Raw genomic sequence first — 55,506 nt, 5'->3', positions numbered from 1 at the left:
ATCGAGGTGATCAGCATCCAGATCATCGGCACCGCGGTGTAAATCAGCATGAACAAGAGGAAGATGCGCCCGGCCCAGCGCCATCCGTCGACGCGCATGCGGCGATGGGGCCGGCCTCGGGAGGCTGTCTCTGCAAGCGTGCTCATGTGCTCCCCTCTTTCCGCTCGTTGCCGCTCAGCGCCCGGACGTAGAAATAGCCCAGCGTCATCAGGATGAGGAACAGGAGCACCGAATAAGCCGATGCCACGCCCCAGCGCTGGCGGCCGAAGGCGAGCTCATAGATGTGGGTTATCCAGATATGCGATGCGTTCGACGGCCCGCCTGCGGTCATGATCCAGGGGATGATGAAGGAATTGAAGTTGGCCACCGCGAGCAGCAGGATCGTCACCACCGAGACGTTGCGCAAGTGCGGGAAAGTGACGTGCCAGAAGCGCTGCCATGCATTGGCCCCGTCGACCTTGGCGGCCCGCAACAATTGCTCGGGGACTGTCTGCAGGCCGGCCATCATCATGATCATGGCAAACGGAAACTCGCGCCAGATATTGACGACGATCAGGGAGGGCAGCACCGTGCTGACGTTGTCGATGAAATTGGGTGGCCGGTCAGTCAATCCGAGGCCGACCAGCACCGCGCCGATGATGCCGAAATCCGAATGGTAGATCCACTTCCAGATATAGGAGGCGGCAACGGCGCTGATCACCCAGGGAATGATCAGGATGGCGCGCAGGACGCCGCGGCCGACAAAGTCTCGGTGCAGCGCCAGCGCCGTGGCAAACCCCAGGACAAAGGAGATGAAAGTGGATCCGAATGTCCAGATCAGGGTGTTCCAGGTTACTTTCCAGAACACATCACTGGTGAGGATGGTGGTGTAATTGTCGAAGCCGATGAAGGTCTTGTCGCGGAGCTGCAGACCGGGCGGCGTCTTATAGAACGACAGCTCGATCGTGTAGTAGATCGGATAGGCGATGACGACGAGCATCACGGCGATCGCCGGGAGCACGTATGCGTAGTCGGCGCGATGGGCCCAGATGTTCCGCAATGCGCCTGACCCGCCGGGTTGCGATTTTCGGCGAGCCTCGGCCTTGCCGGTCACGATCGTCACTGTGGCGTGCCCTTGTTTTTCGGAAAGAACCGGCTGCGCTCTTGGCGCAGCCGGTTCGCAGGTCAGGTTGGGACTAGAGCCCGCCCATTAGGTCTTTCACCTTCTTGGCCGCATCGTCCGCTGCCTGGTCGACGGTCATCGCGCCGGTCAGCGCATTCTGCAGCATGTCCGGGACGATGATGTTCATGATCTCGGGGGATTCCGGCAGCGCCGGGAAGGGGATGCCATAGGGCAGCATCGAAGTCGTGACATCGAGGAACTTGATATGGTCCAGACGTTCCTTCATCCATTTGGTCTTGAAGCCGTTAAGATTGCCCGGGTTCGAGCCGGCATAGGCCATCTTCAGCGACCATTCGGGGCTCGCCCACATGCAGATCATCGCTTTCGCGGCCGGCTCGTCCACCTTGCCACCCTCTACATACTCGGGCTTCAGGATGTGAATGTTCGAGCCGCCGAACACGACGGCGCGCTTGCCGTCAGGACCGGTCGGGATCAGGCCGTAGCGCATATTGTCGATGACGGTCTGCGCCTTGTCCTTGTCGGTCCCGGTCGCCTTGGCCTGCAGGTCGAGCATGACGTTGTAGTCGGACGGGTGGGAAACCATCATGCCCAACTGGCCGGCGACGAACAGAGGCTGGTTGTCGGCCTGCTGGTTGGTAAGTGCCGAAACCGGAACCGACTTGTCGCGGACATACATGTCGTATGAGGCTTGCAGCGCCGCCTTGCTCTGCGGGCTGTCGAGTTCCACCTCCTTGTAAGTCGGGTTCGCGGTGGCTTCGTCGAAGACGCCGCCGCCATAGGCCCACAGCTGTGGCATGAAGCGATAGGGCGTATTGCCGGCATTCTTGCGAGCCACGAGGCCGTAACCGGCAATGCCGAGCTTGTCGTGGATCTGCTTGGAATATTTGACGACGTCGTCCCAGGTTGCGGGAGCCTTGTCCGGATCGAGACCCGCACGCTTGAAGATGTCGGCATTCCAGATGAACGCCATCGTCTCGTTGTTCGTTGGAACGCCGTATGTGACCCCATCCCAGGTCACGGCCTTCATGGCGCCGGGCCAGAAATCCTCGGTCGAATAGCCCACATCCTCCGGTTTGAGCGGCTGTAGATAGCCTTTCGAGGCGAATTCGGTACCGCCCAGGATTTGCAGGCGCACCGCCATCGGCGCGGCATTGCCCAGGAGCGCGGTGCGGAACTTGTCGAGAAGGTCGTTATAGGTGAGGGCCTGTTCCTCGAGCTTGATGTTCGGATAGGTCTTGCGGAAAGTCTCGAAGAAATCCTTGTAGTACTGGCGCAGCAGGTCGGGATCGCCCTCGAACACGCCCTGATACCAGAAAGTCAGTCGCCCCTTGTAATCCAGCGGCGTGACCTTGGCGCAATCGCCGGCCGTGTCGAAATCCTGTGTTCCCGCGATGGAGCGCACATATTCGGGCGACCATTTGCTGAGGTCGACCGGTGGCGCACCCAACGCCGATGTGGACATAAGTGATGCCGTCAAAATACCGACGACAGTGCCGCGCAGGACCGCACTGCCGAGCATGATCCTCGTCATAGGTATCCTCCCTGGTTCTCCGCCCTGCGATCGCGAGGATGGTTATTGCAGTACGGTGTATCCTCTCGACCACTTGGTACGTTTTCAGAACATGGATTGCCTGTCAACGCACGAGATCGTACATTGTTTATGGGAACCGTGCGTGATATCGGACAGACTGTGTATTAATTTGGGGAGCCGGCCCTTGGCCGAAACAGACGATTTCAAAGCCAAGCCACCCCCGGGGATCGACGCCACCGGAGCCTCCAGCGAGGGTGCCTCGCTTTACGAACTGATCAGGGAAGACATCATCGAGGGACGGCTCGCCGCCAACGAACGGCTTGTTGTGACCGATCTCGCCCGCCGCCACGGCACGTCGACCAATCCCGTGCGCGAGGCCCTGCAACTGTTGCGGGGCGAGGGGTTCGTCATCTTTTCTCCCAACCGCGGGGCGCGTGTAAGGCCCATCGATCAGGATTTCGTCCGCGATATCTACGAGATCGGAGTTCTGATCGAGCCAGCCCTGACGCGATGGTTTGTAGGTATGGCCACCGGCGAGGACATCGCCGAACTCGAACGCATCCAAGGCCTGATCGAAGAGAACAATTTCGCCGACACGTTCAGGCACAGTGAACTGGATACCGCATTTCACACGGTGATGTACCAGCGGCACTATAACCGCCATGCCGCCGAGCTCTGGTGGAAGCATCGCGAAGTGCTGCGAGCGGTGAGCCGGCGTTTCAATTTCACGCTCGCGCGGCGTGCCGCGATCATTCGTGAGCATCGCGAACTCATTGCGCTCATCAAGGCCGGGGAGGCCGACAAGGCGGCCGAACTCATCTCCCGCCACGTCGAGGGTTCCGGCCGGCATGTTCTCGAACAGATGCGTGCACGCAACGCCGCTCGGGCCGGATAGGACGAGGGGTCAGGTCTGGAACAGCGTGGTTGACCACTAGTGAAAAGGCAGTTGAAATGAAAATCACGAGCGTTCGGCCGTGGCTGATCAAGTCTGGTGCTTCCTATTGGGGGGAATTCCTGTTCGTCGAGGTAACGACAGACGAGGGAGTGAGCGGCTGGGGAGAGATCACCACCACCACGAAGCTCGCCAACCGCGCCCTCTGCACGATCCTTCGACAGATCGGAGCCGCCGTGACAGGCGAAGATCCGGCGCGTATCGAATGCCTCTGGCACAAGATCTTCCGCGGCTTCACCTATATGGGTAGCCGTGGCGCCGCGGTCGAATGCGTGAGCGCGATCGACATAGCCCTCTGGGACATCAGGGGCAAAGTCCTCGGCAAGCCGATCTACGAGCTGTTGGGCGGGCCGGTCCGCGATGAGATCGCGCTCTACACCCATCCCAACCAGGCCAAATTCACCAGCAAGGACGCTGTGGTGCGCGAAATCCTGGACATCGTCGAGTCCGGACATACTGCTCTAAAGTTCGACCCCTTCCCCCACCAGGGTCGCGATGCCGACGGTGTGTCGCGCGAACAGCGGGACGGCTATCTCGACGGCGGCATGACCCGCAAGGACGAGCGCGAGGCTGCCGAACTCACGGCTCTGATCCGAGAAACGGCAGGCCCCGACATCGACATCCTCATCGATGCGCACGGCCGCTTCGATGTTCCGACCGCCATTCGCCTCTGTCGCAGCCTCGAGGAAGCCGGCCAGATCGACTGGTTCGAGGAGCCATGCCCGCCCGAGAGCCTTAACGCCCTCAAGCAGGTTCGCGAGAAGGTCAGTGCCGCTATCTCTTGGGGCGAGCGTGGCCACACAAAGTGGGATTTCGTGCCGGTTCTTGAGAACAAGCTCGCCGACTACATCATGCCTGACGTCACCTGGACCGGCGGAATTACCGAACTCAAGAAGATTTCCGCCCTGTGCGAAGCCTACTACATCCCAGTCTCGCCGCATGACGCCGCGGGACCGATCAACGTGGTTGCGGGAGCGCAGGTGATGATGACCGTTCCGAACTTCTACAAGCTCGAAACGTCGGAGTGGAATTTGGGCAAGTACGATCATCTTATCGACAAGCCGCTCGATGTTTCGAACGGTAGCCTCAAGCTCTCGTTGAGGCCGGGTCTCGGCATCGAGATGAACCGCGATTACCTGCAAGCCCATGAGATCGAACTGGGCTAGCAACGCAATCGGCAGCATGCGGGCGACAACCCGCAAATCAGAACGAGGATAAGTCATGCCAAGGACCGATGGAGCCGACGAGGCCCTCAACCGGGTCAACACCGACTCGAAGCCGTCCGAGCTTCGCATCACCGACATGCGGGTGGCCGAGATCGTCGGTGCGCCGTTCACCTCGGCGCTGCTCAAGATCTATACCAACCAAGGCATCGTCGGGCTTGGCGAGGTGCGCGACGGCGCCAGCGCCACCTACGCGCTGATGCTGAAGAGCCGGCTGCTTGGCGAGAACCCCTGCGACATCGATCGCCTGTTTCGCCGCATCAAGCAATTCGGCGGGCACGGTCGGCAGGGCGGCGGCGTCTCGGCGGTCGAGATCGCGCTCTGGGATCTCGCCGGCAAGGCCTATGGCGTTCCCATCTACCAGATGCTCGGCGGCAAGTTCCGCGATCAGGTGCGCGTCTATTGCGATACCGATGCCGAGAAACCGAGCGGCACCGAAACCGGAAAGCGCCTCAAGCAGCGCATGGACCGTGGTTTCACCTTCCTCAAGATGGACCTGGGCTTGATGCAGATCGCCCATGTCCCGGGCGCCGTATCCGCGCCCGCCGGCGCGCTCGAAGGGTTTCATGCCAATCCGCGCGGCCGTGGCGGCACGCTTGAGGAGCGCAAGGCCCGCAATCTCGCCTACGACGCGCAGAACGTGCAGCACCCGTTCACCGGCCTGCATTTCACCGAGAAGGGGATCGACCTGCTCGAGCAGTACATCCACGAGGTTCGCGAGGTGATCGGATACGAGATCCCGCTCGCCATCGACCATGTCGGCCACATCTCGCTGCAGGACGGCATTCGCCTGTCGCGTCGCATCGAGAAATACGCCCCGGCCTGGCTGGAGGATGTGATCCCCTGGCAACACACCGAGCAGTACCGGCAATTGCAGGGGGCCACCACGGTGCCGATGTGCACCGGCGAAGACATCTACCTCAAGGAAGGCTTCGAGCCGCTGCTCAAGAGCGGCGGCCTCTCCGTCATCCACCCGGACCTGCTCACCAGTGGGGGTATTCTCGAGACCAAGAAGATCGGCGACATGGCGCAGGATCACGGTGTCGCCATGGCCATCCATATGGCCGAAAGCCCGATCGCCGCGATGGCCGCCGCGCATGTCGCGACCGCTACCGAAAATTTCATGGCGCTCGAATACCACTCCGCCGATGTCGACTGGTGGGACGATATCGTCACAGGCCTTCCCAAGCCGCTCGTCAAGGACGGCTTCATCACCGTGCCCGACAAGCCGGGGCTGGGCATAGACGATGTGGTCGACGAGGTGATAAGCCAGCACCTGCAGCCCGGTGTCGCCGGGATATGGCAATCCACCGAGCATTGGGACAATGAATATAGCTGGGACCGGACCTGGAGTTAGCCCAGACTCCTGCCCTCACTCTCCTTGGCTCACAGGGCCGACGACTGACCATTCGTGTCGACCTCTCCCAAGGGAGAGGCGAAGAAAGAAACGGACGAAACCATGATCTATGAACTGCGCATCTATGACTGCCTGCCGGGCAGGCTGCCGGCGTTGCTCAAGCGCTTTTCCGAGCAGACGCTGGCCATCTGGGAGAGGCATGGCATCCGCCAGGCCGGGTTTTTCACCACGGTGATCGGCGAAAACAGCAATCGCCTCACCTATTTCCTAGCCTGGGAATCACTGGCCGAGCGTGAGGCGAAATGGACGGCTTTCGTCACCGATCCGGCATGGCACAGGGCCCGGGACGAGTCCGAGCGCGACGGGCAGATCGTTGCCAATATCAGCAGCCAGCTGCTCACGCCGACAGCTTTCTCGTCCGTGAGATAGGACTGCGCGATGAAGATCACCGACCTTCGCTGTGCCGTTATCGGCAAGCACCCCATCGTTCGCGTCGTGACCGACGAGGGCCTCTATGGACTGGGAGAAGTCGAGTTCACCAAGACCTACCTCAAGCCCTTTGTGCTGCATTTCCGCGAGGCGCTGATCGGCGAGGATCCGACCGATGTCGAGCGGGTCATGTTGAAGATCCGCCAACGCGGTTCTTTCAAGCCCTACGGCGCGGCGGTCAGCGCTATCGAACATGCGCTTTGGGACATTGCCGGCAAGGCCGCGGGCGTGCCGGCCTATAAGCTGCTCGGCGGCAAGGTGCGCGACAAGGTACGCGTCTATAACGGCTCGATCCGCCAGAAGCGCACAGGCGACCGGCCGGAGGACTATGCCGCAGACGTCAAATGGATGATGGAGCAGCCGCAGAACTTCTTCATGGTTAAGCAAGGCATCTCGTTCCATTCCAACATGAAGGACAGCATCGAGGACTTCCATTACGGCGTGACGCAGACGAAGGCCGGCTATCACGGTGCCATGGATCAGGGCGTGATCAGCGAACGCGGTTTCAACCACATGCTCGACTGCGTGATCGCGATGAAGGAAGTGCTGGGCGATAAGGTCAGCCTGGCACTCGATTGCGGCCCGGGCTGGATGCTGCCCGATGCGATCAAGTTCGCCCGCGCGGTCGAGAGGTACAATTTGATGTGGCTGGAGGACATGCTGACCGGCGACTATGTGCCGTGGGTCAATCCGCAGGCCTACCGGGAACTGACCACCTCCACCTCGACGCCGATCCATACCGGCGAGCAGATCTACCTCAGGCACAATTTCAAGGAGCTGATCGAGACGCAGGCGGTGCGCGTCATCGGCCCCGATCCTGCCGACATCGGCGGCATTGCCGAGCTCAAATGGGTCGCCGAGCACGCCTATATGCACTCGATCCTGATGGCGCCGCATGGCACGGCGAATGGCCTGCTGGGCCTGGGCGCGCTGATCAACGTCTGCGCCACCTTGCCCGCCAATTACGTGGCGTTCGAATACCCCAGTGCCTCGGACCCCTGGTGGAACGACATCGTCATTGGCCTGCCCAAGCAGATCGTGAAGGACAGCATGGTGGATCTGCTGGAAGCACCAGGGCTAGGCCTCGATATCGACGCCGAAGGCGCCAGGAAGTATTTGCTGGCGGAGGATGCCGGATTCTTCGATTGACCGGCGACGGTGGCCCTCGATCTCATCGACCGAGGGCCTACTTCAAAGACACGTGGATGCACATCCCATCACAAACAGAAGCCGGCGCATTGTTGACGCGCGCCGACCTTGTTCAATTGTGGCGGATCTCGGTCCCGAGCACCTTCAGGCATTCGCGGATGAAGGCAGCGAGGGCTGTCCATCCCTTGGCCGACACCATGGTTCCGTCGACATACGCCTCCGTCGGCGAGAGGTCGATGTAGGTGCCGCCGGCCAGCGTCACTTCCGGTTCGCAAGCGGCGAGCGCGCCGACCTTCTTGCCGCGCACGACACCGTCCACGGCAATCAGAATCTGGACCCCATGGCAGATCGTGAAGATCGGCTTCTGGGTATCGTGGAAGTGGCGCACCATGGCTTGCACCCGTTTGTCGGTGCGGATGTATTCCGGGCCGCGGCCGCCGGCGCAATATACGGCATGGTATTGATCGAGCTGCTTTTCCGCTTCGGCAAACGTTTTGTTGATCACCTGAAAATGGCCGAGCTTTTCGGTGTAGGTCTGGTCGCCCTCGAAGTCGTGCAGGGAGGTCTTGATGAGGTCTCCTGCCTTCTTGTCCGGGCAGACCACGTGGACCGTGTGACCGACGGCTTCCATTGCTTGCTGGTAGACGAAGATCTCGTATTCCTCGGTGAACTCGCCGGTGAGCATCAATATTTTCTTGCCTGACATGATCATGTCCTCTGTCGTGTGAAAGGGGCGGGGCGAGTCATGCTGCGCCCCGCATTGATTGCGTTCTTCAGAACGGAGAGTCGGGGAAGAAGTATTCCTTGGCGTTGCCCTTGGTGATCAGCGGCGCGTCCAGCTTGACGGCGCCGCGAACCGGGGCCTGGCCAACCAAATTGGCCATGGTCATGTAGATGGCCGTCTTGATCATGGACGGCGGGTAGGGAGTCTCTACGGGGGTCATGCTGTCGCCGTCGATGACCTTCTTGACGATGTCCTTCATGCCGTTGCCGCCAAGCGCCAGCTTGATGTCGGTGCGGCCCGACTGCTTGACCGCCTCGAGCACCCCCAGCAGCATGTCGTCGTCGTTCGCCCACACCGCGTCGATATGCGGATATTTGGCGAGGTAATCCTGCATCAGCTTGAAGGCTTCGTCGCTGTTCCAATGAGCGTACTGAATGTCGAGAACCTTGAGGCCGGTCCCGGCGATGGCGTCCTGGAAGCCCTTGATGCGCTCATCGTCGATCACCGTTGGGATGCCGCGCAGGACAACCAGGTCGCCCCTGCCGCCAAGCTTGTCGATCATGTATTTCGCGGTGTTGCGCCCGACGGCGATGTTGTCGCCGGCGACGTAGAGGCCCTGGATGGTCGGGTCGGTCAGGCCGCGGTCGACGACGGTGATGAAGGTGCCCTTCTCCTTGATGGCCTTGACCGGTTCGGTCAATTCTTCCGAGGAGTAAGGCAGGATCACCAGCGCACTGATCTTGCGTGAGGCGGAGAGGTCCTCGATCGCCGACACCTGATCGGCCGCTGACGGCGACGTCTTTACGATGACCTCGACACCGGGGAAAGCCGCGTTGATTTCCTTGGCCGCCGTCTGCGCGTGATAGACGACGCCGGCGGTCCAGCCGTGGTCGGCGGCCGGTATCGAAACGGCGATGACTTTCTTGTCCTCGGCCATGGCATGGCCCGTCAGCAGCAGCGAGCCGAGCGCGGCCGCAGCCATCCATTTTTTACTGAACATTTTCTTCTCCCAGATTGGACCTGCAAAGACGCACCCGTGTGGTCCGGACACGGGGCTATTTCGAATTCGAGAACCTCTGAATGAGCATCGCGATGATGATGATGACGCCCTGAACCGCGGCGACCAGGTACTCGGAGACGAAGTCCGACAGCACCATGAGATTGGCGATCAGCTCCAGAATGACGGCGCCGGCGACGGTCCCCCAGACATGACCTTTGCCGCCACGCAGCGCCGTGCCGCCGATCACCACCGCGGTGATCACCTGCAGTTCCCAGAGCTGCCCGGTGGTCGGCGTTGCGGCACCCAGTCGCGGTACGTAGCAGATCGCGGCGATGGCCACGCAGACGCCTTGGACGATGTAAGCGATGGTGCGCGTCTTGATGACGGAGATGCCGGAATAGCGCGCGACGTCCTCGTTTGCGCCGACCGCCGCACATTTGCGCCCATACTTCATCTTGTAGAGGACGAACGATGCGACCGCGGCGACGGCGACGGATATCAGGATCGGGATCGGGACACCGCCGACGGTGCCGAAATAGACCGGCCGATACGCTTCGCGCAGCGACCGGTCTATCGGTATCGTGCCGCCGTCGGTCAGATAGGTGATCAACGCGCGGAAAATGCCCATTGTGCCGAGCGTCGCAATGAACGGTTCGATCCGGCCTATGGTGACGATCAGGCCGTTGGCGAGGCCACACATAAGACCGACCAGGGTCGCCACGAGCATTCCAGCCGGTATCGCCCACAGGCCGGCGTGCGGCGCCACCGCGTTCATGAACATGATGGTGATGCCGGTGACGAAGGCGGCCATCGAGCCGACGGAAAGATCGAGCCCTCCCGACGAGATAACGAACGTCGCGCCGACAGCGATGATGGCGATGAAGGCGCTGCGGGTGATGACGTTGGCAAGGTTGGTCGCGGAGAGGAAGTCTGGATTGATGAGGAAGCCGACCACCAGCAGGGAGGCCAATGCCAGGAAGGGACCCACGTCGGTCCAGGTGATGTTCAAATCACCGACGCGATGTGTGGATGGGGATCCGGTCATGACAGCCATTCTGTTCCTCCCTTGGCCTTCGGCCTCGGTTTCGGGCCGCTTGTCGCCAGCAGCGCCACATTGCTTTCGGTCATCTCGGCGCCTTGGACCTCGCCCGTCAGGCGGCCTTCCCGCATGACGAGGATGCGGTCGCAGATGCCGATCAGCTCCTGCATTTCCGACGAGATGACGATGCAGGCTTTGCCGCTGCCGACGATGGCGTGGATGAAGGCGTAGATCTGAGCCTTGTTGGCGATGTCGATGCCACGGGTCGGTTCATCGATGACGACCACAGAGGGGTTGGTGAGCAGCACCTTGGCGAGCAGCAGCTTCTGCTGATTGCCGCCGGAAAGCTGTCCCGCCTTCACGCTAGGGCTCTTGAGCCGGATATCGTAGCTCCGGACGGCCTCTGTCAGCGCGGCCGACTCGCGGCGTCTGCTGAGAGCCAGTGCGGGATGGAACCGTTCAAGTGCGGAAAGCGTGAGGTTGGGCGCCAGCCGTTCCTCGAGGAGCAGGCCCTTGCTCTTTCGGTCCTCGGTCAGGTAACCGATGCCTGCGTCGATCGCTTCGCGTTGCGAGCGGATCCGGACGGGCCGTCCCTCGAGTTCGATCACGGCGTGGGCCGGACGCAGGCCCACCAGCCCTTCGAACAATTCCGTGCGGCCCGCGCCGATCATGCCGGCAAAGCCAAGAATTTCGCCCCTGTGAACGGTGAAAGAGACGTCTTCGGCGTAGCCCGGGACGGTGGCGCTTTTCACGCTCAGCATCGGCTCATCGGACGGTGCACTCTTCTGCGGGTAGAGCGTTGCAAGCTCGCGGCCGACCATCAGGCGTGCCATGTCCATCTGCGTCAGGGCCGTGCCCGGATAGGTGCCGATCATCCTGCCGTCGCGCAGCACGGTCACCTTGTCGGCAAGCTGCTGCACCTCATCCAGCCGATGGCTGATATAGAGGACGGCCGTGCCGTGGGCCTTTAGCTGCCGGACGATTTCGAGGAGCCGATCCGTTTCCTCGCCGGTCAGCACGGCGGTCGGTTCGTCGAAGATCACGACCTTGTAGTCGTCGAGCAGCGCGCGGGCGATCTGGACCAACTGGCGGTCGGCCAGCGAGATGTCGCGCACCAGCGCGGTCGGCGAGACCGCGCAGCCGATCCGTGCCAGCTTTTCGGCTGCCAGGCGCCGCATGGTGCGGTCGTCCATCACATGGCGGCGCGAAAGCTCGCGGCCGAGAAATAGATTGTCCGTCACCGTAAGCGCTTCGGCGAGCAGGATCTCCTGGTGGACGAGGGCGATACCGGCTTTCTGGGCCTGGTCGGGCTTGGCGAACGTCACCGGCCGACCGGCCATGGACAAGGTGCCGCGGGTTGGCTCGGCATAGCCGGACAGCAGCCGCATCAAAGTGGATTTTCCGGCACCGTTCTCGCCGATGATGGCGTGGATTTCGCCCGGCAGTATGTCGAGCGTGACGTCGGAGAGCACGGTCACCGGCCCATATTGCTTCGAGAGACCCTGAGCGCGCAGCACCGGCTCCACGGCCCCAGGCGCATTGCCGCCGGGCAGCGCACTTCCTCCCTCTCCGGCAATATTGGCGGTAACGGACATTCGTTCAGGCCTCAATCGAAGGCCGGCAGCAGGCGATCGCGCGAGTGCTCGATGTGGGCGCGCATTGCTTTCGCGGCGGCATCCGGATCGGCAGAGCCGAACGCGGCGAGGATCGCCTCATGCTCGTCCAGCGCCTCCTCGGTCACGCGGGAATGGTACATCAGGCGGAAAATGTGGAAGTGGGTGTGTTGATAACCCAGCGTCTCGCGGATGAGCTCGTTTTCAGCGTATTCCATGATCTTGTCGTGGAAGATCGCGTCCTGCCTGGCGAAGTTCGAATAGCGCAGGCGCTCGTCCTTGCCCTCGCGGCGCGACATCACGCCTGCGGCCTCCAGCAGCGTGCCGAGTTTGGCCTCGTCCATCGTGGCAGCGGCTTTCGCCGCGCCGTGCGGTTCGAGCAGGAGACGCATTTCGTACAATTCGTCGAAACGGCGCCGCGTGATCTGCGGCGCGGCGCGATATCCGATCAGGTGCGTCTTCAGAACCAGTCCTTCGCCTTCGAGACGCCCCAGCGCCTCGCGGATCGGCGTATGGGAAACGTCGAATTCCTTGACCAGATTGTCGACGGTGATGCGCGAACCGGGCGCGATCTTCAGCGACATCAGCTGGGCGAAGATGGCCTCGTAGACGTCCTCGGCCAGGCTGCCGGCCCGCTGAATGCGGCCCGCTCCCGTGGGCGTTTCACCATTATTGCTCAAACTGACAGGTTGCATTTTTCGCCTCTCGACTGGGCAGACTGCTAACACGAGGGTTTGACCGATGCAATACTATATCCTATACGATTTTGTCGGCGCCGCTCAGTTGAGGATTTTTCGGTGCGGATTTCTGCAATGCGTTTCTCCGAAACTCCCCAAGGATGCAGCCTGTCATGAGCCTTCTCACAGCCCTCCGGCTCCCACGCGAAATTCTGTTTGGGAAGGGACAGCGTCATGCGTTGCCGACCGTGGCCGGCCGCCATGGCCGCCGCGCCCTGGTCTGCACCGACGAACGTTTCGCCGGCACCGGCGTGTTCGCCGAAATGATGGAATCCCTGCGGTCGGCGTCGATCGACGTGCTGGTTCACGACGGTGTCCTTCCGGACGTGCCGCGCGATTCGGTGGCGGTCTGCGTCGAGGAAGCGAGGGGCTTCCGGCCAGATATGGTGATCGGCATCGGCGGCGGCAGCTGTCTCGATTTCGCCAAATGTGCCGCCTTGCTGATCAGCCATGGCGGCGAGCTGCGGGACTACTACGGCGAGTTCAAGGTCCCGGGGCCGATGCTGCCGCTGATCGCCGTGCCGACCACGGCTGGCACAGGATCGGAGGTGACGCCCGTTGCAGTGATATCGGATCCGGACCGGACGCTCAAAGTCGGCATATCGAGCCCCTATCTCATTGCTGCCGTTGCCGTCTGCGACCCCGAACTGACAATGACTTGTCCGCCGGGCCTGACCGCGGTTGCCGGTGCCGACGCGCTCACGCATGCGATCGAGGCCTTTACGGCCATGCGCCGGGACGGGGACTTCAGCCTGCCGCAGCGCCACGTGTTCATCGGCAAGACGCCACTGACCGACCATTTCGCGCTGCTGGCCGTCAAACTTCTCGGCCGCAGCCTGGAGAAGGCGTGCATTGACGGCGGCGACGCCGAGGCGCGCTCCGACGTGATGATGGGAGCGCTGGCTGCGGGTTGCGCGTTCGGCACCGCCGGCACGGCGGCAGCGCACGCGGTGCAATACCCGGCCGGCGCGCTCACACATACGCCGCATGGGCTGGGAGTGGCGACAATGATGCCTTACGTCATGAGCTACAACAGCCGCGTGGCCGCGGCTGAGATCGCCGAGATAGGGATTGCTCTTGGCCTCGAGCCGAACGGTCGTGGTATCGACGAAATGGCGGACGCGACCATCGAGGAGATCAGGCGCTTGTTTGCGGCGATCGGCATCACCCCGACGCTGGCCGGTTTGGGGCTCCCGGCCGACAAGCTCGACTGGACCGCCGAGCAGGCGCTCGGCATCGATCGCCTGATCAAGAACAACCCGCGCCCATTCGACCTTGCCGCCATGCGCCGCCTTGTCCAGGCGGCCTATGACGGCGATCTCACCGCCTGCGCCATGTGAACGTCAGGAACAAGACGATGAACCTTCCCTACAATGCCTTCCCCCTCGATCAGGATCCATACGACGTTCGGGGCTTTCCGCACCGGCTCTATATTGGCGGACAATGGCTGCCGTCGTCCGACGGCGGGCTCATCGAGGTCACCGATCCATCCTCCGGCGCGGTGATCGCGGCAGTCCCCGATGCGACCCTGGAGGATGCCGCCGCCGCGGTCGAGGCAGCGGCCAAGGCCGCCAAGGGGTGGCGCGAGACAGCGCCGCGCAAGCGCTCGGAGATTCTCAGGCGCTGTTTCGAGCTGATGGTCGAGCGGTCGGAGACGCTTGCCATGCTGATCTCGCTGGAGAACGGCAAGGCCCTGCGCGACGCGCGCGGCGAGGTCGCCTATGCAGCTGAATTCTTCCGCTGGAACGCCGAGGAGGCTGTTCGTATCACCGGCGAGTTCGGCACCGCCCCGTCCGGCGCCAACCGCATCGTCGTCGATTACCAGCCGATCGGCATCTGCGTCCTCATTACGCCGTGGAATTTCCCCGCTGCGATGGCGACGCGCAAGATTGCACCGGCACTCGCGGCAGGCTGCACGGTCATTCTGAAACCGGCCAGCGAGACGCCGCTGACCGCCTATGCGCTGGCCGCGCTCTACAGCGAAGCCGGCGTACCGGACGGTGTCGTGAACGTGCTGACGTCGTCGACACCCGGCCCCCTGACGTCGGCCATGCTGGCCGATCCGCGCGTCAGGAAGCTCTCCTTCACCGGTTCGACCGGGATCGGCCGGGCGTTGCTCGCCGAGGCCGCCAAACATGTGATTTCCTGTTCCATGGAGCTTGGCGGCAATGCACCCTTCATCGTCTTCGACGATGCCGATCTCGATGCGGCCCTCGACGGCGCCATGATCGCCAAAATGCGCAATGCCGGCGAAGCCTGTACGGCTGCCAACCGCATCTACGTCCAGTCGGGTATCCACGATGCGTTCGCCGACGGTCTTGCGCGGCGCATGGCTGCGCTCAAGATCGGCGCCGGCACCAAGGCGGACACCGAATGTGGACCCATGATCACCAAGAAGGCGGTCGACAAGATTGACCGGCTGGTCAAGGACGCGGTCAACCGTGGTGCCAAGGTGCTGTGCGGCGGCTCGGTGCCTGAAGGGGATGGCTTTTTCTATCCGCCGACGGTCCTGTCCGAAGTCTCGCCGGACGCCGATATGGCGCATGAGGAGATCTTCGGCCCGGTAGCGCCCATCACCCGCTTCGAGAGCGAGGCGCAGGCCATTCTCCACGCCAACAACACCGAATACGGCCTCGCCGCCTATCTCTACACCCGCGATGTGGCGCGCGGCATGCGGGTGGCCGCCGAGATCGAGGCCGGCATGATCGGCCTCAACCGCGGCCTGATGTCGGATCCCGCCGCGCCCTTCGGCGGAGTCAAGCAGAGCGGCCTCGGGCGGGAAGGGGGCCAGCATCACGGCATCGCCGAGTTCATGGAGGCCAAGTACATCGCTGTAACCTTCTGAGCGGACACCATGCCGAAAGACCCTTTTCGCACCCGCGACCACGTTGCCGATTTCGATGACATCGTGGCCGACATCGTCGCCCGCAGCGCCGCGACGCGGGCTTCGCTGCCAATGCTGGCGGACATCGCCTATGGTCCGCACGAGGCCGAACGCCTCGACCTGTTCTTTCCGGACGGACCGCGCAGGGACCTCCCGGTGCATATCTTCATCCATGGCGGCTATTGGCGCATGTTCGCCAAGAGCGACTATTCCTACATCGCCGAAACGGTGACGAGCGCCGGGGCAATCGCGGTCGTGATCGACTATGCGCTGATGCCCGCCGTCAGGATGGCGGCAATCGTCGACCAGGTCCGGCGCGCGAGGCAATGGGTGCTGGATAATATCGCCAGCCATGGCGGCGATGCCGGTCGCCTAAGCGTCAGCGGCCATTCCGCCGGGGCGCATCTGGCGACCTTTTTGTTCGACGAGGGATCGGCACATCCGCCCTCGGCGGCACTCCTGCTCGGCGGGCTCTACGATTTGAAGCCGCTCCAGCAATCCTTCCTTGAGCCCTTGATAGGCCTGACCGACACGGAAGTCGGGGCGTATTCGCCGATGGGCAAATCCCACTCGTCGCGGACAAAGGTCACGCTGCTGGTCGGCGAGCGGGAAACCGAACCGTTTCACCTGCAGGCCAGATTGTTTGCCGATCGCCTGACGGAGCAGCGCCTGACGGCTTCGATCGGCATCGTCGAGGGGCGCAATCACATGGACAGCGTCCGGGATTTGGGTGTCAGGCATACAAAAGCGGGCACTTGGCTGTACGACATGATCCGAGCCGCTTGATCGATCCTGTCTCAGCCGAAACCTTCCCCCGTTAAGCCTTGCGCAACTCATGGCGCGTAATCTGCCTGCCAGATTGCGAGGCACCATGAAGCGCCAACCACTATTGCTTTTCGCCTTTCCTGCCTGTGTCCTGCTGATCCTCGCGGCGGAGCGAATGGCCACGCTCCTGCTCGGAACTTACCCCGCAAGCCCCGATATGTGGAAGATCTGGCTCGCCTTGCATCCCTCGTCGGGCATGGTCTGGCAGCAGGTAGATGTCTATCTGGGAGGGTCGATGGTCCTGGATTTCGCTCTGCTGGGCGCGGCCCTGGTGGTCTGCTGGATGGCAAGCCGGGCCAGAAGGTCGGCCGCATTCTTTCTTGCCAACCACGGCATCTTGGTCCTCGCGGCGTCGATGATTTTCATCGGTGGCCGTTCGCAGACCGCCAGCACCATTGCCGCGTTCACGGCGCCGAGTGGCTTTCGGTTCTCGCTGATGATGGACTTCACCTGGCTGAACTGCCTGCTGGCGGTCATCGGGGTCACCGCCTGCGCCTATTGCCACCTTGCCTATATCCGTGAACTCGGCATGCGCGTTGAATCGCGGCGCGTCCGGATCATGGCACTGCAGCGGGATTTTTAGACCAGCGCAGCGCTACGGGCCGCGCGCAGGTCCCGACCTAGTTTATCTTGTGATAGGTGACCTTGCCTTCCGGCGATACGCTCCGCTGGTAGTTGGAGCTCGGCGCGGGAGGCGCTGCCGGAGCCGACCGCCTTCGCGTTACCCGCGGCATATCCCCGATGGCAGGCTCCGCGTCGGCGGCGCTGGCGACCGCCGCCATGTCTTCGGCGGGCGAGGGGAGTTCGACCACGCGCGGCTCCTCGCCACCGTGATTTCCCGACATCTCCGGTGGCTGCCGGGCGATGTTGGCGTTGACCTCGCCGAAGCTCGCCCGCAGCCGGTCGTCCAGCGCCTCGAACCGGCTTTGAAATCCATTGTTGACGGTGTCGAGCCGAGCGCTCATGCGCTGCTCGAACTGGCCGAGGTCCTCCAGTCGCGCCTCGATCGCGCGCAGATCGTTGATGCCGCGGTAGAGATAGACGGCCGCGGTGGCGTTCAGCAGGGCAAACAGCGCCAGGCCGACAGAGACGGCAATAGCGAGCCTGGACCGGCTCTTCTCCCTGTCGAGCAACAGCGGTTCGACCGCTATCACAAGGTCGTCGGGATCGCTGATCGTCGTCATTGGACCACCACCTTGGTGCCGACAGGCACGCGCCTGAAAAGATCGATGACATCGGTATTGGTCAGGCGAAAACAGCCCGACGTGCCGTCGAAACCCACGCCCGAAGGGTCATTGGTGCCATGGATGCGATAGAGCGTGTCGCGGCCATCGCGAAGCAGATAGAGCGCCCTTGCGCCGAGTGGATTGTACGGCCCCGAGGGCACCATGTCAGGCAATTCCGGCTGGCGGGCGCGCATTTCCCTGGGCGGCCGCCACGCCGGCCACTCGGTCTTGGCTCCCACCTGGACCGTACCCGTCCAGCCAAATCCATCGCGTCCGACACTGATCCGGTAGCGCAGGGCCTCGCCCTTGCCGGTCACCAGATAGAGTGCTTTTTCCTGCTTGCGGATGATGATGGTCCCAGTCTTCTCGGCGGTGGAAAACGCCACCGTCTTGCGCAGGCTGGGACCCATGGCTGGCAGAGGCGGGCGGCTGTCCGCCAACGCGGTCTGTCCGGCCGCGGGCGCCAGCGCCAGGCCAAGCAGGCAGGCGGCTGTCAGCCGCAAGCGATGGCCGCTAGCGGGCCGCATCGTCGAGCCGCTCGCGGAACATCTTCTTCAGGTCCTTGTTGAAGCGCGCCCGGCCATCCACTTCGGACGGCAGCATGGCGCGGTTCAGCGCGTCGGCCAGCAGGGCGTTGTCGAGGCCGACCGACTTGATGTGCGGCGCCTTGAAGATCTTCTCCAGCTCGCTGCGCGAGAAGTGGTTGCCGAACCATTTGCGCTTGTGCTTGTTGGCCACCAGCGTGATTGAGACGGCATTGCCGCGCAGCTCGCGGATCTTCTTGTAGAGCCGTTTGCCTTGCCGCAGCGAAGCGACATTGAGCTCGAAGACGATGAAGATCTCGTCGCTCGTCGACAGCACGGAATTGTGCCAGGGCGTTTCGATGTTCGGCAGGTCGATGACAATGTCGTCGAAACGGTAGGCGACGAGATCGAGCAGCCGGAAGACGAAATCGGCGCCCTGCGGCTCGAACGGCAGCTGCGGCCGCTCGAAGGCATAGAGGGTCAGGCCGGAAGGCCGCGACAGCTTGATGACATCCATCAATTCGACATCGAGCCGTTCCGGCTGGCCGATGATGCCGGCAAGGTCGAACTGGTTGAACAGGTTGAGATAGGCGCCGCAATTGGCGCTCTGGAAGTCGAGGTCGACCAGGCAGGTGGAGGCCGCGCGCTCGGTCGATTTCGAAGCCAGGAACTCGGCCGCCGACAGCGCCAGCGTCGTGGCGCCGGCGCCGCCGCTGGCGCTGATGAAGGTGATGATGCGGCTTTTGGCGCCCTGGTTGCCGCTGTCGTGGAAGGTCACGGCGTTGAGCAGTTCCTTGCCGTCGAGCGGCTTGTGCAGCCAGTCCGAGGCATTCATGCGCACCAGGACGCGTGTCTGCTCCGACGTCAGCTCGTCGGAAACCGCGATCAGCGGCACACCAGCCCACAGCGCGCGCGCCTCGACGATGCCTGGATTGCCAAGCAATTCGCCATTGCCGAGATCGAGGATGACGATGCCCGGGCGCGTGTCCGCCGGCGGCCCCTTGAGGAAGTCGCCCGTCTCGGCAACCCGCACATCATAGATCGCCAGCGCATCGAGCCGCGTCGCCACATCGCGCTTGAAATTCGGATCCGAGGAAAACAGCGCAACCTGCTTTCGCTTGGTGGGGGTAACCTTAGTGCTGATGGCATTCATGGCCAGGTGCTCTTGATGTCTTCGCCCGTAACCGTGCTCAGCATGGAGGGCATGTTGATGTTGGCGAAACCCATCAGTCCTTGGAGGAAGAAGAACTGGAAAGTCCTGTTTTGCAGGCTGACGGCGATTGTCGGCACCGGCCCTCCAAGCCGGGTCTGATATCCAAGGCCGCTGGCCGTGTAGGTGATGACGACGTTGCTGCGCAGCAGGCCCGGGAAGAAGTGGCACATTCCAGCCCGCTGGTTTGCAGCCAGATCGGGGCAGGCGTCGTCATTGGTGTTTGCGGTGTCGCCACGAAAGATGCGGCTGAAATTGGCGGCGCTGAAGCCGCCGCTATTGCTGCAGGCGCCCGTGCCGGCGGTGTAGGTGCAGACGAAAGGTCCATAGGCGTCGGCGATAATCGGGGCGCCGGGAGACGAGATCGGGCCCGCGGTCGCGAGGTTGGTTGCCACCGCATCCGATATCGAAGCCAGCCGGGCGCCGACCTGAACGGCCTTGGTTGCTGCGTTCCATTGGTAGAACGCGTAGCCGAAATCGACGAAGCCCAGGACAAGTGAGAACAGCAGCGTCGATACAATGGTCATTTCCACCATCGCCGCGCCGTCTTCTGACTTTGTGAAACTCTGGATCATGGTCAAAACCGGATCAACCGCTCGTCATGGGAGCCTTGCAGCGTTATCGGACCGACACCGATGAATGCCAGCATCCCGACACCGGTGTATGGGTAGGTGCCGGACGCGCGCACGGTGCAGACTTGTGCCGTGGTGGAGCGATATTGGGTAACGCCGGCCACCACGGTGTCCTGGCACCCATAGTTCGTGGTCACGGTGACATTCGAAGTCTGCCAGCCGGCGACACGTGCGGGCGCCGTCCCTGTCGGGTTGCCGAACACCGCTATATTCGCGGCAATCGTCGCACAGTTGATGGCTGCCAGCCCGGAGTCGGTATACAATTGACTGTTGCAACGCGCGGCATAGCGGGCGGCGTCGGTAAGGCCGGCCTCCATTAGCAACTTGTCATGGATCAGATTGCCGAACTCGAACACCCCGGCCGACAAGATCAGCATCAGTGGCGTGATCAGTGTCATCTCAACAAGCACCGCGCCACGTTGGTCTTGCCTAAATCGATCGAGATATCGAGACAGCATCGCGAACATGGTGGTCACCGGTAGAGCTGCGCTTCATCGCGCAGGTAGTTGTCGAGCGTGCCATTGCCGCCTTTTCCGGTGATGTCGACCAACTCAACGTAAATATTCTTACCGTCCTTGATCGGCTCGGTGATGAAGAAGCTGCCGAATCTCCTCACCGGAATACCCGTCTGGCGGCCGCTGAAATTCGTGCCCGAAGCCTGCAACGCATTGCAGTCCAGGATTGCGCCGTAAAGCAGCCGGCGGTCGGGCGTAGAGATAGGGGTGCGGGCTTCTGCGGGCGGTGTGCCTCTTTCACCTCCAACCGCGGCATCGCCGGCAATACTGTCATCGGTGAGAGGGTTGCCGTCGGGATCGTTCTCATAACGATAGACCTCATACCGCGTCGGCAGGTTGGCACCGGTTCCCGACAGAGCAGCAGGCACAGCACGTGTGGGATGATTGGCGGCCCAGTAACGCGCGAAATTCCAATCTCCGGCGCCCATGCGACCGCCCATCAAGGTGCAGTTGCCGGCGATCTGGCACGAGTCACGTTCAAGGCCGACCCCCTTTGTCGGGTCCGTTTCATAGGTGACCTTGTTGCTCTTGACGTACTGGTCCCAGTTTGTGGCACCCTTGCGCACATTGGTCGCAGGACCATCCGAGTAGCTTGACGAATCGATGCCGAAACGCGAGTTGATACCGTTCTCGACAGGGCCAGCGTTCTGTCCCGGCTCCGTATCGACGCCGTCGCGCGAATAACAATTCTGCGGCTTGGAATCGGCGAGCATCTTTTCGAGCTGATTGGCGCCGTTGCCAAATGGCGAAGCCAGGAAAGCGAAGTTGCCGGGAAAATAGGATCCGTCTCCGCGCAGCATGATTTGGCGGCGACGATATTGCCTGGTTTGTGCCGCCTGCTCAAGCGTGACGCCGCCGGTGATGGTTGTGTCCTCATACGGGTTGCACATGAAAACGGGCGTGTAATCGCAGACGCCCGACGTGAACCCTGCCGTCGCACGGGCAGCAACGTTGAAGCTGTTGCTGGCCGAATTGCTCGTCAGAAACGACGCCGGGAATATTGCCGCGAAGCCGGTCGGAGCCACCCTCACTTCGATGAATGCGGTTTCATCTTCGCCGATGGATTGCGTTGCATTGGCATAGTTCGCGCTGGTGACCGGCGCTCCGTCAGACGCGGGCAAGGTTTTGAGGAAACACCACGAAATGTTGGCGGCGCTGTTGCATTGTGCGGTGCCGCCCGGCTCCCCGGACTTCAAGGTGAACCGGCCGGTAGCGCCAACGGTAGAGAAAGTAGCATCGTTGGCGACCAGTTTCGCCATGGCGCGTTCGGCTCTGGCCCATGAACCGGGCAAGCCATCAAGCTCGGCGGCGCCAGCCAACGCAAATGCGTCCGCTGCCTTCTGCAGATCGTTGTGCAGATTGTTGACCCGGCTCATATCGATTGCCAGCAGCGAAAATCCGATGATCGCCGGCAGCGTAACGCTGACGAGGATCAGCGCTATTCCCCTCTGATCGTGCCAGAAGGCGCGAATGGTCCGCAACATGGCCTTACTCTTTGCTCCCCTGACGCCAGGTTTCCTCGTACAGCCTGGCGCACTGAAACCGCATCCTTCCATTCAGTTCACTGCGTCGTAGTCGTCACACCCGACCCGCCGACATTGACTGTGATGGCCGGCGGCGGCGGCGGCGGCGGCGGATATTTGTAGTTGTTGGCGAGAGCTGCAGCGCGCGTGCCGTCGCCTTCGATATGCGTATTCCGCGAGGCTGGATTGAGCGGATCGACCGTCTGCAGCATCGAGTTGTATTTCTGCGTGTCGCCGGCGGCCAGCGTCACCGAATCATAGTGATTCAGATAGTCCGCAGCGCAGCCCGTCAGCAGGCCGGTGCACAGAGTGAGGACCAAAGCGCTATTTCTTGACATAGAGCATCTTGTCCTTCGATTTAAAGTTGAGCATGTGGCCATAGGGGCCGGTGACGCCGTCGCCCGTTTCATATTTCCGGATCATGTCCTTGTTCACTTCGAGCTGGCCGAGCACGAAGAATTCCGGATCGTTGGCGGGCCGTGTCTTGTCAAACGGCGTCTCGAGCTGCTCACCCGGCTTCACCGGCCGCACGATGTGCGGCGTGACGATGACCACCAGCTCGGTCTCTTCCTTCTGGTTGCTCGAATTGCGAAACAGCGTTCCGATCACCGGCACCTGGCCAAGCCATGGCACCTGATTCTGCAGCTTGGTGTTCTTGGTGGACAGAAGTCCGCCGACCGCGAAACTCTGGCCGTCGCGCAACTCGACGACGGTCGACAGTTTGCGGTTGGTGAAGATCGGGTCGCCGGCGGTAGTGAAGCCGGTCAGGTCGCTGACCTCCGGCGCCAGGTTCATGTGGATCTTGCCCTCGTCGAGTACGACCGGCGTGAACACCAGATTGACGCCGAACTGCTTGTACACGATGCTAATTTCGTCATTTTTGTCGAGCGTGCGAATAGGGACTTCGCCACCGGCGTTGAAGCTGGCTTGCTCGCCGGAAAGCGTGGTGAGATTGGGGTTGGCGAGCATGCGCACCGCGCCCTTGGCTTCAAGCGCCTCGATGTACAAATCGACTTTGATGTTGCTGTCGACAACGCGAGTGAGCAGTGCTCCGAAGGGCGTGGAGGTGGACAACAGGTCGCTGAGAAAACCTCCGGTGCCGAGCACCACCTTATCTTTGTCGACGGCGGTAATCCCGGTTCCAACTAGAGTTGTGCCGTCGCCGTTGGAGCTCCTGATCGAGACGCCAAGATCCCGGCCCGCGTTGCGCTTGGCTTCCAGCACGCGTACTTCAAGATTGACCTGCTGGCTGTCATCAACCGACACGGAATTGATGATATCGTCGGGACCATATTGCTTTGCAACTTCCAGGATGGCCGCCAGCGTCGCGCCGTCCTTGACATGACCGCCAAGCCTGACTCGACCGTTGACCGATCCGACTTCGATGCGCGACCTTGGCGCCACCTGACGGATCGCTTGCGCCATGTCGCTGACGTCGACGCCGACCTCGATCTGGATGACGCCGAGCGAACGTTTGTCGGTGGAGAACAGATTGACCGTGGTGGTGCCTGCGCTCTTGCCGATGACATAGAGCGTGCGGTCGGTCATCGGCTGGGCATCGGCGATCTTTTGGTCGCCGACGACGATATCGCCGAGGGTGGCATTCACCTGGATTGTCACCGATTGCGATGCCGGCAGGAAAACACGGTGGACACTCGGATTGGACACGTCGATAAAGCGGTCCGCCGCCTGCGTTGCGGATGCCGCGAGCACGCCCAATATGACCAGTAGGGCGCCCGCCAATCTCTCCAACATTCCAACCATTCCCTCACCTCGTTGCCCGCATCGGGCAGTCCCCACCTGGTCGAGCCGATTGTTATTGCTGTCTCGGCACGTCATATGATTCGAGCACCACACCCCGATACACGCCGACCGTGGCGCGCACCGGTGGTGGTGGCGGCTCCGCCGCTACATATTTAACCACTTCCTTCACGACCTCGCGCGCCGCCGGTGCTGGGGCCGATACCACGACGGGAGCCGGCTTCACCTTGCTCAACTGATCGAGTTGGCTTCCCACTCGGTCCACGGCCTCGGCCAACCCTGTGATCTTGGCGTCCGCGCGTTTGCGCTCATCCTCCGCGCGCTGACGTTCGGCCGCGGCGGCAGCGTCGGCTGCAGCTTGCCTGGCCAGTTCAGCCTGCTTTTTGGCAACGTCAGCCGGCATTTCACCGGTCAGGTCGGAAAGCGTTACCCGCTCGGTTGCCTCGCCCTTGCTGGCGGCCGCCTGGCGAAGGGCCAGAGACAACTGACCGGCGCCGGCTGCTAGAGTGAGTTTTTGTGCATCTTTCGTGCTGGCTTCCAGCGTTACCGATTTGACGACCGTCGGGCTATCCTTGCTTTCGTCGGCCACCTGGTCGACCGCGAGCACCTTCATGCCCTGCAGCAGCACATCGACAAAACTCTGGTCCGCGCCCTCTTCGCTGCGCACCGTTCGCGTCAACAACACATCGACCCTGTCGCCAGGGAAGACGAAGCCGGCGACGCCAAGCACGTCGTTGACCCTTATCGACACGGCTTTCATGCCCTCGCCGAGCACAGCCGAAAGCGTGGCGCGCTGGCCTGGGCCGGTAATTTTGCTTGCAAGGACGGGTTCGTTGACACCGATCGCCTGCAACGCCTGCTTGGGGCCTCCGCCAGTGGGAACGTCTTTGGTCAGGAGCTCTTCCGTCGTCTTGAATGCGCCTACCGGAACCGCTCCCGCTGGCCATGCGACTTCGCGCAATTTGTCGGCGGACAGCGTGTCGCCGAACTTCAGCGCCACCGCGGCCACCACCACCGTATCGCGCTGGACATTATTCGTCTGCGCGATCGCGCTGCGCTGATTGGCCAGCCAGATGTTGGCGAGCACCACTGCAAGCACGCCGAACACGCCGGCAAGGACAATCATGATGACAGTATTTGCACGCATGACCCCAACCCACCCTTTCGACTACGTGCCCCAAGGGGTCGCCTGTCTGTGGTTAAAAAGAGGCAGGCCATGCATTTGCGCCCAAGCCTGCCAGAGTATCACTAAGCAGCGCCAGCAAGTGCCGTGTTAAGTGTTGTCCACTGGGTGCCAACCCATGCGCCGACCGTAATCACGGTGCCGATGACCGCTACCGTGATGATACCGAGCAAGATTGTATATTCGACCATGGCAGCGCCGTTCTCATCGTCGCGGAACTGCCGGGTCATCGTGATGAACTTCCTCACGCCATTTTCTCCCTTTGGAGGTTGAACCCGACGAGACGAGCTGAGGATGAAATTCATACTCAAGCATCATCCGTCATCCTCAAGTCGACGGCCAACACGCCAAACAAACATCGAGAGCGATTACTATGCCGATATTTGAGCGTATGCTGCCTGTCAACCGACTGCGATTGCACCGGAGGCCGATCGACTTCTGGTGAGAGCGACTGGCCCAAACCTTTCGGCTCGGGCCAGTCAGAGAATTACGCCGCCGGAAGTGCACCAGCGAGCGCGGTCCATCTGCCGCCGACCCACGTGCCGACCGTAATGACGGTGCCGATGACCGCTATCGTAATAATGCCGAGCAAGATGGTGTATTCGACCATAGCAGCGCCGTTTTCGTCGTCGCGGAACTGCCGGGTCATCGTCATGAGCTTCTTCATGTCAATTTCTCCCTTTGGAGGTTGAACCCGACGAGACAGAGCCAAGGATGAACTCCATACCCAAGCATCCCCCGTCATCTCGATCCTAGGTCCCAAGAAATTGCGGAGTCAAACGGGATTAACGGTTCCTTAACTTCCCAATACATGAAATCTCGAGTTCAGGACGCCTCTAAATTTCAGCAAGAGCTTGATTCGTCTAATTTTTCAAGCGTTCTTAACCATTCGTTCACAATTATGCATGTGTCCTAATTGAGTAATAGGTAATTTAGCAACATCGCATAACCCTTTATATCTAAGGGGTTATAGCCAGATATGGAGCGGATTGCGATGTTAGAGCACCCAAGCGCGATAGGGTGCTCTGGACGCCTATTCACTCCGTCATGGTTGGCAGCGCGGAGCTCATAAATAAAAACGATATTTTTTTGGTGCGCTCCTTAACTATGTTGAAAGTATTGGCGGTACGTGAGGCGCCTCGGCGCTTGTGCGTCGCGTGGTTAACGTTTAGTTTCCGCTAATATGTGCTGAAGAGGTATAAGGGATTATGCTGGGACGGTTTATCAAGGGAGCAAGCGAGCAGCAGGCGGCGACAAAGGCCGAGCCGCTGACTGTACTGCCCATCGTTCCGGCGGTTTCTCCAGTTGCTGATATTGAACCCCACGGCGAGGACTTCCTCACGCTGAAAGTCGAACTGCATCGTCATTTGATAGACAGGTTCAATCTCTCCGCGCTCGAAACCGCGTCCAAGGATGAGATACTGAACGAGATCCGCCCCATCGTGCGCGAGTTCGTGCGCAGCCACAGCGTGCCGCTGAATGCGCGCGAACTCGATCAGTTGACCAGCGACACTGCCGACGAAATGCTCGGCCTGGGACCGATCGAGCCATTGCTGAAAGACGATTCGATCGCCGACATTCTGATCAACACCCACAAGCGCGTCTTCATCGAGCGATATGGCGTGATCGAGGAAACCGCGATCCGCTTCCGCGACGAGGCGCATCTCTTACGCGTCATCAACAAAATCGTCTCGGCCATAGGTCGGCGTGTCGACGAATCGGCGCCGATGGTCGATGCCCGGCTGGCAGACGGGTCACGCGTTAACATCGCGGTGCGGCCGATTTCGGTGGACGGGCCGCTGGTCTCGATCCGCAAGTTCTCCAAGAACCCTTATTCTCTCGAACGTCTGATGGCGTTCAACTCGATCCGACAGCCGATGGTCGATCTGCTGCGCATCGCCGTGCAGGCGCGCAAGTCGATCCTGGTGTCAGGCGGCACCGGCAGCGGCAAGACGACATTGCTCAACGCGTTGTCGAGCTACATCCCGTCCAGGGAGCGGCTGATTACGATCGAGGATGCGGCTGAGCTACAGTTGCAGCAGCCGCATGTCGGCCGGCTGGAGACGCGGCCACCCAATGTCGAGGGGAGGGGCGAGGTTCGCCAACGCGAATTGCTGAAGAACGCGCTGCGCATGCGACCGGACCGCATCATCGTCGGTGAGGTGCGCGGCGAGGAAGCGTTCGACATGCTGCAGGCGATGAACACCGGCCATGAAGGCTCGATGACCACAATCCACGCCAACACGCCGCGCGACGCGATCTCGCGGCTCGAGCAGATGGTCGGTATGGCCGGCATGCCGATGACCAACGATTCCATTCGCGCGCAAATCGCCTCGGCCATCGATATCATCGTACAGACACAACGGCTCTCGGACGGCGGCAGGCGTGTCACCTCCATATCGGAACTGACCGGCATGGAAGGCAATGTCGTCCAGCTTCAGGAAATCTATCAATTCGTTCGTCGCGATGTCCGCGCTGACGGCGCGATTGTCGGTGAATTTCGCGCCACCGGTGTGCGGCCGCGTTTTGCCACCGAAGCTGCGGCAATGGGGTATCATTTCGCAAAAGATGCGTTCAATCCGCAGGTTCCACTCTGATGCCGACCGGTCAGACCCTCCTTTACTTCATCTATGTGCTGGCGGCGGCGTCGGTCATTCTCGCCGCTGAATCCTTCTTTGTTTCGATCGCCGGGCGGCGAGCACGCGCAGGCATCATAAATCGACGCTTGCAGCGACTGGGCGAAGAAAAGCCGGCCGAGCAGAGTTTGCAGGGACTGCTGCAGGAACGCGGGCTGACCGCATCGGGGGACTTCATTTTCGGCGCAATCGCGCTCAACCGGCTCTATACGCAATCCGGCATCACCGGCAATCCACTAACTTTCCTGGCAGTTTTCCTGCTCGCCGGCTTCGTGCTGGCACTTCTTTTGCCGTTGCTTCTGCACTTATCCGTCATTGTCGCCGTCGTCGTCTTCCTGATGGTCGGATTTGCCCTGCCGATTCTCGTTTTGCGAAGAGCCAGGAACAAGCGCATCAATAAATTTGCACTCCAGCTTCCAGATGCACTCGATATGATCGTGCGTTCTTTGCGCGCCGGTCACCCAACCACCGTCGCGATAGGACTTGTCGCGCGTGAAATGCCCGATCCGCTCGGCACAGAATTTGGCATCGTTTCCGACGAAATCAGTTTTGGCCTCAGTCTGGAGCAGGCGGTTCGAAAATTGTCGGAGCGGGTCGGTTTTGAGGGCCTGCATCTGCTTTCGGTTTCGCTTTCCATTCAGGCCAAGACCGGCGGCAATCTCACTGAAATACTGTCGAATCTGTCGACAGTATTGCGTGAGAGGAGGAAATTGCGCATGAAGATCAGGGCTCTTTCCGCCGAAGGCCGCATGTCCGCCTGGATAATATCGCTATTCCCACTTATAATGCTTGGGGTGCTGTCAGTTCTCGCTCCGAGCTTTTACGGCGATGTCTGGGGTAGCCCAATTATCATGCCGGTGTTCGTGATCTTTGGTGCGTGGGCATTGTTGGGCGATTTTGTAATGTACCGAATGGTCAATTTCGATTTCTAGTGTGGGCATGGACGTGTTTACCAACATAGGGAATTCGGCTGCGCTGCTCTCTCTCGCCATCTTCCTGGCGGCAGGGGCATTTTTCTTGCTAGGCGCCTTTATCCTCATCCCGGTGTTCCAGACAAGGAAGCTCGTCACTCAAACCCTTTTAGCCGAGGGAATCACCAGTCGCCGCTCGCTCCATGCCCAGCAGGAGCTCAACAGGATTTCCGCGCAGCGGCCGGTCGATGCCTATTTCCGCGGCCTGGAAAAGGAACGTGGCGAGCCGAATGCCCTGGAAGCGAAATTGTTCCGGGCGGGGTTCTATCAATCAAGCGCACCGGCAATTTACACGATCACTCGCCTCGGCGCGGTCTGTGTTGGTTTCCTGGCCTGTTACGCCGTTCTATCGCGTATTTTGCCGACGCAATTGCCTGGTTTCCTGGCATTTGCGGGTTCAGCCTTGATCGGGCTTGGCTGCCTGGTCATTCCCAGCATTGCTCTCGACCGCTTCGAGAGCGGGCAAAAACAGGTTTATCGGCGCGGCTTTCCCGACTTCATGGACATGATGATCACCTGTGCTGACGCTGGGATGAGCCTCGAAGCGGCCGTGGAGCGTGTTGGCGCTGAATTGGCTGGCACCCACAAATGGCTGGGCATTCAACTCTCGATCGTGACCCTGCAGTTGCGTGCGGGCAAACCGTTGCGCGAGGCACTGCGAGAACTCGCGGACCGCATCGGGCTGGAAGAGGCGCGCGCCTTGGCCGTCCTGTTTCGCCAATCGGAAGAACTGGGCACCAGTCTCACAGACGCCTTGCGCATTTATAGCGACGAGATGCGCACCCAGAGAATTATGAACGCCGAGGAGCGTGCCAACGCCTTGCCGGTCAAGATGATGATCCCGTTAGGGCTCTGCATCTTTCCAGTCGTGATGATGGTCGTCATGTTGCCCGTACTCATTCGCATGAAGGGCATTTTCTTCTGAGTAGGTATATGCTTTGGTTCTAAAAAACAGAGTCGGAGGACTCTTGGGGGATAAAATGAAAAGGCCAATGTGCCTCGCAGCCGTAGCCGCAGCCAGTCTTTTGATGGCGCTTGCCGGTTGCCAAACCAATAGTGCGGACACCACCGGGGGGGTCGCCCGCACCAACGAGCCGTCGAAGGGCGACGTGACGTCCTTTGGCGATGCCTTTGACGGGCTGAAGACGGTCAGCGATGTCGAATATTACGCCTCGGACCAGGCAGTAGGAGAAGCCACGAACCAGTTCCGCGCCGAAAATTACGGCAATGCCGGCGCCTTGTTCTTCAAGGCGACGCAACTCGCCCCTAACGATGGTGGCGCCTGGATGGGGCTGGCCGCTTCCTGCGACCGCATCCGCCGTTTCGACCTTGCTGACCGTGCCTATGCCAGGGCATTCAGGCTAGTTGGCGCGTCGCCCGAATATTACAACAATGTCGGCTATTCCTACCTGCTGCGTGGCAAGCTCCAGGACGCGCGAACGAGTTTCCTCAAAGCCTATGAACTAGCGCCAAAAGACCCGACCGTGGCCAACAATCTGAAGCTGCTGTCGTCGAGCGTGCAGAACGTCGAGCGCTAGCATGCTGCTTGTTGAGGTGCTGCTGCTGAAGGCGCTCGCGATACCCTTGCTCGCAAGGGTTGCCTGGCTGGACTTCACGACACAGAAGATAGCCAATCGCGACGCGCTGCTGCTGCTCTGCCTGGGGGCGGGGTCGCTGCTGCTGTTGTCGCTGCAGTCCGGATCGTGGTGGAACATGGGGCTGAGCGCCATCGCCGCGCTTGTGTTGTTCGTGGCGCTCTTTCCATTTTGGGTGCTGCGAAAGGTCGGCGCGGGGGACGTCAAGCTGATGGGGGTGGTGCCGTTTCTAGTCGGCGGCAATGATCTCGCCGGGTTTTCCATCTTGCTGCTGCTTTTCGCCCTCGCCACGGCCATGGTCGTGAAAAATCCGTTCTTGCTGCCGCAAGGTGCGTTCCGCCTCTACGTTGAACACCTGGATCGCAAAGGTGTCGTTCCGTTCGGCGTCCCGATCTCGGTGGCGTCGATTTGCATGATCGCCTTGCAAGTCGGATACGGCTTTTTGGTTCCTGGCTCTCTGGTGATGTGACAGCGACGGACGCTGGGCGGCCGATGCGCTGCTTCGTCTGGCTTATGTTTCGGCCGCCGGCTTTGCGATGGCATCCGCTGAATTTCGGCGTTGTTAGCCCCCACGCACGAACGGATAGCCGTGCTGGCCGATATAGTCCGCCGGGATCGGCTCATCGACCCCATATTTTTCCGGCATTTTCGAGCCCGGAACATGGAACGTTCCAAACAGCGCATCAATGACGGCAAGATGACTGGCGAAGTTCTTGTCATAGGCGTCGCGTTGATCCGCATGATGCCAGTGATGAAATTGCGGCGTTGCGATCAGCCATTTGAGCGGCCCGAATTTCATCCTGACGTTGGCGTGCAGCAGTAGCGCATGCCCGGTAGCAATAATGAAGTACACTGCGATTGCCTTTGACGAAAATCCCAGAAAGAACACCGGCAGAAGCGAGACGGCCTTGGTGACGATTTGGTCTACTGGATGGGCCCGGAAAGCAACCATCCAGTCCAACTCCTCGACCCCATGATGAATTGCGTGGAATCGCCACAGCGCCGGGATTGCATGGAACGCTCGATGTGAGGCGTAGACGCCGATATCGGCCAAGACAATGATCTCCATGACCTGGAGCCATGTCGCCTGACTGCTCACCGTCACCGTTATCCTCTGCGGAACCAATATCGCCGAGGCGCTCATTGCCGCTGCCGCGATTAGGACGAGGCAGATCTTGAGGAACGCGCCGTTCACCACCGCGTAGATCACATCGGTGCCGAGACCCTTTCGGAGTATCTTTTGCTGCGTCCGGAGCGCGAGGATGTGTTCAAGCGGCACGAAGATCAGAGCACAAATAAGCAGCGCTTGCAGACCAAAGAGGTCCATCGGCTCCATCTCTCTGTTATCCACGACATCGTCCTGGAGAGGAGTGAACCACTTCGTGATCCGGCACACAAGGCAATGGTGTCCAAACAGTTAACTGGCGCGCCATGACCTTTAGCCCGGAGGCTTTGGCGGCTTCGAAGTACATTTCGACTAAGGGTCAATTTGCCGTTAACGCTCAGGAAACCATTTGCTTGTCGCCGCGCGCAAGTAGTGCTTCAGTGCCGCTTTGAGGGGAGGGCGAAATGTTGAATGAGGATTTTCTCGGCCGTATCGCGATCGTCTGTATCATGACGGTCCTGGCGGTTCTCAGCGCGATTCCTCTGTTTGCCTATTTCCATCAGAACGTATCGGCAAATGCGCTTGCAGTCCTGAATCAAATTCTGGCGACCGTGTTGTCTGCCTTGCAGGTCTTCCTGACTATCAGCCGACTCCCGCCAAAAGGAACCGCTCAGGGAATCGAACCGAGGATCACAGCGATGGCCGGGACGTTCATGGTCGTCGTTGCAATGTTTCTGACACCGGCATTGGAAAGCGACGCCGTGCAAATGGTGGCGCTCGGCTTGATTTTCATCGGGATGGTCAGCTCGGTGTTTTGCCTCTATTGGCTGGGCCGCTCCTTCTCGATCATGGCTACGGCCCGACAGCTGGTCACCTCCGGTCCGTACTCGGTTGTTCGCCATCCGCTATACGTTAGTGAGTTGGCATTCGTTCTCGGGATGATCCTCTCGCATTTTTCAGCGCTGATGGTGGTCCTCGGTGCGCTTCAGTTTCTTCTGCAGTACCGGCGCGCCCGCAACGAGGAAGGTATCCTTCGACAGACCTTCCCTGAATATGAGGCATATGCCCAACGCGTCCCAATGCTGCTCCCGCGTTTCCGTCGAGCGGCGCCTGCGCCCGGCCACTGATGTTCGGTCCTCCTGAACGGAGCCGCATAGCGCATTAAGGCGCGATCGCGCGCTTGATCTGCGTGGCGATCCAGCGCCCAACGCCGACCGCTGCAAGCAAACCCAGGCGCGCCGAAAGCGTTCGCATCGGCACAAGAACCCATCCATGAGAATTTGGCCGAAGAGCGTTTCACTCGGAACATATCCGGGAAAGACAGGTTTGGTGGAAGCAGTACACAACCAAAGGAGATGCTCCAATGATCACCAAACTTCTCTCCGCCACCGTGCTTACGGTCGCTCTGGCCACGTCGGCCATGGCACAGTCGAACGGCACCGGTTCAGGCTCGACGTCCGGCGCCACCAGTGGTGGCACCACGACCGGCACCGGCGTCGGCACGGGTTCCGGTGCGACGACCACGCCCGCCGACCCGAGCACGACAAATTCGACAACCAAGTCGAACGGCATGACCGACCGCTGCAAGGATGCCGCGGGCAACGACATCGACAACAACACCGCCACCGGCAACACGACGTCGAACGTGCAGAACTGCAACAAATGAGCCACTGGCTCGGAGCGCCGCCCGAAGTCGTTCTTCTCCCTGGGGGCGACTGATCGGGCGGTGTTCTTGCTGCAGGGGCGCCGATGAGCCGCGATGGCGTCAGGCAACGCCGTCCGCTCGATCGGATTGGCAGGCGCATGCCGGACCTGCATTCCTTCATCACAAGAAATTCGTGGCATGCTGGAAAACGGCCGCCGGGCGCCTTGCGGGAGAACCGGCTCATCATGACCAGTCACGCAAGATCATGGACGGTTCCGGAGGCCGGCAAGCTGGTTCCGGTAGGTCGCTGGACATCAGGTATGTTCAGGCGTGGTGGAACATCGGCGATCAACTGTCGTTGACACGCTCGTGAGAGAAAGGACACCGTGCATGTCAAAATTCCAGGCTGCCACTCCGGATCGTCTGCGGCAACTCAGGCTTGAAGCGTCTGCTTACTTCACCCCGATGATGCTGCACGAGGCATTGCTGCGCCTTTCCCACGCCTGCGGCGGTGAAAGCCTTGGGCGGTTCGAGAAGGCCATGGTCGATCAGATAGAGGCGACGAAGGACGATCGGCCCGATTTCGAAACGATCAAGGAATTCGCGATCGAGCAGCTTTATGCCTTGATCCGCGAAGCCAATGAGTCACCAAAGAAGAAACAGTCGCTGGAGAAGATGGATACACGCAGGACGCCCGGCCGCTCCGAAGAACCGCAGACGCTCGAGGATCAACTGCAGGCCGGGTTGGAGGATTCTTTTCCGGCAAGCGACCCGCCCGCGGTGGTGTCCACGGCAATTCCAGGCGGAGCAAAGAAGCTGGTCGGGACCGACGAGGTCCTGAAACAGCAGCGAGAACAGGCCGCCAGAGAGGCCCGCCAACCATAGGGCCCAGGCATGGCTGCATACCGGGCCTTGCAGCCATGCGCCGGTGTGACAGCGCATGGCTCTCCGCATCAAAGCTTGACAGCGGTCTCCCGTGCCCACAGCCGCAGTTTGCGGCACGCCTCTATAAACGTCTTCACGGAACCTGCGTTATCAAGCCCGATCAACCCCTCATCGGCATCGGGAGCTACGCCCGCCTTGGCCAGGAGAGGTTGGGCCGCCGCTGTGAAGCCGATGAATTTGCAATGGGCGAACGCATCCGACACGAAGTCCCTCGCGGCCGCCTCGTCGAGCAGCATCTCGGCACCCTCCTCGGAGAGGAGCAGTACCACGGCGTCGAACAACACAGACGGGCCGCCGTCGATCATGTGCCTAGCCTCGATGTGGCTGCCGTCAGCCGCGTCGACGCCGCCCACCTTGGGCGCGATCACCTCCATCACCGCGCCTTCCGTTTCGATGGCGGAACGGAGCTCTTCGAACAGCCCTGTGTCGGTTCCATTGCTAAGCAAGACGCCGACCTTGCGGCCCTTGAAACTGTCAGGCCCGTTCTCGATGATGCTGAGCGCCGGCGAAGGCGGCAGGTCGTCGCGCGTCGGAACGGCTGCCTCCGCGGGGTCGGGCATATTCCGAATGCCGAGCTTGTCGGCGACGGTGGTCGCCAGGGTTTCGTCGATGTTCAGCAGATGCGAAACCATGCGTTCGCGGATCGCCGGTGCCTGGACCTTGCTCAATTCGAAGGTCAGCGCCATGGCGATGTGGCGCTGCTCCGGCGGTGTCTGGCTGTTGAAGAATTGCCGGGCCTGGCTGTAGTGGTCGGCGAAACTTTCCGCGCGCAGACGCACCTTCTGCCCGTCCTCGGCATCGGCGAAGGAACGAAAGCCGCGTTGCGGATCCTCGCGCGGTCCCAGCCCCCATGAATTCGGTTCATAGTTGGCGCGACCGACCGGATTGCGCATAGCCATGTGTCCGTCCTGTTGGAAATGGGCGAACGGGCACTTCGGCGCATTGATCGGGAGATGGGTAAAGTTCGGGCTGCCCAGCCGTTTCAACTGGGTATCGAGATAGGAGAAGTTGCGGCCCTGCAGAAGCGGATCGTTGGAGAAGTCGATTCCGGGCGGCACATTCTGCGTCATGAAGGCAACCTGCTCGGTCTCCGCGAAGAAATTATCCGGCATCCGGTCAAGCACCAGCCGCCCGACCGGGATCGGTTCGAGCACCTCTTCAGGAATGATCTTGGTTGCGTCCAGAATGTCGAAGTCGAAGCTGTCGGCAAACGCCTGATCGAACAATTGCACCGTCAACTCCCATTCCGGGAAATTGCCGGACTGGATGGCGTCCCACAGATCGCGACGGTGAAAGTCTGGATCGGCGCCATTGATCTTGACCGCCTCATTCCAGACCACCGATTGCATGCCGAGCTTTGGCTTCCAGATGAATTTGACGAAGGTGGATTCGTCTTTCGCGTTGACCAGGCGGAACGTGTGGACGCCAAAGCCCTGCATGAAGCGGAAGGAGCGCGGGATCGCGCGATCCGACATGATCCACATCACCATGTGCATCGATTCCGGCATCAGGCTGATGAAGTCCCAGAAATTATCGTGAGCGGTCTGGGCTTGAGGAAAGGCCCGGTCCGGCTCCTGTTTGGCGGCATGGATCAGGTCGGGAAACTTGATCGCATCCTGGATGAAGAAGACTGGGATATTGTTGCCGACCAGATCCCAATTGCCTTCCCTGGTGTAGAGCTTGACCGCGAAGCCGCGGACGTCGCGGGCGAGATCGAACGAGCCCTTGTTGCCGGCAACCGTCGAGAAGCGCACGAAAGCCGGTGTCTTTTCGCCGGCCCTCTGGAAAATATCGGCACGTGTGTATTTGGCCAGAGACTCGTAGGTCTCGAAGTAACCATGCGCGCCGTAGCCGCGGGCATGGACGACCCTTTCGGGAATGCGTTCGTGGTCGAAGTGGAAAATCTTCTCGCGAAAATGAGAGTCCTCGATCAGCGCTGGTCCGCGTTCGCCGATCCGCAATGTGTTTTGATCGTCGGAGACCGGTGTTCCGAGCGCCGTGGTCAGAGTGGGCGTCTCACCCCCGGCGATCTGGTGCAATTCCCCGCCGTTTCCGCGCGCGCTATCCGGTTCCTGACCACTTGCCGATTGGCGAGCGGAGCGACGGGCGGATTTGGCCATGACATATCCTCGTTTTGATGCCGGAGGGGGGTGGAAGTACTCAGGACGTCAAACTGCCGGTGCGCGGCTTTGTTCCCGTGAAAGAACCGCTGCGCGCGCGTGCATCGCCCAAGGCGCCATCCCTATCGCGGCGACGGCATGGGCCGATTGGGTAAGATGCCCCCGCTGCGCGGAATTTCTGAAGAGTTGTCTTCAGCGCGAGGAACGAACCAAACTTCCATGCATTTAGCAGGGGCTGCGTTCATACACTCTTCTTCTGGGAGCTGGACCATTGTCATCCGGAGGCTACATTTTGGCCGACCAAGAAACCAATGAAGTTTCCATCGTTGAGCTCATACCCGCCATGCGGGCTTTCGCGCGTACCTTCTGCCGCGTCCCCGACGATGCCGACGATCTGGTACAGGAGACACTGACCAAGGGTCTCGCCAACATCGACAAGTTCGAACCCGGCACACGCATGAAGTCGTGGCTCTTCACCATCATGCGCAACACGTACTACACCCGGGTCAAGATCGCTGCCCGGGAAGCGCCAGGCCTGCTCGACTGCGCGTCGTCCCGACCGATTTCGGAAGCCACCCAGGAATGGAGCGTTCAAAGCAAGGAAGTCCACGCCGCCATACAAAAGCTACCGGAACACCAACGCGAGGTTCTGATGCTGATTGGCGTTCTGGGGGTGAGTTATGAAGAAACGGCCGAGATATGCGGCTGCGCGGTGGGGACGGTAAAAAGTCGGCTGAACCGTGCCCGCGCCAATATTCTCGAGTTGCTTGGGGAGAGTTCGTTGCAGACACTAATCGAAAGACGAAATCATCTATCGGATGGTCAACTCGATATGGAGGGTGACAGCCGCAGATAATCAGTTCTGCACGTCACGTCGACGTTTCTCAACCAGCGCGTTTTGCAACTCCATGGCCAGCCTGGTTAGCCGGTCTGGAATTTTTTCCTGCTCTATGGCGTCCAGGAGAGAAGTGATCTCCTGATCCATGGCCAGACCGAATTGCGGGTCCGCGGTATCGTCGCTCGAGTGAGACATCCATATTCTCTTGATAACCAGCAGTCCCTGACTTTAGTGTGGTGACAAACGCCGGACATTACAAGGCGATGTCCGCCGCCGGCAGTGTTGCCGCCAATCCTTGCACAGCTTTATTTCCTTGGCCTTACGCTGCAGGCAAAGGACATGGGGTGACGGCGTTCTTCGGCGCCTGGTCGGCGGCATGATCCTGATATTGATCGGACTTGACGAGATTGCAGTCCAGCCCGCGCTCATCGCCGTGCTGTTTCCCGCAGCCGATCTTTCTTGCCGCGGGTGCCATGATTTCCTCCTTCGGGTCGGTGCCGATCTTCGGCGCCTCTGGTTCGACGTCCGAACTGGCGGCGCGCAGTAATGTTCCGCCGCCACGAGCCAGTAGGAAAGCCTCGCCATCCCATGACCGAAACGGCTTCTCGCCATTGATGACGACCCGCATTTGGTGAGCTTCCGCCAGGCGGCCGACATCGGCGCGGTCCCACGAAAGCGATCCGCGATAGGAATAGTTCAGCAAGGCGAGCCAGCCAGGCCGTTTCAGAACGCGTGCGATCTCATCGAAATGCCGCTCGGCCATGCCGGCCAGAACCAGATAAGGAAAGCTGTCAACCGCCAGCACGCAATCGAAACTGCCGTCGTCGAATTCGCTCAAATCGAGACCGGAGGTTTGCCGCAACTCGACGTTGCCCAGCGCGGCGCACCGCTCGGAGGCGATGGAGATCATCCGCGAGGATATGTCGATGCCGATCATGCGGTTGAAGGAGTTGGAAAGCGCATGCTCGAAACGGCCGATGCCACAACCAATGTCCAGAATATCCCGGCGGGTTCCGGAGAAGTCCTGCTGCTTGAGCCAGGCGACGACTTCGTCGGTCGTGGCCGAGAGCCTTTCCTCATCCCCTAGGGATGCGAGCTGGACACTTGCTGTCTCCGAAATCGCTGCCGCCGCATCGAAGCTCGAGGCCAGCCGCGTGACGACGGCGGCACCGGTCTCCCCGTCGTCGCGTGTGTGCCGAACGGCCGCTCCCGTCGCTCGCAATGTGGCAAAGATATCTGGCTTGCGGCGAAGCAACCCGGCTACCTCTTGCAGCCTTTCCGCGTCTCGCGCATTCATCGGAACGATATCCAGCACGATCTTTGCCAGTTCCGCCGCCCTGATCCCAGTCTGCAGGTGAAGCGCCAGCCTGGCGACGACTGCTTCGGCGCAGACACCATCCGCCATGCAGTCTTCAACAGCCGATCTGATCGTAGTGCGGCGCGGAGCGGATTTTGGCTTGGTTGCAGGCATGGTATCAACTCCGCGTCCAGACCCTGCGCATCGTCCACCTGTCGATGGCGCCCCAGCCATATTTGTACGCTTCCTGGCCGCGCAGGAAATCGAACTCGCGCGCACCTTCGCGGATCGATTCCGCGATCGCGTGGCCGATCAGGATCGCCCCTGGGCTCTCTTCGGCATAGGCGGGGTCGAAGCCCCCGAGATAAGCATAGGCACGACCGCGATGGTGGAAGCCGTAATAGGCCCCGACCGTCCTGCCATCGATTGCCAAAAGCCAGCATCGGACCAGGCCGCGAGCGTCGAGCAAGGGAAGTGAGCGCCTGTGGAATTTCTCTGCAGCCGCGTCGGCCAACACGCCACCTCCGTGTCCGGCCCAGCGCGCGTCGTGCAGGCGGATCAACTGATCGAGGAAGGTTTGAGGATCGCCTCGTGCCGACGACAACGCGATCCGGCCGCGTCTGGATGCGGCCTGCCGCGCCCGTCGCAACTGGCGCCGGCGCCGGGAGGGTACACAGCCTGCAAGGGTATCGTCTCCGGCGATGGCGAGCACGGGGCAAGCACCATGAGTGGCTGGCTGCCCCGCCTTCAGATCGGGATGCGCAATCGCAAGACCGGCGCCGCCTTCCGGCAAATCCGACAGGATCCACTGCGACCAGCCGACCGAGAGGATCTTTTCGGCAACAATGGCCGCGACCTGGTTTTCGACGCCGGGAACACACAGGATATCCAGATAGTCGCTGAGCGAAATGCCGACCGGAAGAAGTTTCGAGCCGGCGGTCCCATGCTCCAGATAAAGCGGCGCCAGCCCTATCAGTTCGCTTCCGCGCCAGACCGCGACCGTCGCCAGGTCGCCGGGCCCGAATGTGCGCCACCATGGCACCAGCCACGCAGGAGATTGAAACGGCGTCGCCGAGGAACTCTGCTCCCACAGTCCCCACCAATCCGCCGCAAGCGCATCGAATTGCGCCGGATCATCGATGATCTCGCCGCGCAACACAGACTTGCTCACGGTGTGACGGCGAGGCGCCCGGCATCGGTGCCAAGTCGTGCCAATGCTTGATAGGCATCCATGTAAGACGAGATCATTCGCTCCAGCGAGAACCGCCGTCGCGCCTCGGCGCGGCATGTCTCGACGTCCAGGCTTGACGCCGCAACGATGGCTTGTGCCATCTCGTCGACCGTATTGACGAGAAAACCGGTCTTGCCGTGCTCGATCACGTCGGGAAGCGCACCATTCGGAAAGGCGATCACCGGTGTGCCGCAGGCCAGCGCCTCCATGGCGACGAGGGAGCTGGTCTCGGCGGCAAGGCTCGGGATGACCAGACAGCGTGCTGCGTTGAGAAAGCGCCGCTTGGCGGTGAAACCGAGCGGACCAAGAAAGCGGCGGCGGCCATCGAGACGACATTGGACCTCGTCGCGAAAGTACCGCGTGTGCGTTTCATAGGGATAGACCTTGCCGCCGACAACCAGCGGCACACCTGCCTGCTTGGCCGCGTCCAGCGCCAGGTGGATGCCCTTTTCCGGACAGATACGGCTCAGAACCAGTGCGAAGTCGCGCTTCGGCTGCGGCAGGCTGAGCGCCTCTATATCTACTCCATTCGGAATTGGCGGCGCCAGTTTGGCGCCAGGTGGCGCGGTTTTCTGCTGGGCGGCCGAGACTGCATGAAGCCACAGGTCGTCGCGCGTCGGCCGCAGTGCCCCGGCCGGATACCAGTCCAGCGGTAGGTGAAGGGTCACCAAGGTCGGGCCATCGTCGGGCAGATAGGCATCGAAATCGATGCCATGCAGATGAACCACATCGATCGGCCATCTGGCGCGGGCAGCCGCGATCGCGGTTCGATGAGCCTGCTGCGCGCGGCTCTTCGCCGCCTCGTCGAGCACGCCGCCTTCCGCCGGTGTTTCCACAAGCGTGCCGCTCGCGCTGGAGCCCCGGCAGCCGACGACAATAGACCGATGACCCGCGCCAACCAGCGCGCGATCGAGCATCGACAGGACCTGTTCGGCACCCCCGACCGCATCCGGTCCGACAGGCGCGAGGGGATAGGCGACATTGAGGACGGTGAGCGTCATGGCCGGCCGAGCCATGGTGCGGGATGGGCGCAGGCGGTTGCGCACGACCTGGTGCCGATCTCGAAGGGGCCGAGAGCCTTGACTTCGGTCAGTGCCTCCGATGATCGCGGACCGGGTCGCATGAGAGCCTCACGCAGCCGAGGCCCGCTGCGTCGGGAGCGAGGCGGACGTCATGCCGGGCGCGTAGCGGCGGATCATCGTTGCACAGAACTCGGCGAATTCCTCGGGTACCAGCGGGGGGCTGGTGTGGTGAGGCATCATTCCGCGATGCTCGGGCGTGAAGCAGAAGGTGACCGTGACGTCGAAAGCGGCGAGCGCTTCCATCTGTCGGTCGAACCAGTCCAACGCATTCGGCCTGAAGCTATCGGCCCAGGAAAGCCCCGTGCGCATATTGGTCACGCCGAGCCGCTTCATCCAGGCGACGGCATCGTCCAGCCGCGGGTCCTCGAAATGAAACCACTGCACCAGGCCCATTGCGGGTGTGTAGCGTAGGAATTCTTCCAGCGCCGGTTTTGGCGTACCGTCCTGGCGCAGCAGCCCCATGTGGAAATGGCGGTAATAGGAAGATCCCTCCGCCTCGCGATGCCGCGTCGTTGCTTCCCATTCGCGCGGAAGGTCATAGAGGCTGTACCACTGGATTCGCGGTGCGTTGCCGAGCAGCAATTCGGCGGTGCGCTTGAGCCCCCAGACCTGTATTTCCTCGGCCCCGAAGGTCGATACGCCGACCTCGCTGACCCAGATGGGGAGGTCGGTGACGGTCGCGATCTCACCGATCTTCTGCGGCCATTCCTGAATTTGCCACAGGTTCCAGTCGAGGGGAAAGCCGTGAACAGCGACGGCGTCGACATGGTCCAGCACGCCGAATTCCTTCATGCGCGTGATAAAGCCGGGGTCTATCGGCGAGATGCCGCCAAGCACTTTTATCAGAGCCGGGTTCTCGGATGCGATCGCGTCCGCCGACAGGACTGCCATCCTGGCAAAGCGGCTCCAATCGGGGTCGAGCTCGGGGTCCCAATGCGATTTGTTGTTGGGCTCGTTCCAGATCATCGCGGCTTCAATCATGGAGCTTTCCTTTCGACGGATATATCGCGCCACCGCCGGCCGGATCGCCGGCAGCGCGGCAGAAATAGACCTCCTGCTCGGGATGCAGAACGATCTCGAAACCGGCGCTGCGCAGCATCGCTTCGGTGCAGGCCCGGTTCGGTATCCACCAGTTGGTCGGATCGTCGGCATAGCGGTGTTCGATGAAATGCAGCTTGGGAAATTCCGGCTGGTCGAACAAATCATGCGTCCAGAAATGATAGTTCTCTTCCAACGCGGGCAGGTCCTTGCTGCCGCGCTGCATGGACTGAAAGATCATCAGGTCGACGGCGACGTGCTCACGGATCAGGTCGAGCGCGAGCAAGGGGTGGCGCAAATGGTAAAGCACTCCCATGAAGAGCACGACATCGAATGTCTCGCGCAGGGCACCGACGTCGTAGACCGACAGCTTCTGGAATTCGATATCACAGTCCGCGATCTCGGCGGCAAAGCGGGCCTGGGCCAGATAGGCCTCGTCGAAATCGATCCCGAGGACGCGGGCGGCGCCCCGCCGTTTCATCTCGATCGAGTAGAAGCCGGCATTGCAGCCAATATCCAGCACGGTCTTGCCGGTCAGATCAGCGGGTATGGCATCGGCGAATTTGCGCCATTTGATCAGCGGGTAGTTGCCGAGAAAGTGGTCGGGCGCGGTTTCGACGCCGGCCAGGTCCATATTGTGGAACCACGGGCCGAGCGCGTCGATGCGCCGGCGGATTTCGGCATGGGAATGCAACATGTTCAGGCTCCTTCACCCGGAACGACAGGCACATGCGAATGCGCGCCGGGCATGATCGTTGCGGGCTGGTGATGAGCTGACGGGACGCCGTTTTCAAGCAACCGCAGAGCTGTGCGATACCCATTGAATGTACCGACATCGACATAAGCGGACCCTGCCTTGACACCATAGGCCACACCCCCGCCCGCAAGGTAGGCGTTGATCAACGTGCCGATATATTCGTCACGACCATCCCGCTCGCGCCAGAGTGCCGCAAGCCGATGCAGGATATGGCCGGGCATCTTGAACGCACCCCAAACCCAGTTCGTGGCGGCGTCCTGCCGCTTGACCTGGATTTCGATCACCCGCTCCTCATCATCGGTAACGACGGCGTCGAAGAATTCCGGGCTATCCACCGGGAAGAGCAGAAATGAAAGCTGATCGTCAGGCAAGTGACAGAAACCGTCCTCGGGAAACCAGATCGTGTCTGGAAGGCCGACGAGGACGACCTCGTCGGGCGCGACGAGGGGCGCTGCCCGGAAAATCGCATCGCAGAGACCTACGGGTTGGGGCTGCACCACGAAGAGCGCTGCCGCCTCACCATAGCCGGCGGCATAATATTCGAGGATGTCGGATTTGCCCGATCCGATGATGAAGCAAATCTTGTCGACGCCGGCCTGGACCATGCGCCGTACCAGATACTCGCTCACGGCGCAGGGACGTTCGGTCTGTCCGTCGATCCTGCTGCCGACCGGCAGCAGCTCCTTCGAGAAGCCGAGCGGTTGAATGCGGCTGCCGCGTCCGGCAGCGGGCACGATGCCCAACATCAGACTGCTTCCTTCATCGGTTCACCGACTGGGTTTCGCAAGGCATCGGCCAGGATTTTGTCCAGTTTCGCTGCGCGCTTGGCGGAAGTGTGCTCGCCCAAGACCCGTTCGCGGGCTCGCCTTCGAATGCCGTCGAGTTCGAACTCCGGCAATTGCATTGCCGCGACCACATCATCCGTGTCGCGCGCCAACAGCACTTCGCGGCCGGGTTCGAAGAATTCCGCGAGGCCTGGCCATGCGTCGGTGACGATGGCAGCCCCACACGCGGCCGCTTCGAAGAGCCGTCCCGAGGGGCACCAGCCCTTTTGCGCCATCGCTTCGCGGGTGACGTTCAGTGTCAGCCGCGACGAGGAGAAGAACGCCGGATGGTCGGCGGGTGGCAGATGCCTGACGAAGAAGATGTTGTCGCTCCATGGGAATTCCTGCGGATATTGTGCGCCGCCGATGATGAAGCGCTGGTCGGGCAGGCGCGCGGCCGAGCGAACCAGAAGCTTTTCGACGCCGGCCTGGCGATCCGCCGCGTAGGTTCCGAGATAGGACAGATCACCGGCGAATTCGGCCCGCTTCTCTGCCGGCCGGTGCTGATCCGGATCGACATGCCCATAGAGCGGCATCACCTGGCGCGCGCCCAGCACCGCCTTCAGCGCCTCGATCGCCGGGCCGCCGGTGTAGCTCAGGACGAGATCGTAGTCGGCAAGGCCTTCAGGTCCGAAATAGGGCGGACGCTCACCTTGTTCGACGCGGGCAAGCGTGACTGGAGTATCGAGATCGTAAAAGACACGCAGTCCGCGGCATGCCTGCTGCGCGAGGCGCGAAGCCTCGACGGCGTCGGGACAATAAGAGGTGACGACCACGACATCCGCTTGCTTCATCGCCCGTTCCGCGACGCGGCGGATGTCCTCCCAGTCCGGATAGATGACGACGTTGCCTCCATCGAGCTGATCCAGATCGCGGGTCCCGGCATAATAGGGGGTGTCGCGTTCGAAAAAGGTGATCGACCAGCCCAGCCGGGCGAGGGCGCGGATCAGCCCACGCCACAGCGTGGCATGGCCGTTTCCCCATGAAGACGTGACGGTAAGACCGAAAATGACCATCCGCATGGGGAATTTCCTCGTCAGGCAGCTTCGTTCAATCGCAGGAGCTTCGAGCCCCAGTCGCCCGATACGATCGTCGTGATCGAGGCGGGATCGATGTCGAAGCGAAAGCAGTCGCCTACCGGCAAGCCAAGCACCTTGCAGACGGCGGCCTTAATCACATCGGCGTGGCTGATCAGGGCGACACATTGGTTCTGATGCAGCTCGCGGACGCCGTTCATCAGCGAGACGATGCGCTCCTGGACATCCAGCATGGTCTCGCCGCTCGGTGTCCGGGCCTCCTGCCGCTGATCGTTCCACGCGCGCCAACTGGCATCGCCGTTCAATTCGTCGAAAGTCTTCCCCGACCAGTCGCCGAAGTCGATCTCGTCGAGTTCGGCGCGGATCGCGATTTCGCCGACACCGCAAGCGAGAGCGATCGGAACCGCCGTCTCCTGCGTGCGCTCGCGCGGGCTGCATAGAATGGCTGCAATCGTCTCACGGGCCATGCGGCCGCCAAGCTGCTCGGCTTGAGCCTTGCCGGCCTCGCCGAGACATACACCGGCCATGCGGCCCGCAAGGTACGAGCCGACATTGTCGTGCGCCGCATGGCGGATCAAAAAGAACGTCGTCGTCATTCCGCGGCATCCAGCAATGGCTCGTCCTTACCGGCGATGAAAGCGAGCGTGCGCTGGCGCGCTTCGGCGTCGGTGAACTGTTCGGGTGGCGATTTCATGAAATAGCTGCAAGGACCCGTCAGCGCCCCGGCAATGCCGCGGTCGAGCGCGAGCTTGGCGCAGCGCACCGCATCGATCACCACGCCGGCTGAATTGGGCGAATCCCACACTTCCAGCTTGAGCTCGGCATTCAGCGGCACGCCGCCGAAGGTCGTGCCTTCGACGCGGATGTAGGCCCATTTGCGGTCGGTGAGCCAAGGCACGTGGTCGCTGGGGCCGACATGGATGTTGCCCGGCTCCAGGGGAACATCGAGCTGGCTGGTTACCGATTGCGTCTTGGAGATCTTCTTCGATTCCAGCCGCTCGCGTTCGAGCATGTTGAGAAAATCGGTGTTGCCGCCGAAATTCAGCTGATAGGTGCGATCGATGCGCACGCCGCGCTCGCGAAAGAGATTGGCCAGCAACCGGTGCACGATGGTGGCGCCGACCTGGCTCTTGATGTCGTCGCCGACCAGCGGCAGCCCGCGTTGCTCGAAGCGCCGGCGCCATTCCGGACGCGAGGCGATGAAAACCGGTATGCAATTGACGAAGGCACAGCCGGCCTCGAGCGCGCATTCAGCGTAGAAGTGCGTCGCCTCTTCCGAACCCACCGGCAGGTAGGAGACCAACACATCGGCTCCGCTGTCGCGCAGGATCTCGCTGACATTGGCAACCGGTTCGGGCGCTTCTTCGATTTCGTCGCGCAAATATTTGCCGATCCCGTCAAGCGTCGGCCCGCGTTCGACGAGAACGCCGGTCGTCGGCGCGTCGGCAAAGCGGAACGTGTTGTTGGGGGGAGCGTAGATCGCATCCGCGACGTCACGGCCGACCTTGCTTTTGGCGACATCGAACGCACAGACAATTTCGATGTCGTCGACGTGATAGCCACCGAGATCGGCATGCATCAGCCCCGGGATTGGTTCGTTGCTTTTGGCATGGCGATAATAGGAGAGGCCCTGCACCAGGGAGGATGCGCAATTGCCCACTCCAACGATGCCAACACGAACTTTTTTCGATCCCACGAAACTGCCGCCCTATGCTGTTCAAAGGTAAGTTCCTTGCGCCGAACCGCCACCGTGCCGGAATGTTCCTTGGCTTGGTCAAAAATTGCGCGAAGCAGCATGGATCGAAGCTGGACGCGCCGCGTTGCCCGCACGGCAAGCACCGGAAATCGACCAATGATCGTCTACGGCGACCACAAGCGGACCGAGGATGCACGACAGCTTCAGGAGGCGGCGATCGAAATGGCCCAAGGCCTCGATCGCATGCCTTGCGGCATCCGGCGCCATGCCGCATTGGTCGGGCTGTTCGTCAGCGTGTCGGAACTGGTCCAGGGGCTCGCGGATGTCGACTTCAAGGCCCGGGGCGTCGACACCAATTCGCCTTCGCAACGGCAAGGCGCCAGGCTACTGGTCGGGCTTGCGGTAGAGGTGGCGAGGTCGTGGCGAAGCGGGTTCGCTGTGGACGGTGGCGTCGACCCGCGACTTCTCCAAATGCTGACCGCACTCGATTGCAAGGCAGAGGTTTTGACCGGCTCGTCCGAGGGCTACGCGCATTATGCGCTTTATCCAGAGAGTTATCTCGGCGCGGCGCAGGTATCAGGTCTCGATGCGAACACATGCGTGATCGGCATCCGCAGCATCGGCCTGGGGCTCGCGGCCATGGTGGCGGCCGCGATCGGTGCGCCGGCGCCCATCAGCGTGCGCCCGATCGGGCATCCTTTCGATCGGCGCCTCAATGCCGATCCGGGTTTGGCGGCGGCCTGGAGGAACGAGCCGTCGGCCCGTTTCGCGGTCGTCGACGAAGGTCCCGGCCTGTCGGGAAGTTCGGTCCATGCCGTCGTCGCGTGGCTGAGAAAACAGGGCATCGATACGGACCGCATTCACCTGTTCCCCAGCCATTCGGGCGATCCGGGCGCCGAAGCCTCGCCGGATGTTCGGGAGACATGGGTGCGCTGCCGCAGGCATGTGGCGATGACGTTCGAACGCACCTTCCCCGAAAGCTCGCAAAGTCCAACGCTGCGCGATTGGGTAGCCGAGGCGGTTGGCAGTCCGAAATTGCGCTTGACCGAAATATCCGGGGGCGCGTGGCGCTCCCTTCACTACGCCGACGAAAAGCGCTGGCCACCGAGCACACGCGGCACCGAACGGCGAAAGTTCCTGGCCTCCGCGGGTCAAGGTCGCTGGCTTGTCAAATTTGTCGGCCTCGGCGAAACCGGGCTGCGCAAGATGCAAGCCGCCAGGATGTTGCATCAAGCCGGGTTCGGACCGCAAGTCATCGGGGTCTGCCACGGTTTTCTGGTCGAACGGTGGACCGATGGAACCACGATGGATCAGCTGCCGCTGTCCAGGCAGAGACTTGTCGCGGCGTTCACACGCTATCTGGCCTGGCGTGCGACCAATCTACGGACCTGCGAAGCCGGCGCATCATTGCTCGCCCTCGCGGAGATGGCGGTTCACAATGCTTCCGAAGCTTTGGGCGAAAGCCAGGCGGCGAGACTGCGGACCTGGTTCTCGAAGCACACGCCCACAAAGGTGTTGGCACGGGTCGAGATCGACGGCAGGCTTCACCCTTGGGAGTTTCTGGTCGGTTCCGATGGCACGCTGATCAAGACGGATGCAGTCGACCATTGCCGAGGACACGATCTGATCGGCTGCCAGCCGATAGAATGGGATATTGCCGGCGCCTGCGTAGAATATGACTTGTCCGAAGCCGAGGCGGCGGCGTTGATCGGCGGCATGGATAACCGCATGGATAGCCGCATCGACACCAGGCTCATCGATTATTTCAAACCTTGCTATTTGGCGTTTCAGCTCGGGCTGTGGAGCATGGCCGCCCAATCCGAGAATGGCTGGGAAAGAGCAAGGCTGGAGGAGACGGTAAACCGATATGAGGCAGGACTGACACGGTTCCTGGGCCAGGCCAGGGCCGATTAGTCTGCATCAATCCAGCCTGCGCAGCATGTCTGCTTCCTGCTCGAGAATACTGGCCACCTCCTCCCGCTGCAGATGCGTCATCATCAGGCTGACACAGCACTCCAGATAGGTGATTGAGGCTCGCCGCAAATACGCAGCCGTCTCTCGTTCCGCCATCCTGTCGATATCGGTCCGAGATCGCTTGGGGTGCATGAGGAGGTCCTCCATATGTGGTCCTCCCGTCAAACCAAAAGCTTGCCTGGATGTTCCCGCGGGAATCGATGCGAAGATGTGACCGCGGTCCGGCATCAGGCAGGGAGGTTCTGCAGCCCGCCTGACGTGGGTCTCGCCCTTGTGGAGCGTCCTGCCATTTGATCGCCGATCGAGCCGCCTTCAAGCGTGGCGAAATAGCTGATCGTCCGCGCGAGCCCCTCGGTGAGAGGCACTCTTGGCGTCCAGCCGAGCAGCGTTTTTGCGCGCGAGATGTCGGGCTGCCGGCGTCGAGGATCATCCTGCGGCAGCGGCAGGAACGTCATGTCCGATTTGGTGCCGGTCATAGCCTTCACCAATGCCGCCAGTCGCACAATGGTGAATTCGCCGGGGTTGCCCAGATTGACGGGCTTGCCCGGATTGGGATTGATATCCATAAGGCCCATCAACCCATCGATCAGATCGGAGACGTAGCAGAAGGATCGCGTCTGCATGCCGTCGCCGAAAATCGTCAGCGGGCGCTTCTCAAGCGCCTGCATGATCAGGTTCGAGACGATGCGGCCGTCCGCCGGATCCATTCTCGGCCCGTAGGTGTTGAAGATACGCGCGACACGAACGTCGGCCTTGCCGGCTCGCAGATAGTCGAAGCAAAGTGTTTCGGCGGTGCGTTTGCCTTCGTCGTAGCAGGCGCGTGGGCCGGTGCAGTTCACATGGCCGACATAATCTTCCCTCTGCGGATGTTGCTCCGGATCGCCATACACTTCACTCGTGGAGGCCTGCAGCAATCGCGCGTCGTTGCGGGCGGCGAGTTCGAGCAGGTTCAACGTTCCGATGACGCAGGTTCGTGTGGTGTGGATCGGATCGGCCTGGTAACGCGGCGGCGAGGCGGCGCAGGCCATGTTGAAAATGCGATCCACCGGCTCGCCAAGGTCCAATGGACGGCAGATATCCTGCTCGATCAACCGGAAACCCGGCTGGTCCATGATCGCGTTGATGTTCTCCATGCGACCGGTAAGAAAATTGTCGGCGCAGATCACACGCCAGCCATCGCGTAACAATGCTTCGCAAAGATGCGAACCGAGGAAGCCCGCGCCACCGGCGACGAGCACCGTCTTTGCCCTTTGCGCTTTTTTTGTTTGTCGCATCGCGATTTTCTCCTGTCTGCCAGTCATGCTGCACTTCCGATATCGAGATCGAGGACCACCGCCCCCTTTTGCGTAAGCGCCGTGATGAATTCGCGAGCCCTGGCCACACCGGTGTGAGAGGCAAGGACGAGTTCGCGTGCCCGGTCGGCCATGGCGAGACGTGTACGAGCCGATTCCCGGGACAGGATCGCGACGACCTCGTCCGCCTTCTTGGCCGTGTGGATCGTCGATGCGGGAAAGAAGCTGTCGAGGCCTGGCCAGCGGTCGCTGATGATCGGCGTGCCGCAAGCAGCGGCTTCGAAAAGGCGCACGCTGGGCGACCATCCCGCGGCAATCATGGAACTGCGTGTGACGTTCAGGGTGTAGCGCTGACGGCTATAGAATGCGGCATGATCGGCCGGCGGCAAGTGTTCGATGCGCTCGACGTTGTCGGGCCAGTCGATGTCGGACGGATATTGCGAGCCGGCCACGACGAAACGCCGATCCGGCATGCGCCGTGCAGGCTCGAGCAGAAGCGCGTTGAGCGTGGCTTGCCGGTCGGCGCTGTAGGTGCCGAGATAACCGAGATCCCAGCCGATCGGATCGGCGGTGCGGTGATGCCGTTCCGGATCGACCGAACAGTAGAGCGGCTCGGCGCGGCGTGCGCCGAAGGTCTGCGTCAGATCGGCAAGCATCGGGCCGCCGGCAAAAGAGAAATAGATGTCGAAGTAGGGGATCTGGCGCCAGCTCAGATAGTCGCAATCGTCCGCCGACAGCTTCGCCAGGGTCACCGGCGTGTCGATGTCGTAAAAGCAGAGTTGTCCTTTGCAAAGTGAAGCGACGGTGTCGATCACCGCGCGCCCTTCCGGTACGAAGGAGCCGATCACCACGACATCGGCCTGTTGCAGACACCGCGCGTGGTCGCGTTGCAGTTCCTGCACGGTTTCGTAGTAGCGCAAGGCGCAGAAATCCGGGTCGCGCAAATCGCGGTGATTGGCGTACCACGGCACATCGCGCTCCAGAAAAGTTACGCGATGGCCGAGTTGGTGGAGGCCTTTCAACAGACCTCGAAAAGTGGTGGCATGGCCGTTTCCCCAGGACGAGGAAAGCGACAGGCCGAGAAAGACGATGTCCAACTGCCTGGTCATTCGGCTGCCTCCACGGTCCCGTGCGTCAAATGCCGTTTGAAGACCGCATCAGCCACGGCCGCCCGCAATGCGTAGGTATGATCGGCGAGAACGCGTCGAAGTGCGGCCTGGCCGATCGCCTTTGCCCGGACGGGAGTCAGCGCCTGCATGATTTCGGCGACATCGCCGCCGTCGCGCGCCACAAGGATCTCCTCGTCGGGCTTCAGGAACAGCTCGACGCCGAGCCAGGCATCGGTGATCAGGCAAGCGCCGGCGCCGGCCGCCTCGAAGACACGCGTGGCGGGTGAAAAACCGTTCGCGGCCATGCTGTCGCGGCTGATGTTCAGCACCGCCTTCGGCGTGACATTGAAGGCGTTGTGATCGCGGGTGCCGACATGGCCGAGCCAGCCGACATTGGCGGGGAGCGGCTTGTCGCCCCACCCAGATCCGCCGAGAAGAAAACGTTGTTCCGGCAGCTGGCTCGCAGGATCGAGGAAGAACGATCCCACACGCGCTTCACGATCCGGCAGCCTGTTTCCAAGGAACGCCAGATCGCAGGCAAAACGCGCATTCCTAGCGACCGGGTGGTGCGTTTCGGGATCGAGCGCATTGTAGATTGGCACGCACTCGTTCGCGCCCATGGCACGATAGGCCCAGACTACGGGATCGCCGCCGCCATAGGTCAGCACAAGGTCGATTTCTTGCAGCGCACGATGCAGCGGGTGGTCCGGCTCGTCACGCAGTTGGGCGAGTGTGGCCGGCGCGTCGACGTCCCAGAATACGATGAGCGCATCGCTGCGGGCGTGGTCGAGCACGGCGCGAAGCAGCGCCTCGTCCTCGAAGCCGACGCCACTCGCCTTGACGACGATATCGGCCTCGGCGGCACGCGCCGCCACCTGCATCAGGGCATGGTGGGTTGCCTCGTAGACGACGACAGAGCACCAGTCCGGCGCCTCGATGTCACGGTTCTTCTGCCGATCATAAACGTCAGGTTCGTAGAAGGTGATTTCGTAGCCCAGTTGCGAAAGCGCCTTCAGCAATCCTCGGTAATAGGTCGCGGCGCCGTTCCAGTAGGACGACAAAAGGCTCGATCCATAGAATGCGATCTTCATGCTGCGGCTTCCTTTGCGGCGGTCAGCTCGGCGGTGTGCAGGGTCGTGCATTGCCAGAGCACGTCGAACAACTCGTCGGCGCGGTGACGGCAGGTGTGCCGCGAGCGGATGGTCTCGAGACCCGAGGTCACCAGGGAGGCCGCAAAATCGGGATCGGCCAACACCGCCTGGAGGTGTTGCCGCATTTGCGATCCATCCTCGGCAAACAGGAAGTCGATGCCGGGCCTGAAAAGCTGCTCGACGTCGGACCAAGGCGCTGAAATCAGCGGGATGCCGCAGGCAAGTGCCTCGAACATGCGGATCGTCGGAATTCCGGGCAAGCCTTGACGATAAGGACGCCGCGGGATGTGCACGGTGACACGATGCGCGGCGAACACCTTCGGCACGTCGGCATTGGCGATCCACCCTTCGTAGCGCAGACCGGCGGCTGCCAGATCGGCAAGTGCCGGCTCGGGATAGCGGACACCGTGAACAGTGGCCTGAAGACTGAGATCGCGCACGGGTTCGATCAGGAACTCCTGGATTTCGGCCGTCCGCTCGTCGTCGCCCCAGTTTCCGATCCAGACCAGGTCGGACGTCGCGTGGATTTCCGGGTGCGGTTTGAACAGCCGATCGTCCGCCGCTTCATGCCAGGTGAAGACACGCTTGCCCCACCCGGCGCGCAGATAGCTCTCGCGCAGCGCTTCGCCAAAGGCGAGAACGCCATCATAATGTTCCAGGCGGAGCGCCGAGATTGCCTCGGTGGCCGACACGGCGCGGTGATGGGTGTCGTGAAACAGCAAGGTGAATTTGCCGCCATCGGCCCGGGCACGGCCGATGCGAGCGACAAGCTCCGGGTCGGTCCATTCGTGGACGATCACCACGTCGGCCTCGGCGATCCAGGCTTCATGGTCGAACCCGGCATCGTAGGTCACCGGCATCAATTCGGGGAAATCCTTGCGAAAACGTTCGATCGCGAAGGATCCCCTCTCGGCCAGTAGGTTCGATCGGCTCCAGCCGTCCGCCGGCTCCAGAGCGATGGCCTGATGCCGGCGCGCCACCAGTTCGCGCATGACGCCGCGAAGGAAATGGGCATTGCCGTGGTTCCAGTCGGAGACGAGCGAGTGAGTGTAGAACAAGAAGCGCATGATCAGCGCTCCGCCACGGCCAGCGCCGCCTTTTCGTAGACATCGCGCATGGCCGCTGCCTGTCTCGCCAGAGTGAACCTGCGGCTTCGGCGGAGGGCGGCGTGGCCGAGCTCTCGCCTATGCCCCGCATCGCTGGAAAGACGATTGATGCAGGCTGCAAGATCATGCGGGTCGCGACCGTCAAAGAACATCGCGGCCCCGTCCCATAACTCGCGATAGGTCGGGATGTCCGAGAGCACCAGGGGCGTTGCCGACATGGCCGCTTCCAGCGCCGCCAGACCGAACGGTTCGTAGAGCGACGGGGACACGAAAATACCGGCGCGGGCCATCAGGGAGCGCACCTCGCCATGCGGCAGTGCTCCGAGGGGAACGGCATGGTTGACGGTGGCGCGCTCGCCGTTCGGGCCGTGAACTGAACCGGCTGTAAAGAGAGGCCATTGCGTCAACGAGGCGGCCTGGTCGACCACCGCCACATTCTTTCCCTCGTCCCACCAGCGGGCGGCAGCGAAGACGAGCGGCTGGCGGGTTTCTGCTGTCGGGACGGGGCGTGCGGCATTTCCGACGACGTGAAGGCGTGCGATCGGGCCATAGCAGGTCTCGAGCATCTCGGCATGGCTGCGGCTTGGGGCGATGACTGCGTCGGCCCTGTCGAAGCCGCGCCTGTTGCGCTCTTTCTGCCAGCTCCATGCGCTATCCAACGCCTGTCCCTTGACGGAATGGAACCATGTCGTCACGCATGAATGCGAGACGGCTATGACTGGGCAAGGCGCGTCCAACCCCACGGCCTGCGTCGGTCCGTTGAGATGGACAAGGTCGATGGCGTAGTCGCGTATCGGCGCACGCAATTCCAGCGGCAGACGGTCGAGGTCGCCGGCGCTGCGGGTCATCCAATCCAGTGGCGTATTCAGCCAGATGAGCGTCGCGAAGGACCGTGCCTCTTCGGCCTGTTGCCTGGATGGTTGCGGCCCCAGCCCGGCGAACACAACGCTGTCGCCGCCATTGACCAGTTCCCGGCCGAGATCAAGCGCATAGCGCCATACTCCGCCCATGGCGTCGACGGTCATCAGGATGCGGCGCTTGCGTGGCGTCAGTGTCCGCAACATGCCGCCTCCAGTTCCGCCAGCGGGCGCGGGCGCTTTTCCTGGATGTCGCTGAACTTCTGGAACGATGCGAGGTAATGATCATGGGCGCGCTCCCAGGCGAGGTCGTCGGGTTCGCCCCAAAGCTCGCGATAGCTGGGCGAACTCGGATATGGATACAGCGGCACGGGTTCATTGGCCCACACGCCATTGTCGATCAGGTGGGCTCGCCAGTGATCGACAAGGGCAGGATCGTCCTCGACGACGCCGATCAGATTGGCCTGGACGAAGGGAACGTGGCGTCTGGCCTTGACCAGCAGCGCGGCAAGCTCCTCGGTGCCCAGCCGGCAGCGCTTTGCCAGCATGGCCCGCCCTTCCACCGTCAGGCTTTCGAGGCCGGCTTCGATGGATACGCAGCCAGCCGCGCCCAGCAGTTCCAGCAACTCGGGTTTCCACAGATCGATGCGGGTCTGGACGCCGAATTTCACATCGCGGCCGACCAACGCCTCCAGCAACGCTTTTTGGGGCAGGAAGATTTCGTCGATGAAGTAGATGTAGCCGACACCCTGGGCGATCAGCCTATCGATTTCAGTCACCACCGCTTCGTGGTTGCGGCGGCGATAGGCATCGCGGAAATCGATCTTGGCGCAGAAGCTGCAATTGTAGGGACAGCCGCGCGATGCCTCGACCTCGGCGCCGAATCCAAGCTGTTGGTCATCGAACCGGTGATGGTGGTGTGAATGGGCGGCAATCCAGTCGGATGGCCATTCCAGCGGCGGGTGATCGACAAACGAACTGGAATGGACGCCGCCGTTCGAAACCAGCTTGGCATCCCGCAGATAGGCGGTTGAGGGTACCGCGCTCCAATCGTCGCGTCGTGCAAGTTCCGCGACGACTTCCTCGCATTCGCCGCGCACGACAATGTCGACGCCCAGCTTGCGCAAGGTCGGCGCCGGTGTCGCCGAACCATGTGGCCCGACCGCGACCGTGCGTCCGCCACGCCCGGCCAGGCGATTGAGGAAATCGGCCGGCACCCGCAATTCCGGCGGTGCGCAGCGCCAGAACAGATAGGTCGGCGCGGTGCTGACGACCGTCATTGCCGGCGCGAAATCAACCACGCGTTCGCAGAGCCCGGAATTGTCGAGCTTCTGCAATTGCCCGTCCAGCATCAGCACCTCATGGCCGGCCGCCTCGAGCAGGGCTTTCGAATAGCCGAGTTCCAGCGGCAGATGCGGTTGGCGGCAGCCGAAATAGATGCTGTCGTCATATGTCCAGGACGGGTTGACCAGCGCTATTCTCATGCGACGTACCTCACGGCTTCGGGGCGGGGCTCGAGCCGGTGGCGCTGCAGCCAGTCGGCGAGATCGCGAATGCCCTCACGCCACGCAACCTGCGCCTTCCAGCCAAGCGCCGTCTCGATCTTGCGGGTATCGGCGACGAAGAAGGGCTGGTCGCCGGTCCGTTCCCCATCGTGGCGGACCGAGAGCTCGCGACCGGTCAGGCTGCGGATCTCGCTCAACAGCATACGCAGGCTGAGCGCGTTTTCAGGTCCGCCGCCAAGATTGAATGCCTGGCCCTTGGTGATCTCGATCCCGTCCAGCACGGCCCTGTAGGCGGCGACCGCATCGGAGACGTGCAGGATGTCGCGCACCTGCCTGCCGTCGCCGTAGATGGTGATTTCCCGTCCCGTCAGGGCGCTGAGCAGGAAGTGCGCTACCCAACCCTGGTCCTCGGTTCCAAACTGGCGCGGTCCGTAGATGCAGCTCATCCGCAGCACCGCCGTCGGCATGCCGTAGG

Annotated in this window: 57 protein-coding genes and 1 pseudogene (2 of these 58 running past the window's edge); 19 read left to right on the top strand and 39 right to left on the bottom strand. The window is 61.5% G+C overall.

Going from position 1 to position 55,506, the window contains the following annotated elements; all coding sequences use genetic code 11:
- The 3 genes from LB557_RS11665 to LB557_RS11655 all read right to left on the bottom strand — a co-directional run.
- On the bottom strand, positions 1-146 hold the beginning of the coding sequence (locus LB557_RS11665; protein WP_015319199.1) for a carbohydrate ABC transporter permease. 745 nt of this gene lie to the left of the window's left edge; the window shows 146 of its 891 coding nt (coding positions 1-146); its start codon is at positions 144-146; its stop codon lies beyond the left edge, outside the window.
- Positions 143-1,102 carry a carbohydrate ABC transporter permease gene (locus LB557_RS11660; RefSeq protein ID WP_015319198.1) on the bottom strand — a complete coding sequence of 320 codons (960 nt, stop codon included), beginning with the start codon at positions 1,100-1,102 and terminating at the stop codon, positions 143-145. Before LB557_RS11660 ends, LB557_RS11665 begins: the two co-directional genes overlap by 4 nt.
- A 73-nt stretch (positions 1,103-1,175) precedes the next feature.
- The gene (locus LB557_RS11655) at positions 1,176-2,654 is read right to left on the bottom strand and encodes an ABC transporter substrate-binding protein (protein ID WP_015319197.1); all 1,479 of its coding nucleotides are present in this window, start codon (positions 2,652-2,654) and stop codon (positions 1,176-1,178) included.
- A gap of 184 nt (positions 2,655-2,838) precedes the next feature.
- Between LB557_RS11655 and LB557_RS11650 the strand changes: the two genes are divergently transcribed.
- The 5 genes from LB557_RS11650 to LB557_RS11630 all read left to right on the top strand — a co-directional run bounded on the left by LB557_RS11650 (position 2,839) and on the right by LB557_RS11630 (position 7,824).
- The gene (locus tag LB557_RS11650) at positions 2,839-3,549 is read left to right on the top strand and encodes a GntR family transcriptional regulator (protein WP_140665610.1); all 711 of its coding nucleotides are present in this window, start codon (positions 2,839-2,841) and stop codon (positions 3,547-3,549) included.
- 56 nt (positions 3,550-3,605) lie between these two features.
- The gene (locus tag LB557_RS11645; protein WP_015319195.1) at positions 3,606-4,772 is read left to right on the top strand and encodes a mandelate racemase/muconate lactonizing enzyme family protein; all 1,167 of its coding nucleotides are present in this window, start codon (positions 3,606-3,608) and stop codon (positions 4,770-4,772) included.
- Positions 4,773-4,827: 55 nt separating this feature from the next.
- Entirely contained in the window at positions 4,828-6,186 is a 1,359-nt protein-coding gene (locus tag LB557_RS11640; protein ID WP_140665613.1) for a mandelate racemase/muconate lactonizing enzyme family protein, read from the top strand.
- Between the two features lie 102 nt (positions 6,187-6,288).
- Positions 6,289-6,615, top strand: a complete 327-nt coding sequence (locus tag LB557_RS11635; RefSeq protein WP_015319193.1) for an NIPSNAP family protein — start codon at positions 6,289-6,291, stop codon at positions 6,613-6,615.
- A gap of 9 nt (positions 6,616-6,624) precedes the next feature.
- Positions 6,625-7,824, top strand: a complete 1,200-nt coding sequence (locus tag LB557_RS11630; RefSeq protein WP_224644011.1) for a mandelate racemase/muconate lactonizing enzyme family protein — start codon at positions 6,625-6,627, stop codon at positions 7,822-7,824.
- A 112-nt stretch (positions 7,825-7,936) separates the two neighbouring features.
- On the opposite strand, the gene LB557_RS11625 is transcribed toward LB557_RS11630, so the two are convergent.
- From LB557_RS11625 to LB557_RS11605, 5 genes are all read right to left on the bottom strand, one after another.
- Positions 7,937-8,530, bottom strand: a complete 594-nt coding sequence (locus LB557_RS11625; RefSeq protein ID WP_015319191.1) for a DJ-1/PfpI family protein — start codon at positions 8,528-8,530, stop codon at positions 7,937-7,939.
- A gap of 67 nt (positions 8,531-8,597) precedes the next feature.
- Positions 8,598-9,548, bottom strand: coding sequence for a substrate-binding domain-containing protein (locus tag LB557_RS11620; protein WP_224644010.1), 951 nt, complete (start codon positions 9,546-9,548; stop codon positions 8,598-8,600).
- 55 nt (positions 9,549-9,603) lie between these two features.
- Positions 9,604-10,602: an ABC transporter permease gene (locus LB557_RS11615; RefSeq protein WP_140727205.1), complete on the bottom strand. Its 999-nt coding sequence runs from the start codon at positions 10,600-10,602 to the stop codon at positions 9,604-9,606.
- Entirely contained in the window at positions 10,590-12,182 is a 1,593-nt protein-coding gene (locus LB557_RS11610; RefSeq protein ID WP_224644009.1) for a sugar ABC transporter ATP-binding protein, read from the bottom strand. Before LB557_RS11610 ends, LB557_RS11615 begins: the two co-directional genes overlap by 13 nt.
- An 11-nt stretch (positions 12,183-12,193) precedes the next feature.
- Complete coding sequence (locus tag LB557_RS11605) at positions 12,194-12,895, bottom strand: GntR family transcriptional regulator (protein ID WP_224644008.1); 702 nt, start codon at positions 12,893-12,895, stop codon at positions 12,194-12,196.
- Between the two features lie 155 nt (positions 12,896-13,050).
- Between LB557_RS11605 and LB557_RS11600 the strand changes: the two genes are divergently transcribed.
- The 4 genes from LB557_RS11600 (at position 13,051) to LB557_RS11585 (ending at position 17,229) form a co-directional block, all read left to right on the top strand.
- On the top strand, positions 13,051-14,277 hold the full coding sequence (locus LB557_RS11600) for an iron-containing alcohol dehydrogenase (RefSeq protein WP_224582584.1): 1,227 nt from the start codon (positions 13,051-13,053) through the stop codon (positions 14,275-14,277).
- 17 nt (positions 14,278-14,294) lie between these two features.
- The gene (locus LB557_RS11595) at positions 14,295-15,782 is read left to right on the top strand and encodes an NAD-dependent succinate-semialdehyde dehydrogenase (RefSeq protein ID WP_224644007.1); all 1,488 of its coding nucleotides are present in this window, start codon (positions 14,295-14,297) and stop codon (positions 15,780-15,782) included.
- Between the two features lie 9 nt (positions 15,783-15,791).
- Entirely contained in the window at positions 15,792-16,607 is an 816-nt protein-coding gene (locus LB557_RS11590; RefSeq protein ID WP_224644006.1) for an alpha/beta hydrolase, read from the top strand.
- Between the two features lie 85 nt (positions 16,608-16,692).
- Positions 16,693-17,229, top strand: a complete 537-nt coding sequence (locus tag LB557_RS11585) for a hypothetical protein (protein ID WP_140665641.1) — start codon at positions 16,693-16,695, stop codon at positions 17,227-17,229.
- A 37-nt stretch (positions 17,230-17,266) separates the two neighbouring features.
- Here the strand turns inward: LB557_RS11585 and LB557_RS11580 are convergent, their stop codons facing one another.
- From LB557_RS11580 to LB557_RS11530, 11 genes are all read right to left on the bottom strand, one after another.
- Positions 17,267-17,830: a hypothetical protein gene (locus LB557_RS11580; protein ID WP_224523945.1), complete on the bottom strand. Its 564-nt coding sequence runs from the start codon at positions 17,828-17,830 to the stop codon at positions 17,267-17,269.
- Positions 17,827-18,399, bottom strand: coding sequence for a L,D-transpeptidase (locus LB557_RS11575; RefSeq protein ID WP_224523944.1), 573 nt, complete (start codon positions 18,397-18,399; stop codon positions 17,827-17,829). The genes LB557_RS11580 and LB557_RS11575 overlap by 4 nt, the downstream gene beginning before the upstream one ends.
- The gene (locus tag LB557_RS11570; RefSeq protein ID WP_015319180.1) at positions 18,386-19,549 is read right to left on the bottom strand and encodes a CpaE family protein; all 1,164 of its coding nucleotides are present in this window, start codon (positions 19,547-19,549) and stop codon (positions 18,386-18,388) included. The genes LB557_RS11575 and LB557_RS11570 overlap by 14 nt, the downstream gene beginning before the upstream one ends.
- A complete protein-coding gene (locus LB557_RS11565; protein WP_140665734.1) occupies positions 19,546-20,181 on the bottom strand; it encodes a TadE/TadG family type IV pilus assembly protein in 636 nt (211 codons plus the stop codon). Before LB557_RS11565 ends, LB557_RS11570 begins: the two co-directional genes overlap by 4 nt.
- Before the next feature lie 2 nt (positions 20,182-20,183).
- On the bottom strand, positions 20,184-20,705 hold the full coding sequence (locus LB557_RS11560) for a TadE/TadG family type IV pilus assembly protein (RefSeq protein ID WP_224644005.1): 522 nt from the start codon (positions 20,703-20,705) through the stop codon (positions 20,184-20,186).
- A gap of 5 nt (positions 20,706-20,710) precedes the next feature.
- Complete coding sequence (locus LB557_RS11555) at positions 20,711-22,237, bottom strand: TadE/TadG family type IV pilus assembly protein (protein WP_140665654.1); 1,527 nt, start codon at positions 22,235-22,237, stop codon at positions 20,711-20,713.
- A gap of 77 nt (positions 22,238-22,314) precedes the next feature.
- Positions 22,315-22,614, bottom strand: coding sequence for a hypothetical protein (locus LB557_RS11550; protein WP_140665656.1), 300 nt, complete (start codon positions 22,612-22,614; stop codon positions 22,315-22,317).
- Positions 22,601-24,040 carry a type II and III secretion system protein family protein gene (locus LB557_RS11545; RefSeq protein WP_140665659.1) on the bottom strand — a complete coding sequence of 480 codons (1,440 nt, stop codon included), beginning with the start codon at positions 24,038-24,040 and terminating at the stop codon, positions 22,601-22,603. Before LB557_RS11545 ends, LB557_RS11550 begins: the two co-directional genes overlap by 14 nt.
- A 52-nt stretch (positions 24,041-24,092) precedes the next feature.
- Positions 24,093-25,184, bottom strand: a complete 1,092-nt coding sequence (gene cpaB, locus LB557_RS11540) for a Flp pilus assembly protein CpaB (RefSeq protein ID WP_140665662.1) — start codon at positions 25,182-25,184, stop codon at positions 24,093-24,095.
- A gap of 101 nt (positions 25,185-25,285) precedes the next feature.
- Complete coding sequence (locus tag LB557_RS11535) at positions 25,286-25,468, bottom strand: Flp family type IVb pilin (RefSeq protein ID WP_224582599.1); 183 nt, start codon at positions 25,466-25,468, stop codon at positions 25,286-25,288.
- 239 nt (positions 25,469-25,707) lie between these two features.
- Complete coding sequence (locus LB557_RS11530) at positions 25,708-25,887, bottom strand: Flp family type IVb pilin (RefSeq protein ID WP_140665668.1); 180 nt, start codon at positions 25,885-25,887, stop codon at positions 25,708-25,710.
- Positions 25,888-26,428: 541 nt separating this feature from the next.
- Between LB557_RS11530 and LB557_RS11525 the strand changes: the two genes are divergently transcribed.
- The 5 genes from LB557_RS11525 to LB557_RS11505 are packed head-to-tail and all read left to right on the top strand — an operon-like array spanning position 26,429 to position 30,891.
- Positions 26,429-27,817: a CpaF family protein gene (locus LB557_RS11525; RefSeq protein ID WP_140665671.1), complete on the top strand. Its 1,389-nt coding sequence runs from the start codon at positions 26,429-26,431 to the stop codon at positions 27,815-27,817.
- Positions 27,817-28,788 (top strand): type II secretion system F family protein, encoded by a 972-nt coding sequence (locus tag LB557_RS11520; protein ID WP_140665674.1) that lies wholly within the window; start codon positions 27,817-27,819, stop codon positions 28,786-28,788. Before LB557_RS11525 ends, LB557_RS11520 begins: the two co-directional genes overlap by 1 nt.
- 7 nt (positions 28,789-28,795) lie before the next feature.
- Positions 28,796-29,752, top strand: a complete 957-nt coding sequence (locus LB557_RS11515; RefSeq protein ID WP_181177949.1) for a type II secretion system F family protein — start codon at positions 28,796-28,798, stop codon at positions 29,750-29,752.
- A 55-nt stretch (positions 29,753-29,807) separates the two neighbouring features.
- A complete protein-coding gene (locus LB557_RS11510) occupies positions 29,808-30,365 on the top strand; it encodes a tetratricopeptide repeat protein (RefSeq protein WP_140665676.1) in 558 nt (185 codons plus the stop codon).
- Position 30,366: 1 nt separating this feature from the next.
- Positions 30,367-30,891 carry a prepilin peptidase gene (locus tag LB557_RS11505; RefSeq protein ID WP_140665678.1) on the top strand — a complete coding sequence of 175 codons (525 nt, stop codon included), beginning with the start codon at positions 30,367-30,369 and terminating at the stop codon, positions 30,889-30,891.
- A gap of 93 nt (positions 30,892-30,984) precedes the next feature.
- On the opposite strand, the gene LB557_RS11500 is transcribed toward LB557_RS11505, so the two are convergent.
- Complete coding sequence (locus LB557_RS11500) at positions 30,985-31,758, bottom strand: sterol desaturase family protein (protein ID WP_411970544.1); 774 nt, start codon at positions 31,756-31,758, stop codon at positions 30,985-30,987.
- 233 nt (positions 31,759-31,991) lie between these two features.
- Between LB557_RS11500 and LB557_RS11495 the strand changes: the two genes are divergently transcribed.
- The 3 genes from LB557_RS11495 (at position 31,992) to LB557_RS11485 (ending at position 34,057) form a co-directional block, all read left to right on the top strand.
- Positions 31,992-32,654 carry a methyltransferase family protein gene (locus LB557_RS11495; RefSeq protein ID WP_140665683.1) on the top strand — a complete coding sequence of 221 codons (663 nt, stop codon included), beginning with the start codon at positions 31,992-31,994 and terminating at the stop codon, positions 32,652-32,654.
- Between the two features lie 236 nt (positions 32,655-32,890).
- Positions 32,891-33,193: a hypothetical protein gene (locus tag LB557_RS11490; RefSeq protein WP_140665686.1), complete on the top strand. Its 303-nt coding sequence runs from the start codon at positions 32,891-32,893 to the stop codon at positions 33,191-33,193.
- A 369-nt stretch (positions 33,194-33,562) separates the two neighbouring features.
- Entirely contained in the window at positions 33,563-34,057 is a 495-nt protein-coding gene (locus tag LB557_RS11485; RefSeq protein WP_224643810.1) for a hypothetical protein, read from the top strand.
- Positions 34,058-34,125: 68 nt separating this feature from the next.
- Here LB557_RS11485 and LB557_RS11480 read toward each other — a convergent pair.
- Positions 34,126-36,174, bottom strand: a pseudogene (locus tag LB557_RS11480) (catalase); the annotation flags it as partial.
- Positions 36,175-36,529: 355 nt separating this feature from the next.
- On the opposite strand from LB557_RS11480, the gene LB557_RS11475 reads away from it, so the two are divergent.
- Entirely contained in the window at positions 36,530-37,093 is a 564-nt protein-coding gene (locus LB557_RS11475; protein ID WP_015319164.1) for a sigma-70 family RNA polymerase sigma factor, read from the top strand.
- On the opposite strand, the gene LB557_RS11470 is transcribed toward LB557_RS11475, so the two are convergent.
- From LB557_RS11470 to LB557_RS11425, 10 genes are all read right to left on the bottom strand, one after another.
- A complete protein-coding gene (locus LB557_RS11470) occupies positions 37,094-37,270 on the bottom strand; it encodes a hypothetical protein (protein WP_015319163.1) in 177 nt (58 codons plus the stop codon).
- Positions 37,271-37,394: 124 nt separating this feature from the next.
- Complete coding sequence (locus LB557_RS11465) at positions 37,395-38,480, bottom strand: class I SAM-dependent methyltransferase (RefSeq protein WP_224643812.1); 1,086 nt, start codon at positions 38,478-38,480, stop codon at positions 37,395-37,397.
- A 70-nt stretch (positions 38,481-38,550) separates the two neighbouring features.
- Positions 38,551-39,543, bottom strand: coding sequence for a GNAT family N-acetyltransferase (locus tag LB557_RS11460; RefSeq protein WP_224643813.1), 993 nt, complete (start codon positions 39,541-39,543; stop codon positions 38,551-38,553).
- Entirely contained in the window at positions 39,540-40,604 is a 1,065-nt protein-coding gene (locus LB557_RS11455; protein ID WP_224643814.1) for a glycosyltransferase family 4 protein, read from the bottom strand. Before LB557_RS11455 ends, LB557_RS11460 begins: the two co-directional genes overlap by 4 nt.
- Before the next feature lie 129 nt (positions 40,605-40,733).
- A complete protein-coding gene (locus LB557_RS11450; RefSeq protein WP_140617546.1) occupies positions 40,734-41,666 on the bottom strand; it encodes a beta-xylosidase in 933 nt (310 codons plus the stop codon).
- Complete coding sequence (locus LB557_RS11445) at positions 41,659-42,420, bottom strand: TIGR04290 family methyltransferase (RefSeq protein WP_140715391.1); 762 nt, start codon at positions 42,418-42,420, stop codon at positions 41,659-41,661. Before LB557_RS11445 ends, LB557_RS11450 begins: the two co-directional genes overlap by 8 nt.
- Before the next feature lie 2 nt (positions 42,421-42,422).
- Complete coding sequence (locus tag LB557_RS11440) at positions 42,423-43,226, bottom strand: sugar phosphate nucleotidyltransferase (RefSeq protein ID WP_224643815.1); 804 nt, start codon at positions 43,224-43,226, stop codon at positions 42,423-42,425.
- On the bottom strand, positions 43,226-44,326 hold the full coding sequence (locus tag LB557_RS11435) for a glycosyltransferase (protein WP_224643816.1): 1,101 nt from the start codon (positions 44,324-44,326) through the stop codon (positions 43,226-43,228). Before LB557_RS11435 ends, LB557_RS11440 begins: the two co-directional genes overlap by 1 nt.
- Before the next feature lie 14 nt (positions 44,327-44,340).
- The gene (locus LB557_RS11430; RefSeq protein ID WP_140617543.1) at positions 44,341-44,937 is read right to left on the bottom strand and encodes a histidine phosphatase family protein; all 597 of its coding nucleotides are present in this window, start codon (positions 44,935-44,937) and stop codon (positions 44,341-44,343) included.
- Positions 44,934-46,037 (bottom strand): inositol-3-phosphate synthase, encoded by a 1,104-nt coding sequence (locus LB557_RS11425; RefSeq protein WP_140665740.1) that lies wholly within the window; start codon positions 46,035-46,037, stop codon positions 44,934-44,936. The genes LB557_RS11430 and LB557_RS11425 overlap by 4 nt, the downstream gene beginning before the upstream one ends.
- A 156-nt stretch (positions 46,038-46,193) precedes the next feature.
- Here LB557_RS11425 and LB557_RS11420 point away from each other — a divergent pair, with 156 nt between their 5' ends.
- A complete protein-coding gene (locus LB557_RS11420) occupies positions 46,194-47,951 on the top strand; it encodes a hypothetical protein (RefSeq protein WP_224643817.1) in 1,758 nt (585 codons plus the stop codon).
- A gap of 6 nt (positions 47,952-47,957) precedes the next feature.
- Here LB557_RS11420 and LB557_RS11415 read toward each other — a convergent pair whose 3' ends face one another.
- The 8 genes from LB557_RS11415 to LB557_RS11380 form a co-directional block, all read right to left on the bottom strand.
- Complete coding sequence (locus LB557_RS11415; RefSeq protein WP_224582624.1) at positions 47,958-48,158, bottom strand: hypothetical protein; 201 nt, start codon at positions 48,156-48,158, stop codon at positions 47,958-47,960.
- 80 nt (positions 48,159-48,238) lie between these two features.
- Positions 48,239-49,285 carry a UDP-glucuronic acid decarboxylase family protein gene (locus LB557_RS11410; RefSeq protein WP_140617540.1) on the bottom strand — a complete coding sequence of 349 codons (1,047 nt, stop codon included), beginning with the start codon at positions 49,283-49,285 and terminating at the stop codon, positions 48,239-48,241.
- Between the two features lie 23 nt (positions 49,286-49,308).
- Positions 49,309-50,412, bottom strand: a complete 1,104-nt coding sequence (locus LB557_RS11405) for a glycosyltransferase (RefSeq protein ID WP_224643818.1) — start codon at positions 50,410-50,412, stop codon at positions 49,309-49,311.
- Positions 50,409-51,503 carry a glycosyltransferase gene (locus LB557_RS11400; protein WP_224713058.1) on the bottom strand — a complete coding sequence of 365 codons (1,095 nt, stop codon included), beginning with the start codon at positions 51,501-51,503 and terminating at the stop codon, positions 50,409-50,411. The genes LB557_RS11405 and LB557_RS11400 overlap by 4 nt, the downstream gene beginning before the upstream one ends.
- Positions 51,500-52,630 carry a glycosyltransferase gene (locus LB557_RS11395; RefSeq protein WP_224643596.1) on the bottom strand — a complete coding sequence of 377 codons (1,131 nt, stop codon included), beginning with the start codon at positions 52,628-52,630 and terminating at the stop codon, positions 51,500-51,502. The genes LB557_RS11400 and LB557_RS11395 overlap by 4 nt, the downstream gene beginning before the upstream one ends.
- Before the next feature lie 2 nt (positions 52,631-52,632).
- Positions 52,633-53,733 carry a glycosyltransferase family 4 protein gene (locus tag LB557_RS11390; RefSeq protein WP_224643597.1) on the bottom strand — a complete coding sequence of 367 codons (1,101 nt, stop codon included), beginning with the start codon at positions 53,731-53,733 and terminating at the stop codon, positions 52,633-52,635.
- Entirely contained in the window at positions 53,718-55,010 is a 1,293-nt protein-coding gene (locus LB557_RS11385; RefSeq protein ID WP_140617536.1) for a TIGR04295 family B12-binding domain-containing radical SAM protein, read from the bottom strand. The genes LB557_RS11390 and LB557_RS11385 overlap by 16 nt, the downstream gene beginning before the upstream one ends.
- Positions 55,007-55,506, bottom strand: the 3' portion of a protein-coding gene (locus LB557_RS11380; RefSeq protein ID WP_224643598.1) for an NAD-dependent epimerase/dehydratase family protein. 580 nt of this gene lie beyond the right edge of the window; the window shows 500 of its 1,080 coding nt (coding positions 581-1,080); its start codon lies off the right edge, out of view; its stop codon occupies positions 55,007-55,009. Before LB557_RS11380 ends, LB557_RS11385 begins: the two co-directional genes overlap by 4 nt.

The sequence above is a fragment of the Mesorhizobium sp. BR115XR7A genome, from assembly GCF_020165315.1.
Classification (GTDB): domain Bacteria; phylum Pseudomonadota; class Alphaproteobacteria; order Rhizobiales; family Rhizobiaceae; genus Mesorhizobium; species Mesorhizobium australicum.
Note: the sequence above shows the minus strand (reverse complement) of the source record. Positions and strands in the feature narration are given on the sequence as shown.

Excerpts from the sequence above, each read along its gene's own strand:
- LB557_RS11655 (WP_015319197.1), bottom strand. The coding sequence starts at position 2,654 with ATGACGAGGATCATGCTCGGCAGTGCGGTCCTGCGCGGCACTGTCGTC.
- LB557_RS11645 (WP_015319195.1), top strand. The coding sequence starts at position 3,606 with ATGAAAATCACGAGCGTTCGGCCGTGGCTGATCAAGTCTGGTGCTTCC.
- LB557_RS11640 (WP_140665613.1), top strand. The coding sequence starts at position 4,828 with ATGCCAAGGACCGATGGAGCCGACGAGGCCCTCAACCGGGTCAACACC.
- LB557_RS11635 (WP_015319193.1), top strand. The coding sequence starts at position 6,289 with ATGATCTATGAACTGCGCATCTATGACTGCCTGCCGGGCAGGCTGCCG.
- LB557_RS11630 (WP_224644011.1), top strand. The coding sequence starts at position 6,625 with ATGAAGATCACCGACCTTCGCTGTGCCGTTATCGGCAAGCACCCCATC.
- LB557_RS11625 (WP_015319191.1), bottom strand. The coding sequence starts at position 8,530 with ATGTCAGGCAAGAAAATATTGATGCTCACCGGCGAGTTCACCGAGGAA.
- LB557_RS11620 (WP_224644010.1), bottom strand. The coding sequence starts at position 9,548 with ATGTTCAGTAAAAAATGGATGGCTGCGGCCGCGCTCGGCTCGCTGCTG.
- LB557_RS11615 (WP_140727205.1), bottom strand. The coding sequence starts at position 10,602 with ATGGCTGTCATGACCGGATCCCCATCCACACATCGCGTCGGTGATTTG.
- LB557_RS11610 (WP_224644009.1), bottom strand. The coding sequence starts at position 12,182 with ATGTCCGTTACCGCCAATATTGCCGGAGAGGGAGGAAGTGCGCTGCCC.
- LB557_RS11605 (WP_224644008.1), bottom strand. The coding sequence starts at position 12,895 with ATGCAACCTGTCAGTTTGAGCAATAATGGTGAAACGCCCACGGGAGCG.
- LB557_RS11600 (WP_224582584.1), top strand. The coding sequence starts at position 13,051 with ATGAGCCTTCTCACAGCCCTCCGGCTCCCACGCGAAATTCTGTTTGGG.
- LB557_RS11595 (WP_224644007.1), top strand. The coding sequence starts at position 14,295 with ATGAACCTTCCCTACAATGCCTTCCCCCTCGATCAGGATCCATACGAC.
- LB557_RS11590 (WP_224644006.1), top strand. The coding sequence starts at position 15,792 with ATGCCGAAAGACCCTTTTCGCACCCGCGACCACGTTGCCGATTTCGAT.
- LB557_RS11585 (WP_140665641.1), top strand. The coding sequence starts at position 16,693 with ATGAAGCGCCAACCACTATTGCTTTTCGCCTTTCCTGCCTGTGTCCTG.
- LB557_RS11580 (WP_224523945.1), bottom strand. The coding sequence starts at position 17,830 with ATGACGACGATCAGCGATCCCGACGACCTTGTGATAGCGGTCGAACCG.
- LB557_RS11575 (WP_224523944.1), bottom strand. The coding sequence starts at position 18,399 with ATGCGGCCCGCTAGCGGCCATCGCTTGCGGCTGACAGCCGCCTGCCTG.
- LB557_RS11570 (WP_015319180.1), bottom strand. The coding sequence starts at position 19,549 with ATGAATGCCATCAGCACTAAGGTTACCCCCACCAAGCGAAAGCAGGTT.
- LB557_RS11565 (WP_140665734.1), bottom strand. The coding sequence starts at position 20,181 with ATGATCCAGAGTTTCACAAAGTCAGAAGACGGCGCGGCGATGGTGGAA.
- LB557_RS11560 (WP_224644005.1), bottom strand. The coding sequence starts at position 20,705 with ATGTTCGCGATGCTGTCTCGATATCTCGATCGATTTAGGCAAGACCAA.
- LB557_RS11555 (WP_140665654.1), bottom strand. The coding sequence starts at position 22,237 with ATGTTGCGGACCATTCGCGCCTTCTGGCACGATCAGAGGGGAATAGCG.
- LB557_RS11550 (WP_140665656.1), bottom strand. The coding sequence starts at position 22,614 with ATGTCAAGAAATAGCGCTTTGGTCCTCACTCTGTGCACCGGCCTGCTG.
- LB557_RS11545 (WP_140665659.1), bottom strand. The coding sequence starts at position 24,040 with ATGGTTGGAATGTTGGAGAGATTGGCGGGCGCCCTACTGGTCATATTG.
- cpaB (WP_140665662.1), bottom strand. The coding sequence starts at position 25,184 with ATGCGTGCAAATACTGTCATCATGATTGTCCTTGCCGGCGTGTTCGGC.
- LB557_RS11530 (WP_140665668.1), bottom strand. The coding sequence starts at position 25,887 with ATGAAGAAGCTCATGACGATGACCCGGCAGTTCCGCGACGACGAAAAC.
- LB557_RS11525 (WP_140665671.1), top strand. The coding sequence starts at position 26,429 with ATGCTGGGACGGTTTATCAAGGGAGCAAGCGAGCAGCAGGCGGCGACA.
- LB557_RS11520 (WP_140665674.1), top strand. The coding sequence starts at position 27,817 with ATGCCGACCGGTCAGACCCTCCTTTACTTCATCTATGTGCTGGCGGCG.
- LB557_RS11515 (WP_181177949.1), top strand. The coding sequence starts at position 28,796 with ATGGACGTGTTTACCAACATAGGGAATTCGGCTGCGCTGCTCTCTCTC.
- LB557_RS11510 (WP_140665676.1), top strand. The coding sequence starts at position 29,808 with ATGAAAAGGCCAATGTGCCTCGCAGCCGTAGCCGCAGCCAGTCTTTTG.
- LB557_RS11505 (WP_140665678.1), top strand. The coding sequence starts at position 30,367 with ATGCTGCTTGTTGAGGTGCTGCTGCTGAAGGCGCTCGCGATACCCTTG.
- LB557_RS11500 (WP_411970544.1), bottom strand. The coding sequence starts at position 31,758 with ATGGAGCCGATGGACCTCTTTGGTCTGCAAGCGCTGCTTATTTGTGCT.
- LB557_RS11495 (WP_140665683.1), top strand. The coding sequence starts at position 31,992 with ATGTTGAATGAGGATTTTCTCGGCCGTATCGCGATCGTCTGTATCATG.
- LB557_RS11490 (WP_140665686.1), top strand. The coding sequence starts at position 32,891 with ATGATCACCAAACTTCTCTCCGCCACCGTGCTTACGGTCGCTCTGGCC.
- LB557_RS11485 (WP_224643810.1), top strand. The coding sequence starts at position 33,563 with ATGTCAAAATTCCAGGCTGCCACTCCGGATCGTCTGCGGCAACTCAGG.
- LB557_RS11470 (WP_015319163.1), bottom strand. The coding sequence starts at position 37,270 with ATGTCTCACTCGAGCGACGATACCGCGGACCCGCAATTCGGTCTGGCC.
- LB557_RS11465 (WP_224643812.1), bottom strand. The coding sequence starts at position 38,480 with ATGGCGGATGGTGTCTGCGCCGAAGCAGTCGTCGCCAGGCTGGCGCTT.
- LB557_RS11455 (WP_224643814.1), bottom strand. The coding sequence starts at position 40,604 with ATGACGCTCACCGTCCTCAATGTCGCCTATCCCCTCGCGCCTGTCGGA.
- LB557_RS11450 (WP_140617546.1), bottom strand. The coding sequence starts at position 41,666 with ATGATTGAAGCCGCGATGATCTGGAACGAGCCCAACAACAAATCGCAT.
- LB557_RS11445 (WP_140715391.1), bottom strand. The coding sequence starts at position 42,420 with ATGTTGCATTCCCATGCCGAAATCCGCCGGCGCATCGACGCGCTCGGC.
- LB557_RS11440 (WP_224643815.1), bottom strand. The coding sequence starts at position 43,226 with ATGTTGGGCATCGTGCCCGCTGCCGGACGCGGCAGCCGCATTCAACCG.
- LB557_RS11435 (WP_224643816.1), bottom strand. The coding sequence starts at position 44,326 with ATGCGGATGGTCATTTTCGGTCTTACCGTCACGTCTTCATGGGGAAAC.
- LB557_RS11430 (WP_140617543.1), bottom strand. The coding sequence starts at position 44,937 with ATGACGACGACGTTCTTTTTGATCCGCCATGCGGCGCACGACAATGTC.
- LB557_RS11420 (WP_224643817.1), top strand. The coding sequence starts at position 46,194 with ATGATCGTCTACGGCGACCACAAGCGGACCGAGGATGCACGACAGCTT.
- LB557_RS11415 (WP_224582624.1), bottom strand. The coding sequence starts at position 48,158 with ATGGAGGACCTCCTCATGCACCCCAAGCGATCTCGGACCGATATCGAC.
- LB557_RS11410 (WP_140617540.1), bottom strand. The coding sequence starts at position 49,285 with ATGCGACAAACAAAAAAAGCGCAAAGGGCAAAGACGGTGCTCGTCGCC.
- LB557_RS11405 (WP_224643818.1), bottom strand. The coding sequence starts at position 50,412 with ATGACCAGGCAGTTGGACATCGTCTTTCTCGGCCTGTCGCTTTCCTCG.
- LB557_RS11400 (WP_224713058.1), bottom strand. The coding sequence starts at position 51,503 with ATGAAGATCGCATTCTATGGATCGAGCCTTTTGTCGTCCTACTGGAAC.
- LB557_RS11395 (WP_224643596.1), bottom strand. The coding sequence starts at position 52,630 with ATGCGCTTCTTGTTCTACACTCACTCGCTCGTCTCCGACTGGAACCAC.
- LB557_RS11390 (WP_224643597.1), bottom strand. The coding sequence starts at position 53,733 with ATGTTGCGGACACTGACGCCACGCAAGCGCCGCATCCTGATGACCGTC.
- LB557_RS11385 (WP_140617536.1), bottom strand. The coding sequence starts at position 55,010 with ATGAGAATAGCGCTGGTCAACCCGTCCTGGACATATGACGACAGCATC.